At 63.0% G+C, this 48,279-nt stretch carries 45 protein-coding genes and 1 pseudogene; 22 read left to right on the top strand and 24 right to left on the bottom strand.

Annotated elements, in window-relative coordinates:
- Nucleotides 1–59 precede the first annotated feature (59 nt).
- Genes BO1_RS34200 through BO1_RS34190 form a run of 3 tightly spaced genes read right to left on the bottom strand, consistent with a single transcriptional unit; the run spans nucleotide 60 to nucleotide 2,708 of the window.
- Nucleotides 60–704 (bottom strand): NADPH-dependent F420 reductase, encoded by a 645-nt coding sequence (locus BO1_RS34200; RefSeq protein WP_028221415.1) that lies wholly within the window; start codon nucleotides 702–704, stop codon nucleotides 60–62.
- 59 nt (nucleotides 705–763) lie between these two features.
- Nucleotides 764–1,204 carry an Rrf2 family transcriptional regulator gene (locus tag BO1_RS34195; protein WP_028221414.1) on the bottom strand — a complete coding sequence of 147 codons (441 nt, stop codon included), beginning with the start codon at nucleotides 1,202–1,204 and terminating at the stop codon, nucleotides 764–766.
- A 43-nt stretch (nucleotides 1,205–1,247) separates the two neighbouring features.
- Complete coding sequence (locus tag BO1_RS34190) at nucleotides 1,248–2,708, bottom strand: aldehyde dehydrogenase family protein (protein ID WP_028221413.1); 1,461 nt, start codon at nucleotides 2,706–2,708, stop codon at nucleotides 1,248–1,250.
- An 884-nt stretch (nucleotides 2,709–3,592) separates the two neighbouring features.
- Between BO1_RS34190 and BO1_RS34185 the strand changes: the two genes are divergently transcribed.
- Nucleotides 3,593–4,630: a porin gene (locus tag BO1_RS34185; protein WP_043287745.1), complete on the top strand. Its 1,038-nt coding sequence runs from the start codon at nucleotides 3,593–3,595 to the stop codon at nucleotides 4,628–4,630.
- Between the two features lie 5 nt (nucleotides 4,631–4,635).
- Here BO1_RS34185 and BO1_RS34180 read toward each other — a convergent pair whose 3' ends face one another.
- From BO1_RS34180 to BO1_RS34145, 8 genes are all read right to left on the bottom strand, one after another.
- On the bottom strand, nucleotides 4,636–5,304 hold the full coding sequence (locus tag BO1_RS34180) for a MarR family winged helix-turn-helix transcriptional regulator (RefSeq protein WP_084688418.1): 669 nt from the start codon (nucleotides 5,302–5,304) through the stop codon (nucleotides 4,636–4,638).
- Between the two features lie 245 nt (nucleotides 5,305–5,549).
- Nucleotides 5,550–6,377: an SDR family NAD(P)-dependent oxidoreductase gene (locus BO1_RS53890; protein ID WP_043287728.1), complete on the bottom strand. Its 828-nt coding sequence runs from the start codon at nucleotides 6,375–6,377 to the stop codon at nucleotides 5,550–5,552.
- Between the two features lie 11 nt (nucleotides 6,378–6,388).
- Nucleotides 6,389–7,657 carry a Rieske 2Fe-2S domain-containing protein gene (locus BO1_RS34170; RefSeq protein WP_028221410.1) on the bottom strand — a complete coding sequence of 423 codons (1,269 nt, stop codon included), beginning with the start codon at nucleotides 7,655–7,657 and terminating at the stop codon, nucleotides 6,389–6,391.
- 24 nt (nucleotides 7,658–7,681) lie between these two features.
- Nucleotides 7,682–8,929: a Rieske 2Fe-2S domain-containing protein gene (locus tag BO1_RS34165; protein WP_245643973.1), complete on the bottom strand. Its 1,248-nt coding sequence runs from the start codon at nucleotides 8,927–8,929 to the stop codon at nucleotides 7,682–7,684.
- Nucleotides 8,930–9,026: 97 nt separating this feature from the next.
- Nucleotides 9,027–10,022 carry a PDR/VanB family oxidoreductase gene (locus BO1_RS34160; RefSeq protein WP_028221408.1) on the bottom strand — a complete coding sequence of 332 codons (996 nt, stop codon included), beginning with the start codon at nucleotides 10,020–10,022 and terminating at the stop codon, nucleotides 9,027–9,029.
- Nucleotides 10,023–10,050: 28 nt separating this feature from the next.
- The gene (locus BO1_RS34155; RefSeq protein ID WP_084688416.1) at nucleotides 10,051–10,563 is read right to left on the bottom strand and encodes a bacteriohemerythrin; all 513 of its coding nucleotides are present in this window, start codon (nucleotides 10,561–10,563) and stop codon (nucleotides 10,051–10,053) included.
- 236 nt (nucleotides 10,564–10,799) lie between these two features.
- Complete coding sequence (locus BO1_RS34150; protein WP_156992546.1) at nucleotides 10,800–11,666, bottom strand: aldo/keto reductase; 867 nt, start codon at nucleotides 11,664–11,666, stop codon at nucleotides 10,800–10,802.
- Nucleotides 11,667–11,723: 57 nt separating this feature from the next.
- The gene (locus BO1_RS34145; RefSeq protein WP_043287725.1) at nucleotides 11,724–12,581 is read right to left on the bottom strand and encodes a pirin family protein; all 858 of its coding nucleotides are present in this window, start codon (nucleotides 12,579–12,581) and stop codon (nucleotides 11,724–11,726) included.
- A gap of 286 nt (nucleotides 12,582–12,867) precedes the next feature.
- Here BO1_RS34145 and BO1_RS34140 point away from each other — a divergent pair, with 286 nt between their 5' ends.
- On the top strand, nucleotides 12,868–13,635 hold the full coding sequence (locus BO1_RS34140; protein WP_028221404.1) for an IclR family transcriptional regulator: 768 nt from the start codon (nucleotides 12,868–12,870) through the stop codon (nucleotides 13,633–13,635).
- A gap of 54 nt (nucleotides 13,636–13,689) precedes the next feature.
- On the opposite strand, the gene BO1_RS56655 is transcribed toward BO1_RS34140, so the two are convergent.
- The 4 genes from BO1_RS56655 to BO1_RS34120 all read right to left on the bottom strand — a co-directional run bounded on the left by BO1_RS56655 (nucleotide 13,690) and on the right by BO1_RS34120 (nucleotide 17,566).
- Entirely contained in the window at nucleotides 13,690–14,556 is an 867-nt protein-coding gene (locus BO1_RS56655; RefSeq protein WP_052409706.1) for an alpha/beta fold hydrolase, read from the bottom strand.
- 79 nt (nucleotides 14,557–14,635) lie between these two features.
- Complete coding sequence (locus BO1_RS53880) at nucleotides 14,636–15,658, bottom strand: LLM class flavin-dependent oxidoreductase (RefSeq protein WP_043287722.1); 1,023 nt, start codon at nucleotides 15,656–15,658, stop codon at nucleotides 14,636–14,638.
- Between the two features lie 39 nt (nucleotides 15,659–15,697).
- On the bottom strand, nucleotides 15,698–16,486 hold the full coding sequence (locus BO1_RS34125) for an enoyl-CoA hydratase/isomerase family protein (protein ID WP_028221403.1): 789 nt from the start codon (nucleotides 16,484–16,486) through the stop codon (nucleotides 15,698–15,700).
- 315 nt (nucleotides 16,487–16,801) lie between these two features.
- The gene (locus BO1_RS34120; RefSeq protein WP_028221402.1) at nucleotides 16,802–17,566 is read right to left on the bottom strand and encodes a TetR/AcrR family transcriptional regulator; all 765 of its coding nucleotides are present in this window, start codon (nucleotides 17,564–17,566) and stop codon (nucleotides 16,802–16,804) included.
- 331 nt (nucleotides 17,567–17,897) lie between these two features.
- On the opposite strand from BO1_RS34120, the gene BO1_RS34115 reads away from it, so the two are divergent.
- The 8 genes from BO1_RS34115 (at nucleotide 17,898) to BO1_RS53870 (ending at nucleotide 28,727) form a co-directional block, all read left to right on the top strand.
- Nucleotides 17,898–18,689: an enoyl-CoA hydratase/isomerase family protein gene (locus BO1_RS34115; RefSeq protein ID WP_052409705.1), complete on the top strand. Its 792-nt coding sequence runs from the start codon at nucleotides 17,898–17,900 to the stop codon at nucleotides 18,687–18,689.
- 374 nt (nucleotides 18,690–19,063) lie between these two features.
- Nucleotides 19,064–20,158 carry a porin gene (locus BO1_RS34110; RefSeq protein WP_028221400.1) on the top strand — a complete coding sequence of 365 codons (1,095 nt, stop codon included), beginning with the start codon at nucleotides 19,064–19,066 and terminating at the stop codon, nucleotides 20,156–20,158.
- A gap of 16 nt (nucleotides 20,159–20,174) precedes the next feature.
- Complete coding sequence (locus BO1_RS53875) at nucleotides 20,175–21,098, top strand: amidohydrolase family protein (protein WP_052409704.1); 924 nt, start codon at nucleotides 20,175–20,177, stop codon at nucleotides 21,096–21,098.
- A 216-nt stretch (nucleotides 21,099–21,314) separates the two neighbouring features.
- Nucleotides 21,315–23,045, top strand: coding sequence for a CocE/NonD family hydrolase (locus BO1_RS34100; RefSeq protein ID WP_028221399.1), 1,731 nt, complete (start codon nucleotides 21,315–21,317; stop codon nucleotides 23,043–23,045).
- 9 nt (nucleotides 23,046–23,054) lie between these two features.
- Complete coding sequence (locus tag BO1_RS34095) at nucleotides 23,055–23,843, top strand: enoyl-CoA hydratase/isomerase family protein (protein ID WP_028221398.1); 789 nt, start codon at nucleotides 23,055–23,057, stop codon at nucleotides 23,841–23,843.
- A 209-nt stretch (nucleotides 23,844–24,052) separates the two neighbouring features.
- The gene (locus BO1_RS34090) at nucleotides 24,053–25,789 is read left to right on the top strand and encodes an AMP-binding protein (RefSeq protein ID WP_028221397.1); all 1,737 of its coding nucleotides are present in this window, start codon (nucleotides 24,053–24,055) and stop codon (nucleotides 25,787–25,789) included.
- 96 nt (nucleotides 25,790–25,885) lie between these two features.
- Nucleotides 25,886–27,640, top strand: a complete 1,755-nt coding sequence (locus tag BO1_RS34085; protein ID WP_028221396.1) for an FAD-dependent oxidoreductase — start codon at nucleotides 25,886–25,888, stop codon at nucleotides 27,638–27,640.
- A gap of 121 nt (nucleotides 27,641–27,761) precedes the next feature.
- A complete protein-coding gene (locus BO1_RS53870; protein WP_043287716.1) occupies nucleotides 27,762–28,727 on the top strand; it encodes a LysR family transcriptional regulator in 966 nt (321 codons plus the stop codon).
- A 21-nt stretch (nucleotides 28,728–28,748) separates the two neighbouring features.
- On the opposite strand, the gene BO1_RS34075 is transcribed toward BO1_RS53870, so the two are convergent.
- The gene (locus BO1_RS34075) at nucleotides 28,749–29,666 is read right to left on the bottom strand and encodes a LysR family transcriptional regulator (RefSeq protein ID WP_028221395.1); all 918 of its coding nucleotides are present in this window, start codon (nucleotides 29,664–29,666) and stop codon (nucleotides 28,749–28,751) included.
- Between the two features lie 293 nt (nucleotides 29,667–29,959).
- On the opposite strand from BO1_RS34075, the gene BO1_RS34070 reads away from it, so the two are divergent.
- The 4 genes from BO1_RS34070 to BO1_RS34055 are packed head-to-tail and all read left to right on the top strand — an operon-like array spanning nucleotide 29,960 to nucleotide 32,808.
- Nucleotides 29,960–30,382 carry a DoxX family protein gene (locus tag BO1_RS34070; RefSeq protein WP_028221394.1) on the top strand — a complete coding sequence of 141 codons (423 nt, stop codon included), beginning with the start codon at nucleotides 29,960–29,962 and terminating at the stop codon, nucleotides 30,380–30,382.
- 46 nt (nucleotides 30,383–30,428) lie between these two features.
- Nucleotides 30,429–31,439: a zinc-binding alcohol dehydrogenase family protein gene (locus BO1_RS34065; RefSeq protein WP_028221393.1), complete on the top strand. Its 1,011-nt coding sequence runs from the start codon at nucleotides 30,429–30,431 to the stop codon at nucleotides 31,437–31,439.
- A gap of 51 nt (nucleotides 31,440–31,490) precedes the next feature.
- Entirely contained in the window at nucleotides 31,491–31,871 is a 381-nt protein-coding gene (locus BO1_RS34060; RefSeq protein ID WP_028221392.1) for a BON domain-containing protein, read from the top strand.
- Nucleotides 31,872–31,917: 46 nt separating this feature from the next.
- On the top strand, nucleotides 31,918–32,808 hold the full coding sequence (locus BO1_RS34055; RefSeq protein WP_028221391.1) for a LysR family transcriptional regulator: 891 nt from the start codon (nucleotides 31,918–31,920) through the stop codon (nucleotides 32,806–32,808).
- Nucleotides 32,809–32,834: 26 nt separating this feature from the next.
- Here BO1_RS34055 and BO1_RS58275 read toward each other — a convergent pair whose 3' ends face one another.
- From BO1_RS58275 to BO1_RS53860, 6 genes are all read right to left on the bottom strand, one after another.
- Nucleotides 32,835–33,032 carry a hypothetical protein gene (locus BO1_RS58275; protein ID WP_043287732.1) on the bottom strand — a complete coding sequence of 66 codons (198 nt, stop codon included), beginning with the start codon at nucleotides 33,030–33,032 and terminating at the stop codon, nucleotides 32,835–32,837.
- Nucleotides 33,033–33,109: 77 nt separating this feature from the next.
- Complete coding sequence (locus BO1_RS34045) at nucleotides 33,110–34,225, bottom strand: succinylglutamate desuccinylase/aspartoacylase family protein (RefSeq protein ID WP_028221390.1); 1,116 nt, start codon at nucleotides 34,223–34,225, stop codon at nucleotides 33,110–33,112.
- A 101-nt stretch (nucleotides 34,226–34,326) separates the two neighbouring features.
- Nucleotides 34,327–35,103, bottom strand: a complete 777-nt coding sequence (locus tag BO1_RS34040; RefSeq protein WP_028221389.1) for an ABC transporter substrate-binding protein — start codon at nucleotides 35,101–35,103, stop codon at nucleotides 34,327–34,329.
- Between the two features lie 407 nt (nucleotides 35,104–35,510).
- Nucleotides 35,511–36,269 (bottom strand): ABC transporter substrate-binding protein, encoded by a 759-nt coding sequence (locus BO1_RS34035; protein ID WP_028221388.1) that lies wholly within the window; start codon nucleotides 36,267–36,269, stop codon nucleotides 35,511–35,513.
- A 345-nt stretch (nucleotides 36,270–36,614) separates the two neighbouring features.
- Nucleotides 36,615–37,124: a nucleoside deaminase gene (locus tag BO1_RS34030; RefSeq protein ID WP_028221387.1), complete on the bottom strand. Its 510-nt coding sequence runs from the start codon at nucleotides 37,122–37,124 to the stop codon at nucleotides 36,615–36,617.
- Between the two features lie 39 nt (nucleotides 37,125–37,163).
- Nucleotides 37,164–38,522, bottom strand: coding sequence for a nucleobase:cation symporter-2 family protein (locus BO1_RS53860; RefSeq protein WP_084688409.1), 1,359 nt, complete (start codon nucleotides 38,520–38,522; stop codon nucleotides 37,164–37,166).
- 177 nt (nucleotides 38,523–38,699) lie between these two features.
- Here BO1_RS53860 and BO1_RS34020 point away from each other — a divergent pair, with 177 nt between their 5' ends.
- Nucleotides 38,700–39,614, top strand: a complete 915-nt coding sequence (locus BO1_RS34020) for a LysR family transcriptional regulator (RefSeq protein WP_028221386.1) — start codon at nucleotides 38,700–38,702, stop codon at nucleotides 39,612–39,614.
- Nucleotides 39,615–39,690: 76 nt separating this feature from the next.
- Here BO1_RS34020 and BO1_RS34015 read toward each other — a convergent pair whose 3' ends face one another.
- Complete coding sequence (locus tag BO1_RS34015) at nucleotides 39,691–40,374, bottom strand: TetR/AcrR family transcriptional regulator (RefSeq protein ID WP_043287713.1); 684 nt, start codon at nucleotides 40,372–40,374, stop codon at nucleotides 39,691–39,693.
- A 132-nt stretch (nucleotides 40,375–40,506) separates the two neighbouring features.
- Here BO1_RS34015 and BO1_RS34010 point away from each other — a divergent pair, with 132 nt between their 5' ends.
- The 3 genes from BO1_RS34010 (at nucleotide 40,507) to BO1_RS34000 (ending at nucleotide 44,374) form a co-directional block, all read left to right on the top strand.
- Nucleotides 40,507–42,153 carry an acyl-CoA dehydrogenase family protein gene (locus tag BO1_RS34010; protein ID WP_028221384.1) on the top strand — a complete coding sequence of 549 codons (1,647 nt, stop codon included), beginning with the start codon at nucleotides 40,507–40,509 and terminating at the stop codon, nucleotides 42,151–42,153.
- A gap of 46 nt (nucleotides 42,154–42,199) precedes the next feature.
- Complete coding sequence (locus BO1_RS34005) at nucleotides 42,200–43,705, top strand: class I adenylate-forming enzyme family protein (RefSeq protein WP_028221383.1); 1,506 nt, start codon at nucleotides 42,200–42,202, stop codon at nucleotides 43,703–43,705.
- Between the two features lie 105 nt (nucleotides 43,706–43,810).
- Entirely contained in the window at nucleotides 43,811–44,374 is a 564-nt protein-coding gene (locus BO1_RS34000; RefSeq protein WP_028221382.1) for an isochorismatase family cysteine hydrolase, read from the top strand.
- 22 nt (nucleotides 44,375–44,396) lie between these two features.
- Here the strand turns inward: BO1_RS34000 and BO1_RS33995 are convergent, their stop codons facing one another.
- On the bottom strand, nucleotides 44,397–45,299 hold the full coding sequence (locus tag BO1_RS33995; RefSeq protein WP_028221381.1) for a LysR family transcriptional regulator: 903 nt from the start codon (nucleotides 45,297–45,299) through the stop codon (nucleotides 44,397–44,399).
- Between the two features lie 193 nt (nucleotides 45,300–45,492).
- On the opposite strand from BO1_RS33995, the gene BO1_RS33990 reads away from it, so the two are divergent.
- The 4 genes and pseudogenes from BO1_RS33990 to BO1_RS33975 form a co-directional block, all read left to right on the top strand.
- Nucleotides 45,493–46,098 (top strand): FMN-dependent NADH-azoreductase, encoded by a 606-nt coding sequence (locus BO1_RS33990; RefSeq protein ID WP_028221380.1) that lies wholly within the window; start codon nucleotides 45,493–45,495, stop codon nucleotides 46,096–46,098.
- Nucleotides 46,099–46,138: 40 nt separating this feature from the next.
- The gene (locus BO1_RS33985; protein ID WP_028221379.1) at nucleotides 46,139–47,044 is read left to right on the top strand and encodes an NmrA family NAD(P)-binding protein; all 906 of its coding nucleotides are present in this window, start codon (nucleotides 46,139–46,141) and stop codon (nucleotides 47,042–47,044) included.
- A 29-nt stretch (nucleotides 47,045–47,073) separates the two neighbouring features.
- A complete protein-coding gene (locus BO1_RS33980; protein ID WP_028221378.1) occupies nucleotides 47,074–47,928 on the top strand; it encodes a pirin family protein in 855 nt (284 codons plus the stop codon).
- Between the two features lie 121 nt (nucleotides 47,929–48,049).
- Nucleotides 48,050–48,244 (top strand): annotated as a pseudogene (locus BO1_RS33975) (MFS transporter); the annotation flags it as partial.
- Nucleotides 48,245–48,279 lie beyond the last annotated feature (35 nt).

Raw genomic sequence — 48,279 nt, 5'->3', positions numbered from 1 at the left:
CGCGAAAACAAGTCAAGGCCAACGCCTTAAGAATCCCACACCGTTTTCAAACGGGGACCTTAGATAGTCACGAGATTGACAATAGAAAGCGGCCCAAACGGAATCTGAAACAGCCGTCCGCCCGTTTCAAGCGACCCGAGGTCAATGCTAGCCAGCCCCAACTGCGCAATCAGCTTGCCAACCTGCGCCTTGGCATCAGCATCATCACCCGCAAGGAAAAAAACGCGCTGCCCATTAGGCACCTGAAGACTATCAAACACCTGCGCATTCAGATGATTGAACGCCTTCACGACACGCGCGCCGGGCGCCCAGTCAGAGAACACCACACTCGACGACCGCCCGCCGATATCCGCGGGCTTGATCCCAAGCGCTGCAAACGGATTGGCCGGATCCCCAGCATCGTCCGAATCCGGATCGAGATGCACGAGCGGATTGTTACTGTCGATCACAATCCGGCCATCCCAGTCGGGAAGCCCGCCAAGCGCATCCTTTATCGCGTCCCACGGCACCGCCACCAGCACGATATCGGCCTGAGCCGCTTCGGCCACCGTGACGGCCCTGATGGAGGGCCCCAACTCGTCAGTCAATGCCTTCAGCGATTCCGGGCCGCGACTGTTGGCAATCACCGCGGGGATATTCTTGCTGGCCAGCGCGCGAGCAAAGCCGCCGCCGATGTTGCCCGATCCAATGATACCGATGCTCATACAAATCTCCAGAAAATCTGTCACCGACACAGTGACATTTGTGGGTAAAAAAAGCACTACTACAACGTAATGCCGAACTGACCGAGCCGCGCAACCTCTCGTGCGATATCGGCCACGCTCACCTTGTCCAACTCGTCTTCAAGCGCCCGACGCGCGCGATCCAGCGATGGCTGCATCGCGGCGAGGATGTTGCCGCCAATCGGGCAGTCGGCGCTGGGCGGACTCCGGTGCAAGGAAAAAAGCGCTGGGTCCTCCACTGCGAGATACACGTCCAGCAATCTGATCTCTTTCGCGGGCCTCGCCAGCAGCGCGCCGCCGCCCGCGCCGAGCTGCGCGGTCGTGAGCCGTGCATCGCTCAAGCGTTGCAGCAGTGCGCGGATCACGACCGCGCTGGTGCTGGCGCTATGCGCCAGATCTTCGGAGCGCAGGGGCTTGCCGCCGCTTGCCGCCATGGCGGCAAGCGTGTGAACGGCGACAGCGAAGCGCGTGCTGGTGGGCATGATGATTGGCGAATCAAGCGATCGAGATGGCCGCGCCGCTGGCCTAGAACGGATAGGGCGTCTGTGCGCTGCGCGAATTGATCCAGATGACGTCGCTGAAATCGGCCAGGCTGTCCGGGCCAGTGCGGCCCCAGCCGCTGTCGCGCACGCCACCCATCGGCGCATGGATCTCGTCGTTGACCGTCGCCGTATTCACGTTGACGATCCCGCACTGGATCTTGGGAGCGAGCTCGAACGCGCGGTACGTATCGCCAGCCAGAATCGAGGAGGACAGCCCATACATGGTGCGGTTGGCGGCTGCCACGGCTTCCTCGGGCGTGTCCACCGCCTCGACCACGACCACGGGCCCGAAGGTTTCCTCCTGCGCGACCAGCGCATCGGCGGGCACATCGGTCAGAATCGTCGGTTCGTAGACCTGACCTTCGTGGCGGCCGCCGGTGCGCACGACAGCACCCTTGGCGACGGCGTCCTTGATACGGTCATCAACGAGCTTGACGGCGGCGGGCGTCACCAGCGGTCCGATGATGGTGGCCGGATTCTGCGGATCACCCTTGGTGAGGGTCCGGGTTCGGGCCACGAATCGCGTCACGAACTCGTCGTAAATCTTGCGCTGGACAATGATGTGGCGCGTATTCAGGCAAATCTGCCCCTGATGGAAGAACGAGCCGAATGTGGCCGTGCGGACCGCATAGTCGAGATCGACATCGTCGAGCACGATCATCGGGTTGTAGCCGCCGAGCTCCAGCACGGTGCGCTTGAGCGTGCGGCCCGCGCGCTCCGCAAGCATGCGCGCCGTCTTTACGCCGCCGATCAGGTTGATGACCCGCACATCGGGGTTATCGAAGAACTCGTCTGCGATTTCGCCTGCCGCGCCCGGTGCGTGGGACACGACGTTGATCACGCCTTCAGGGAAGCCCGCTTCGTGCGCAATCTCGGCCAGCATCAGGCCGGCCGAGACGGGCGCGAGTTCGGAGGGCTTCACCACGACGGTATTGCCCGCGCCGATCGGCGAGATGACCGCGCGCCAGGAAAGAATGTTGGCGCCGTTCCATGGCGTGAAGCTCGTTACCACACCCAGCGGGCGGCGCACCGCGATGGAATGCGCGCCGGGCTGGTTCGTCGCCAGCACCTGGCCCGCCGGCTGGTACATCCAGCCGGCCGCTTGTTCGAGCGTTGCGGCCACGAGGTCCTGCTGGAAGTTGGCGAACGAAATCGTGCTGCCGGTTTCGCGGGCGAGCGCGTCGGCAATCTCGCTGCGGCGGCGCTTGACGATCTCCGCCGCCTTCAGGAACAGGCGCGCTCGCTCGGCCGGCGGCGTGCTGGACCACGCCGGAAATGCCTCGGCAGCGGCTTGTACCGCAACACGGGCTTCCGGGCGGCCACCCGCGGCAACCTGCGCGAACGGTTTGCGGCTATAGGGTTCCAGTACCTCGAAGGTTTGTGCATCCTGGGCTTCGAGCCATTTCCCGCCCGCATAGTACTTGTAAGTTGGTGTTGTACTCATTTCGGAATCCTGATTGGGGTGGTGGGTCCACGCAAGCGCAGGTGAAGATGCGGCCGCTCTGGCCGAAGCGTGGAGTTACGCGTCACAACGCAATACTATGTCGGCCGCGATCATGCGCACATCTCCTGTACGACAACGTAACGTTGCACGCGATAGAACGATGAGTGCGATCCGGCGGCCAGCACAGCAGTGCGCAAAAGCGTTGAAATCACTGGCCTTTGACGCTTCGATGTGGTTCGTCACGCGTCTGCCATGTAGCGCTTACTTACCGTTATCCATACGCGAAATATATTCCACGGAAGATTGTAAGGGAGTCAGTTCGCGCGAGGGGAGGTGACGGCATAGCCGGCAGCTTGCGATGGGTGAAGATTACGGAAGTATTTATCCGTGAAAAGGCGCGCCATGTATGAGTATTTCGCCACTGGGGTAACTCCCTGGAATCGCCTTGGTTGACGCATAAGATGTCATGGATGTATCTTCCTTAGAAGATGATTTGTGCGTAGCGGTCTGCTGGAACTGGGCGGGCGAGTCGAGCGTGCGTGTTCTTGCGAGCGCGATCCCAGGGCTGTGAATGTTTGAGTGGACGAGCTATACGAATTTCTCCAGCGCATGCTGGCGAACAGGCTTCGGAGTGCAGCACCATCTTTCTATGTAATTAGTACGTCAAAATAAATACTACGGTAATTTTCCGAAAAATAAGGGATGTTTCTGGTAATCGCGGGCACCGTGACCCACGCTGTACGAACAACTGCGTCGGGCAGAGGGCTTCTGATCTTCTGCCGGACAGGTGGTGTTTGACTTGTACTTAACTAGAATCGATATATCGGAGACGACTGGAGATGGTAAAGACGGAATGGTTCGCCAAGCGCAATATCGCAGTCGGTATGACGATGGTGCTTTTCGCAGGCGTGGCTCACGCGCAAAGCAACGTGACGTTGTATGGTCTGCTCGATTCGGGCTTGTTGTACACGAGCAAAACCTTGAATAGCGCCACCGGACAGAATGCCGGGAAACAAATTTCTCTTATCGACTCTGGATCTGCGCCGTCTCAGTTCGGTCTGCAGGGCACTGAGGACCTCGGAGGCGGTCTGAAGGCGGAGTTCAAGCTTGAGAGCGGCATCAGCGTTGCAAACGGGGGCTTCGGCATTTCGAACGGGAATTTATTCGGCCGCCAGGCCTACGTTGGCTTGAAGAGCGATCTGGGCGAAGTGAAGGCGGGCTTGCAGCTTTCGCCGTTTTTTCTTGCTGCATATAGACTCGATCCTCGCGGTATGTCTACCTTCGGCAGCAGCGCCATTATCTACGTCGACAACGTAGCGGCTACGGGGGTGTTCAATTCAAACGCCGTATCGTACACGAGCCCCGTCATATACGGGTTTCAGGGTAGCGTACTGTACGCGCTTGGCGGCGAGGCCGGCAATTTCGCGGCTGGCCGGCAATACTCGGCGGATCTGCACTACGACAATGGCACGCTGTTGATCGATGCGGCTTTCTACAACGGAAATTCGGGTGGTGCGGCGCAAACGCCCATTCCAACCACCGTGGACTTCTTCGGCCGCACGCTGGGGGCCTCGTATAAATTCGGCTCGCTGACCGTCAAGGCATCGTTCGCCAGCTACAAGGTTTCGGGGTCGTTCAGCAGCAACGTGTACGGTGGCGGCGCTGACTACTATATTACGCCGACGATCGATGTGAACGGGGGCGTGTGGTACACGACCGATCGCAATGATTCGTCGAATCACTCCATTCTGGGCGCGGTGGGCGGACAATATCTCCTGTCCAGACAGACATCGGTTTACGCCCAGGTTGGCATTGTGAACAACCACGGGAAAATGGACACGGGTTTGTCCATCGATGGAGCGCTTTACGGCACCACGGGCACGACGGTAGGCACGGTCGTCGGCATTCGCCACCTGTTCTAATGTGCTCAGTCCGCGCGTCGCGTATTTTTGGCGCGTGACTTCGGTGCTGCCTGATCGGGTTCTTCGAGTCCGGGCAGCACATGTTCTTCCATCAATGCGAGCGCGCGCAGGCAAAACGCATTGCCTGCGGCACGCTCCTCCTCCGAAAAGTGCGCCATGGCCGGTGCGATCGACGATTCTTCGGCGAGCCGCACGACCGCCTTCTCGACGAGATCGAGGCCCTTCCTGGTCAGATGCACAATGAACCCGCCGCCGTGGCTGGGATCGGGTTGCCGCTCCACGAGACCGAGGCCGGTCAGGCGATCGATCTTCTTGGTGATCGCGCCCGAGGTCACGAGCAGCGCGCGGTACAGGTCGGTGGGGCGCTTCGCATACGGATGGCCGCTGCGGCGCAAGGCGAGCAGCACCCGCATGTCCGAGCCGCTGATACCCGCCATGCGCTGGCACATCTTGTCGAAGGCCTGCTCGACGAGTGTGCCGAGCCCCATGAAATAGATCGCGAGCAGGAAGTTCGAAAGATCGAGATCGCTATGTTCGCGCTGCCATTGCAGCGTGATGAATTCGATCTGGCTGCTCCCGGGGAGACCCGGCTTTCTCACGGATTCCGTTTGTGCCGGCAAGGTTTTCTTGCTGGTGCGGGTGCGTGCGGGCTGCTTGGGAACGGCGCTGCTCATCTCGATGGTTTCCTTGCCATTTCATGCGTTTTTCTTGAGCTCGACTGGCGCGGGCCAGCCGCCAGTACGGCCGTTCACTATTGTACGTAAATTTCCCGGCGCCAAATCATGACGCGGGTCCGTGAGGGACGGGAGCGAAGGAAAGGGTATTGGCGGAGGGCGTGTGGCGGGCGCGGCATGTCCATATAAAGCAGGGAAGCCGGCCTGGGCCGGCTTCCCTCGCAAAGCTTTGCTGTCGATCGGCTTCAGGGTGTCGGTGTCGCGGACGGTGCGAACGTCAGCTTGGGCACCGCGGCAAGCACGCCGATACCGCCGTCGACGTTGACGATTTCGCCGGCCATGTGGGCGCTGAGGTCCGAGCTCAGAAACAGCAGGTGGCCCGCGATGTCCGCAGGCGAGGCGGCACGCCCGAGGGGGATCGCTTCGTCGATGGTTGCCCACGTGGCCTCGCTCAGGCGCTGCACCAGCCGCGGCGTGCGCACGAAGCCCGGTGAAACCGCGTTGATGCGCACGTCGTGGCGCGCGTACTCTGCGCCCGCGCAGCGCACGAAATGGTGCAACGCGGCCTTCGAGCTGGCGTAGGCGACCTCGTTCGGCACGCAGCGTTCACCGGCCAGCGAGCCGACGAACGTGAAGGTGCCGCCGCCGTCGGCCTTCATCATCTCACCGCCGATCTGCACGGCGAGGTACGCATGGCGCAGCACGATGTCGAACTGCTGGGCCCAGGAGTCGTCGTCGACTGCCGAAAGCGGCTTGATGCCCGCAACGCCGATGATGTCGACCACGCCGTGCACGCGTCCGAACTGTCGGCGCGCCGTATCGAATATGCGCTCCATGTCGGCGCGCGACGTTGCGTCGGCCACGCAGGCGATCCCGCCCACGGCTTCGGCAATGTTGCGGGCAAGCTGCGGGTCCTTGTCGACGCACAGTACGCGGGCACCGGCTTGAGCGAGCGCATGGGCGGTCTGTTCGCCGATGCCCTGGCCGGCGCCCAGCAGCACGAACCCCCGGCCATCGAGCCGCAAGAGGGACAGGTAGTCGGGCGCGTCGTGGCGCGTGGAATGACTGGTCATGGTGTGGCTCCTCAGGCTGTTGCCGGCTGGCGGTGCGAAGGCAGCAGATCCTGCCAGGACTCGTTTTCGTCGAGCTGCCTGTCGCAAGCGCTTACGCCGCGCAGGTCGAGGCCGAGCGCCGCCGGTTGACGGTTTTCCGCTACGCGCCGAATCGACTCGAGGAGCACGCGGCGCACGCGCACGACGGCCTGGTCGGCGGGCACGAGGTGCTCGCGCGAACGGTCGTAGAGGGGCCCCTGGGAGAGCCCGATCGTGGCATCTTCAACCTCTACGCCGCGCAATCCGGTCCAGTTCTCCTTCATCAGCTCGCGGTTCTGGCCGAACGTATCCGCCCAGCTGGCCGTGAAGGTGCAGCTCTTGCGATCGTAGTAGCGCGAGTCATTCAGTCCCAGCAGTTCGATGATCTTCTCTTCGGTGATCGGCGCATCGCCATGCACGACGATGTAGGTGCTCGTGTGCATGTCGTCCTCGGGCACCTCGAGTACGGTGAACAGGAATGCCGGGGCGGGGATGATGCGGCCATAAGGCACGATGAACGGCACCACGCGCGCATTGCGGATCTTCGGATCGTCGGTCTTGCGCAAGGCAACGTAGTGGAAGCCGAACGCCGTCTCCTCGATCTTGAGCGTCGGCTCCATGTCGTTGGAAGCGAGCGCGGCGGGATTGACCACGTCCGGGTTGCGCGTGAACTCGTTGTCCTTCCAGCCGGGGCGCGCCATGTTGGTGTGCAGCACGCCTACATGCGAGCTGTCTTCGCCACCCTCGACGAGCTGCAAGTAGTTACAGGCGACGTTGATGCGCAGGACCACGCGGTGCTGCGGCCTGGCGTCCATGAACGCGTACCGCGAGAACGGCGGAACCTGCTCGGCGGGGCCCACGTAGGTCCACACGATGCCGCCTTCCTCGCGCACGGGAAAGGCGGGCGCCTTCAGGCGCTGTGCATACTTCGGGTCAGCATGATTCGGCGTTTCCATCACGCTGCCGGAGGCGCTGAACTTCCACCCGTGATAGAGGCAGCGGATGCCGCCTTCTTCGACGCGTCCCAGCGCCAGCGACGCGCCACGGTGCATGCACAGCTCTTCCAGAAAACCGACCTGGCCTTCGGTGTCCCGGAAGGCGACATAGTTCTCGCCGAGCAGGCGCACGCGCAGCGGCGCGCAGTCCGGGTGGGGCAGCTGGGCGGACGTGCACACCGGGTGCCAGAAGCGTCGCATCAAGGCGCCGCCCGGCGTTCCCGGGCCGACACGGCAAAGCAGCTCATTGTCTTCGCGATTCAACATGCAGGACTCCTTGTCAGTATTCGGTTATTGGCTGCGTTCTGTACGTGCGCCTTGGGCCGAGACGATCCGGTGGTGCGGTACCAGGCTACGCCAGTCCTGGTCCTGACCGATCTCCGCGGAGATGCCGATGGCGCGGCCCGACGCCGCGCGCAGCGCCGGGATCTCGCGTTGATCGCGAGCGGCCCGTGCGCAGGCCAGCAGGCTGCGATGCAGGCGGCTGATCGCGATATCCGCGGGGCACAGCAGTTCCTGCGAGCGGTCGCGGATCGCGCCGCTCGACACGCTGCACGCGGCGTCTTCTTGCGTGATGCTGTCGAAGCCGGTGAAGTGGCCGCCGCGCTGCTTTGCGCGGTCCTGGCCAAAGGCGTTGGCAAGCGACATCGCGGCCGGCGAGTCGCAGGTATCCGCCGTCATGCCGTACTTGCGCAAGGTTGGCTCGTCGAGGCCGACGAACAGCAATTGCTCGCTGCGCAGCGGCTCTTCGCCAACGCGCTTTTCGGCATCCCACCAGACGTGATACAGGTTGCAGCGCTCGTCGTTCACCGGAACGATCGCGAGCCAGATATCGCCGTTCGCATTGGCGATGAAGCAGGGTGCGGCGAACGCCGTGACCCGCGCGATGCGCGTGCCGCCGGTCTGGCGGATGGCGACATAGTGGAAGCCGAAGTCCGTTTCGTCGGCTTCGATTTTCGGCGCCGCGTCGAACTGCATATGCGAGGTCTTTTTCGCATAGTCGAGATCGGAGTCATTGGTCCTCGCCAGTGCGGAGCTGTGCAGCACGGTCAAATGCGAGGAGTCGACGAGACCTTCCATCACCTGGACGAAATTGGCGTTGATGACCGCGCACGCGTTGATGCGATGCGCGTCCGGCTGGTCCATGAACGCCCAGTGCGGGAAGGGCGGCGCGTCGCCATGCGGGCCCAGATATGCCCATACGAGGCCACCCGCCTCGCGCACCGGATAGGTGCGGCCCTTGATGCGCTCCTTGAATTTCGGGTCTTCTACATTCGGTGTTTCCAGTACCTTGCCGTCCACGGCAAACTTCCAGCCGTGGTAGATGCAGCGCAGGCCATCGCCCTCCGAGCGGGCCAGCTGCATCGAGGCGCCGCGGTGCAGGCAGCCTTCCGCAAAGAGGCCTGGCCGGCCTTGCTCGTCGCGCCACACCACGAAGCGCTCGCCCATCAGCTCGACCGTTTGCGGGTCGCCGTTCGCCTCGGGCATGTCGGTGGACTGGATCACCGGCAGCCAGAAGCGGCGCATCGCATCGCCCATGGGTGTCCCTGCTCCAATCCGGCACATTAATTCGTTATCCTGCCTGCTTAGCATTTTCGACTCCTCGCTAGAGTATTTGGCGATGATTGACCGGCGATCAGAGATCGAGCACGAGCCGGGAGGTCTTGGCACGTGAGCAGCACGGCAGGAAGCAATCGTTGCGTGCGCGTTCGTCGTCGGTCAGATAGAGGTCACGATGGTCCGGCACGCCGGCCAGCACCTTCGTCATGCAGGTGCCGCAGACGCCCTGCTCGCAGGACAGCGGCAGATCGAAGCCCGCATCGAGCAAGGCGTGCGCGACGCTTTGGCCGGCGGCGACCGCGATCACCTGGCCACTGCTGTGGAGCTCGATTTCGAAGCGCTCGTCCCCCGAGGTTTCGATGGGCGCCGCCGCGAAATATTCGCGATGCAGGTGGCCTTCGTCCCAGCCGAGTTCGCGTGCGGTCTGCAGGATGGTGTCCATGAAGCCGGTGGGGCCGCACACGTACAGATGCCGGTCGGCAGACGGTGCGCCTATCGCGGCTCGCGCATCGAGTTGCTGCTCGGCCGGGCCGTCGTCCATGTGCACATGCACTTGCGCCTGCACGCCGTCGGGCGACGCGATCTGCTGCAGGCGATCGATCAGCGCCATGCGCGGCAGCGAGCGCCCGCAGTAGTGCAGCTCGAAAGGCCGGTTCTCGCGCGCGAGTTGCTGGGCCATGCTGAGGATCGGTGTAATGCCGATGCCGCCCGCAAACAGGATCGATCGGTCAGGACCGCTCTGCAGCGCGAAGTGATTGCGCGGGACGCTGATCGAGAGCGTGTCGCCCTCCAGCACGCGTTCGTGGAACGCGACCGAGCCGCCACGAGACCTGGCATCGCGCAGCACACCGATGCGGTAGCGCGGCGTGTCGCCCGGCAGGTCGTACAAAGAATACTGACGCACCAGGCCGCCGGGCAGATGCACGTCGATGTGCGCACCGGCTTCGAAGTCGGGCAACGGTGTGTCCGAGACAGGGGTGAATTCGTAGCCGAGAATATCTTCGGCCAGCGGCGTCCTGGCCGAGACCCGGACCTGCAACGTATCGCTTACGGGGGATTTGACCGTTTCCATGAGAGCGTCCAGATAAAAGAGGGGCATGTCAGGCGGCAAGGTCCAGGCGGCGCCGGATGACCACGGGCGCCGCCCCGAGTTCTTGCTGAACCAGCCAGCGTGCGAGGCCCTGGTCCATGACACGCACGTGCTCGGGAAACCAGTCTGCGAGCGCCTTCGCGAAGGCGCGCACGACGTGGGTTTGCCCTTGCGCGAGTGCCTCGCGAACTTCGTCGACTGAGCGGAGCACGGCGGCGTGCTCATCGATATGGCAGCCGGCCGATCCATAAGCGCTCACAAGCATGGCGTCGTCCTCTTCGCCGAAGTGCCGGTTTGCGTGCTCGGCGAAAGTCTCGAGTGCCGCCGCGATGCCGTCGTCTCCAACGGTGAGCAACGCATTGACGCACGCAACAAACTCGTGATGCGTCTCGTCCATCGACCGATGGCCGAGCGCGTAGTCGTCGTCCCAGACGAAGCGGGGCACCGCTGACTTCTGCGCTTCAGCCGGTTTCGGTTCAGACGGGGACGCGCTGATCGTCCCGTGATCTTCCAGTGGTTTCATTTGTCAACGCACGCCTGTCCTGTCAAACACGTTTTCTTAAACATCTTCTCAGGAAGATATATTAACGAGCCTGACGATGTCGAGGTAGGGGAAACGCTGATGGGTAAACGGGGAACGGAGTGTCATTGAACGATACATCAGTCCAATATCACTTCCAGGGAAGGCAAGTGCAGCGTGGCTGTGTGCGAACGACGGGCGCGCGCATGATCGCGGCGCCATCCAGCAGGCTCATGGAGTCAAGGGGCGGTGCTGTCCCAACGCGGAGCGAGTCCGGGGGGATCGACGATCCGGCTGTTCGCCGTCGCCAGCGCGTGTATGGCCGCCATGTCCGCGCTGTCCAGCTCGAAGTCGAACACAGCAAGGTTCCCCGCGAGCCGATCGACGCGGGTGGTTCTCGAAAGCGCAACCGTACCGCGTTGTTGCACTAGCCATCGCAAGACAATTTGGGCGATGGTTTTGTCGTAGCGGGCCGCAATTCGCTCGAGCGCTGGCTCCTTGAAGACACGGCCAACAGCCATGCCGCAATACGCGGTTACGGCAAGCCCTGCCTGCAGGGTACTTTCGACGAGTAAGGACTGGTTCAGGTACGGATGATATTCGAACTGGTTCGTCACAAGCGGGGCTGCGGAGAGCCGGATCGCTTCGGTCATCAGGGCGCGGTTGAAATTGCTGACGCCGATATGCCGGACCTTGCCCGCGCGCACGACCGTGTTGAGTCCCTCGATCTGTTCGGGCAGCGGCACGTCCGATCCCGGCCAGTGCAGCAGGAGCAGGTCGACATAGTCGGTCCTTAGCTTTCGCAGGCTCTCGTCGACCGATGCTTCGAAGTGCTGACTGCCGTAGTGGCTCACCCAGACCTTGGTCGTCAGAAAGAGATCGCGTCTTGGAATGCCGGACGCGGCAATACAGTCGCCAATCTCGCCTTCGTTACGGTAGATTTGTGCGGTGTCGATATGACGGAAACCGGCGCGCAGGGCCTCGGGTACCACCCGGTAGATGTCTGCGCCACTCATTCCGTAAGTGCCGTAGCCAATGGACGGAATGGCCGCGTTACTGACATGGACGTCTGGCACGGGGGGGGCTTCGCGATTGTTCAGGGCCATGCGGTCTCTGTACTTTGATGAGGCGGTTAAAGGGAATGATGGAGGCATCGAGACGTGCTATTTGATGCGCCCAATACGACGCAGCTCTGCCCCAATCTCCATGATGCGGTCTTCCCCCGCGCGCAACGCCTGCGCCGTGGTATGGACCGAGTAATAGCCGAGCACGAGCTTGTGCGCATGCGCGACGGCAGAGCCGAGAACGAACTCCGAATCCCCATCTGCCGTGATGACCAGACGCTCTTCGGATTCTTCAAAGACCACGAGCTCGTTGGCGATGCGTTCGTCGCCGATATTCAGTGCGCCGCGTTGAACACTGAGCCAGGCGACGTTGTGCCCCGGTGGCGGGGTGTACTGCCAGCGGGTCCCCGCCGCTAGCCGCACGAGCAGGTAATTGATGCCTGGCGGCGCGGCAATCGGGCTTTCGACATTGCCATAAGACCCCAGCACGACGCTGGCCGGTCCGATGCGAGGGACTTCGTTCGCGGACAAATACTGGCTATGGGGAACGCCCAGTTCGAGCCCGGGCGGCAACGCGACCCACAGCTGATAGCCGCGCCCACGCCCGTCGCCGGTTGCGCGGCCGTCATGCCATACGCCCGACCCGGCGTTCATCCACTCGACGCCGCCGACCGGCAGAATCCCTGAAGCGCCTGTCGTGTCTTCATACTCGACCTCGCCTTCCAGCAGCACGGTCGTCGTCGCAATGCCGGAATGAGGGTGCATGGCAAACCGCATATCGGATGCTGCCGAGTTATCGAAGTGATCAAGAAACACAAAGGGCTTCAGCATCTCGCCGAGATCGGACGGGCTGACGAGCCGCGTGATGGGACCGTGCTGGCGGCCAGCGGTCCGCGCAACAATCGTTCTTTGCAATGAGGCCAGTGACAGGTCCGTTGCGGAATGTTCGGAATACATGATGAGCCGGCATCCTCGATTCGTGATGGCATAAGGCAAGGTTACGCGACGGCGTTTTCGCAAAGAAGCCTGTATTCCTCGATGCAACCCATCGCCACGGGCGATACATCTGGGCCCGGATATCCCCGGATCGAGATTGAATGGGGGTTCACGGGAATTGAGTTCAACATTAATGAATGACATAATTTATGTTGAATTATCCGAGGCTGCGCCCTCGGGCGCCAATATGGCGGCCGTCCGTGCGAACGCGGTGCGGCGTTTTTCGCGACTTCGATATGACTGAACAATGGACAATGTGACTGCGAGACGCGGCATCCAGTCCGTCGAGATTGCGTTCCGGATCTTGACGGCGTTGCAGACGAGTGTGCGGGCACTGCCGCTCAAGGAGATTGCCGCGCTCTCCGAACTCTCGCCAAGCGCGACGAGCAACTACATGATCAGCCTCGTGCGGACCGGGCTGGTTGCGGCGGACGAGAAACCCGGGTGCTACAAGCTCGGGCCGGCGTCGCTCGCCTTGGGCATGAGCGCCATCAATCAGCTCGATGGATTCGACATCGTGCGGCGGGAGGTCATCGCGCTGCGCGACGCAACACGCAGTGGCGCGGCCGTGACCGCCTGGGCCGAGGACGGGCCGGTCAGTCTCTTCAAGCAGGAAGGGGACGCGCGCAGCATGCTCGAGCTGAGAACGGGCCTGATCCCGCTTGTCACGACGGCCGCGGGCAAGTTGTTCATTGCGTGCCTTCAACCTGCCCGCACGGAGGCGCTCATCAGCCGCGAACTCACGGCGCAACAGCCGTTGACGCCCGCTTCGCTGCGCGAAGAAGCGCTTGCCGAATTGCGCGCCCATGGCTTCACATCCATTCATCGCGCGGACCTCGGCTATGTGTCCGTCGCCGCGCCCATTTGGGACAGGGACGCGGAGCTTCGATTCGCGATCAGTCTCATTGGCACCTCCGCCACACTGGACACGGACGCGCAGAGCGACGCGGTCAAGGCACTGCTCGATTGCGCGAATCGGGCTACGGTTGCGCTGGGCGGAAAGGTCGCCCGCTAAATCAGCTAGCGGCCGGGCATGCGCCGCGGCCGCAGCGCGGCTTGTGCGCTTGCGTCAACCGGCCTTTGCTGCTGCAGCTGCGAGCACGATGGCGTTGAATGCGCCCGGCGCCTCCAGTTTCGGCATGTGGCCGATGCCATCGAGCGTATGCAGCGTCGAGTCGCGGCCGGCCATGTGCAGGGGCCGGGCATGCTCTTCAAGTGGAGCGATGCGGTCGAGGTTGCCGACAAGGACGGACATCGGCGCCTCGATCGACGCAACCACAGTGGGCGTGTAGGTGGAGAACAGCATGTCCACGGCGTGTTGCCATCCCGTCGGCGTTACGGCGTCTCTTAGCCTGGACACGTGCGCGCGAACCAGAGGCCCGGCACCCGGCGCGACCAGTGCGTCCACCACGGCGGCGCGCGCTTCGTCCGACTGCGCCGCGCCGCTTCGCATCAGGGCCTCTCGCGCCGCGCTCCGTTCCTCGCCGGATAGATGGCCCCGCGCTACATTGGGTGCGCTCAAGACGAGGGCATGCGTAGCCAGCGGATACTGCGCCGCGAACGTCGCCGCGATCACGCTGCCCCATGAGCTGCCTGCAACGGTTGCGCGTGCGATGCCCAGCTCGGTTAGCAGGGCCAGCAGCACCTGCGCATAGTCCGTGGCAGCGGGCGCGTCGATTGCGAACGGGCTGCTTTGCCCGAAACCTGGGGCGTCCCAGGCAATCACGCGATGCGTCTTGCTCAGTGCCGCGAACTGCGCGCGGTAGCCCGCCGAATTCGAGCCAATGCCGTGCAGCAGGACGATGGCGGGCGCGCGCGCGTCGCCCGCCGCGCGATACGTGATAACCCGTTGATCGGCCAGAGTGGGGAGGTCCAGTTGAATTTGCTCGATGGCGGGCAACGACGCTTCAAGCAGATGACGGTCAGATTCAAGCATGTGTAGATGGCTCATATTTCAGGCGCTTTTTCGAACGCCTCGATCGCTGGGCGTTCGGGGGCGGAAAGAAGGCTTGCGCTCACGAGAGGAGCATTGGCGACTCGCCGAATGCCGGCATGATTGACTCGCTAAACAGGCCGATACTGGTTCTCGCTTCCGACACGGACATGTCGCCAAACATGAACGTTCCGATCAGATAGTTGAACGCGCCTTGCTGCGCCTGTTCCAGCAGCTTTTCGCGGACCGTTTCGGGACGGCCGACCACGGCGAGGCCCGATTCCACGAGCGGCTCGAACGTCGGGGGAAGCTTTGCGTTGGCGGGCTGCGTGCCGTGCTTCTTCCAGAGCTTGAAAAAGTTCGGATAGAAGGTCGACCATGCGCGCGAGCCGATTGCCATGGCTTCCTGGTCCGTTTCGGCGACCACGATATAGCGGTTCACACCCATGAGCGGCTCGTGGGACAAGGGATGCCTTTTTGCGAACTCCTCGCGATAGCGGTCGGTAATCGACCTGACGCGTTGCACGGGGCCGCCGCAAACGATGTTCATCTTTTCCTGGGCGGGCCATACGGTCGAATCGGGCGATGCCAGCGCGTACCACGTCGGGGGCGGTGTCTGCAGCGGCTTGAGCTCGACTGGCACATCGCTGAATTGCCAGAACGTTCCCTGGTAGTCGAGGGTAGCCGAACTCAAATATCGCTTGATGATTTCGTATGATTCGGCGTACCTGGCCTGAGCGGTGGCCGAATCGATACCGAGCGCCTCGATTTCATGGGGCGACGCGCCCCGGCCCACGCCGTACTCCAGGCGGCCGTTGCTCAGATGGTCGAGCATGCAGATTTCTTCGGCAAGACGCACGGGATGGTGGACGGGCAGGATGTAGACCAGCGGCGACAGGCGCAGCCTCGTCGTGCGTTGCGCGGCGGCCGCAAGAAACACGTTTTGCGAAGGGCAGGCGCTCAGCGTGGTCGCATGGTGCTCCGACATGTGATAGCAATGGAAGCCAAGCTTGTCGTAAAGCTCGATGATTTGCAGCCTGTCTTCGTACTGCTTATGAATGGGCAGACCATTGCGGTCGTTTTGGTCAAAGATGCCGAACTTCATCGTTGTTCCAGTAAGGTGCAGGTGATCTTCGGGCGCGCGCTATCGGCCGACAAAAACGACCGGAGCCGGTTCGACTCCGCGAGCAAGGGCTTCTGCACGTGCCGTTCGCCCCTTGCGCGCGTCCTCAGTCCGGTGCAGCCCCATGGTGAGATCGAGGATCAGCGCATCGGCGCCGGGCACGCCGCCTGCCGACCATGCCTTCAGGAGCGCGCGAATCGCGCCATAGGAGCGCGTGGGGCCGTTGGAAAGCTTGATGGCGAGATCCTCGGCAACGTCCTCGACCTGCTCTTCGCCAACGACGAACGCCGCAACACCGAGCTGGCCCGCGGTGGTGCCAGACATGGGCTCACTCAGCATGGCGTAGCGCGCCGCGTAGGCACGGCCGGCGCGTTCCGCCAGGCGTTGCACGCCGCCTGCGACAGGCGCAGAGCCAACGGAGGCTTCGATGCACCGGAACGTGGCGTTTTCCGCAGCAACAATGAAGTCGCAGGCCAGCGCGAGCTCGAACGCGCCGCCGAATGCCGCGCCGCGCACGGCCGCAATCGTCGGAATCTGCAGCGCTTCGATGGAGCGGTAGGTGTAGTGCATCTGCGAGATGAACGTGCGCCACTCATCGAAATCCTTGTCGATGAAATCCAGCACGTCGCCGCCGCAGCTGAAGTTGGGACCCTCCGCGCGAATCAGCAGCGACCTGATATCGGCCTTGCTGGCTTCGCGCACGGCGCTTTCGAGGGCGTTGGCGAAGTCGGACGCTATGAGATTCGCGGGAGGATTGGCGAGGACGATATGACCCACGTTCTCGCGACGCTCGAAGGAGATGACGCTCATTGAAAGGAATCCTTAATAAATGATGAAAATGACGAAACCTTCATGTCTCCCAGCTTCACGCGGATCTATCGTTCAATAATATTGAATGCGTGCAGCATAGTTGTATGTTAGGGCGCGCAGATGAGTGTGTCAATCCATTCGGCGATGGGGGTTTGCCTGGTTTTGCCTGTCGATTGAGCGCACGCGCGAACGCCAGGCGCGCGCCGGCGGATTGGAACGTCGGGGGAGGAAGTCCCGCAGAGCCGCGGGCAAGGGAAGGAGGCTTGATGCAGCGCGCCGTGTCGAGCCTTGCTCGCACGGCGCAGTGTGGGGAGCTTACGCGCTGGACTTCGCGCGAGATGCCGGCCGTAGCGGCTTCTCGACGCCGAAAGGACGCGGCTGCGCTTTCGCGAGTTCCAGAGGCAGGGCCTTCTTGTTGAAGACGAGATCCTCGACGGCATTCCAGTAGCTCTCGACCACAGCGGGATCGGACGGAGAGATATTGGCCGTCGCCTGCATCTCGGGCCCAAAGCCGGAAAGCGTCGACGTCAGGCTGATCACCAGGTAATGGAACAGGATGGGTTCCATCCTGGGCAACGTGCCTTCATCCTGTGCCTCCTGAATCTGCGGCAGCAGCCAGTTGATGAGCGGCTTGAGCACAGAGTCGGCCACCCACTGCAGCCGCGCGCTATATCCGAGAAACTCCTGCAGCATGAAGCGATGAAACTCGGGATAGTCGACGGTGAAGCGGAAGAGCGCGCGATACACGAGCCGGACCCGCTCAGCGGCGCTGTCCGGGGGCGTCTCGTCCAGATAGACCTCCCACTGCGCGCGGATGCGCTCGAACACATGCTCCGCCACGGCCTGCCACAGAATATCCTTCGACCGATAGTGGTAAGTGATGAGCGGATGCTGCAAGCCGATCCGCTCGGAAATGCCGCGGATGCTCGCACCCTCATAGCCCTTCGCGGCGAACTCCGCAAGCGCCGCGTTCAGAATGGCGCAGCGCGTTTCCTGCGCGCGCTGCTGCTCGGCTCGCTTGAGATCCGTCGGCCGGCCCTTCCTGCCGGTGCTCTTGCTGGCGACTGCGCGTTGTACCATTTGCATTCCCGATAGTGAATTACCGCACCGGGCGCTCATCCCGACGGCGTTTGGGTTGCTGGCGGCCACCAATCAGGCGGGTCAGCGGAAAACTGTACAAAAGTATAATACAAACGAAAGCATGCGCCTGCGGTGAGCGTCTCGGCTCTCGGCGCAACACGGCTTTTAAATTTCACGAAAGTAAAATATAGTAAGGCCGCGAGACGGTTAACTGGGGATAGTCCTGAGCCGTCCACCCGTGAGGGGTACGCGCTCCGCAGCAGGGTTCGCGTGCCAATAACGTTTAGTCAAGCTGATTGAACGGCCGTTTTCCCATCGAGATGCCCAGCCCATGCCACGCCCCATTACCCTTACCGAAGTCGACGAGATCGCCGTGATCACGTTGAACAACGACGCTGAAGCCAATGCAATCGATCTGGCGTTCTGCGAAAGCATGCTGAACGCACTCGAAACGATCGGGGCGAGTGCGAAGCATCGCGTGGCCGTGATCCGTGCCTCCGGCCGAATCTTCTCGGCCGGAGGCAATCTCGCCCAGATTCTGGCCGGGTTGCAGCGGTCCGATACGTTTCTAGAAACCTTGATCAGCGAGCTTCACGCCGCCATTCTGGCGATCAGGCGCTTGCCCATTCCCGTAATCGCGAGCGTTCAGGGAGCTGCCGCGGGTGCGGGCTTCTCGCTGGCCATGGCGTGCGACTTTGCCGTGGCGTCCACTTCCGCCCGCTTCGTGGTCGGTTACGGAGCGCTCGGCACTTCCAGCGATGGCGGGCTCTCCTGGCATCTGACGCGGCGGCTGGGGCCGGCCCAGGCCCTCGAGCTGATGCTGGCGCGCGGCGCGCTGAGCGCGGACGAAGCCGCCGCGTTGCGCCTCGTGCAAGCGCTTGCTGAGCCGCACGCGCTCGAGGAAGACACGCTTGCGATGGCGCGCAAGGTGGCAGCCTTGCCGCCTGCCGCCGTTCGCGAGATGAAGCAGCTCGTTGGCCTGGCCGCGGGCGATGGCCTCGAGCAGCACCTCGAGAATGAGAAGCAGGCGTTTCTGCGGTGCGCCTCCACGAGCGAATTCGCCCGCCGCGTTGCAGCATTCGTTGGCCGATCGGATCGGCCAGCAACCTCGCCTTCCGCATGACGTTCTTGCATCCGGCGGAGCCGATCAGCCCCGCCGGACTGCGCAGCCGCTGCCTTTGAGTCGCTGGCGCGGCCGGCGCCGCTCACGCGCCATCGTGCCGCTCGCACGAAAGCGCGAAGGCGTGCTGCCTCCAGCGCGTTCGCGCTCCCTCACTCCATAAGCAAACTTTGCCCCGGCCCGATTCGTGCAGGCGCCGCGCTCCATAGACGTCCCACCGACGCCCCATAGGGATAGTCCCAGTCGAGCAATGCTGTACGACCGGAAAATATTTGGCTAATCTAAAGCTGTACGAACGGTAAAAATAAAAAGCAGACATTGCGGTGGCTGCCGACAATGTTCGGACGAAAGCGAACAAACGTTGGAGGAGACTGGAGATGAAGGGCTTGACGTGTGTGGTCGCTTCGCTCTGTGCCGTCTCGGCATCGGCGTATGCACAGAGCAGTGTGACGTTGTATGGAATCGTCGACGAAGGCATCACCTATACCTCCAATCAGAAGGGCCATTCGAACTGGCAACTTCAGAGCGGCGGAGCTTCGATCTCGCGTTGGGGGTTCAGAGGTGCAGAGGATCTGGGCGGCGGCATGAAAGCGGTCTTTGTTCTGGAAGATGGTTTTGACCCGTCCACCGGCAACATCGGCAACAACGGCGCGCTCTTTGGCCGGCAGGCGTACGTGGGGCTCACAAGCCGGTATGGGGCCCTGACGCTGGGGCGTCAATACGAGGAGATGGGCGACCTGCTTTCAAAGATCAATGCGGGGTTGAACTGGTCCGTCTACTTCGCCCACGCCGGCGACATCGACAATACGGCCGGGAGCAATCGCATTAACAATGCCGTCAAGTACGTCAGTCCTGTTGTCGCGGGCTTGTCCGTCGCGGGACTCTATAGCTTTGGCGGTCAGGCGGGACAGTTTTCCACCGATAGCGTGAAGTCATTCGGCCTGAGCTACGCTCGCGGGCCGCTGTATGCCGCCGCCGCGTACACCTATATCAAGAATCCCTATACCGCCGTCTTCAACAGCGTAGCACCGAACGCGGTGTCATTTGCCGCCTACGTGCCCAATGCACAAAGTCAGACGATCGCAGGCACGGGTGCGCAATACCGGTTCGGCAACGCGACGGTCGGCCTCGAGTACACCACGACGCGGTTCAAGAAAGCTTTCGAGGGCGGCGACGTTCGCTTCGACAACTACGAGGCGAACCTTGGCTACCAGTTAAAGCCCGATCTGCTGGCGGGTATCGTGTATGTGTACACCCACGGCAAGATCGATTCGACCAGTGAGTCCCCAATCTATCGGGCACTGGGCCTTTTCACCGATTACTACCTTTCCAAGCGAACCGACATTTACGCCGCTGCCGAGTGGATGAAGGCGGGCGGCTCGGCGACGCAAGCACAGATCACCTACGACACCGCTCCATCGAGCGGGCGCTCGCAGGGCATTCTTCGTGTGGGTTTGCGTCACAAATTTTAGTCAGGAGAACAGAGTCATGCCGCAGCAAAAAATTGATACGCACCAGCATTTCCTTCCGAAGCTCTATATCGATGCCGTTGGCCTCGACATCCTGAACGCCGCGATGCCAAACGGCGTCGCGCCAACGTGGTCTGAAGAGGCTGCGCTCGCGATGATGGATGAAAACGGCATCGACGTGGGCATTCTGTCGATCTCCTCCGGGCCGACGATTCCGGAAGCAGCCACGCTGCTCAGGAAATGCAACGATTTTGCGGCCGATCTGAGGGCGAAGCATCCGGCGCGCTTTGGCTCGTTTGCCAGCTTGCCGCTGCCGGATATCGACGCGGCTTTGAAGGAGGTGAGCTACAGCCTCGACGTGCTGAAGGTCGACGGCTTCATTCTCTTCACGAACTACGACGGCATGTATCTGGGGGACCCGCATTTCACGCCGCTATTCGAGGAGCTGAACCGGCGCGGCGCCGTGGTGTTCGTCCACCCGAATCAGCCGCCCCACGAGATACCGCGCGTTGCGCCGGCTTCGGTGCTCGAATATCCGTTCGAGACCACGCGCACCGCCACCAGCCTGATCATCTCGGGCGCGCTGCGCAAGTTCAGCAATGTCCGCTTCATTCTTTCGCATGCGGGCGGCACCTTGCCGTTCCTCGTGCCGCGTATTGCCCTTTCCATTTCCATGATGCCGGGCGCGATCGAGCGTGTGGGCGACCCGTACGAGGCGTTCAAATCGCTGTATTACGACACGGCGCTTTCGGGCGGAAAGGCGCCATTGAGCGCGCTCGCGCAAATCACGACGCCTGACCACATCTTGTTCGGAACCGACTTCCCGTTCGCTCCGACTGCGGCGATCCGGCAATTTGGCACGGCGCTCGACCACATCGAGATTCCCGGCATCGACATGGATAAGGTCTACGGAGAAAACGCCGCGCGCTTGCTGGGACGTTGAAGTTCGCTTTTTAAGGCCGCGCTTGCGGCGCGGCCACCAGGGTTTTTCGTGTTGCGTACTTTACGGTCGTGAAGTATAGTGAATCGACAGTCCGGGTCCCCCGGATTGCGCTGGTGAAGAGCCGGCGTGAAGTGCAACGTACACAGGCAGGTTTCGCAGGCGATGCGCACAGGGCTGCCTGCCTGAGCAGGACGTACCAACATCCGTGGAGGAGACATGATTGAGGAACGCGATGTCATCGTGACGATGCGGGATGGCACCCGCCTCGCCGTAGACGTCTATCGGCCGGATGGCGCCGGTCCGTACCCGGTGCTTTACGCTTCGGCGCTGCACAACAAGGACCTGCAGGGTCCGGACATTGCCGATGTGCTGCCGCCGCAGCCCGCGCACGCGCCGCTCTGGTTCGGGCCCGTGGAGGCAGGCGACAGCCGCCGCTTCGTCGCAAACGGCTACGTACACGTGATCGCGCAACCGCGTGGGTCCGCGAAATCGGAAGGCCACTACGGCGAAGAGAACACCGACCACTACGACATGATCGAGTGGATCACGCAGCAACCGTGGTCGAACGGCAAAGTCGGCATGGTGGGCATTTCGGGCTTTGCGGGCGAGCAGTGGCGCGCCGCTTCACAAGGGCACCCGGCGCTCAAGGCCATCTTCCCCTACGATGCCTGCAGCGCATACGGTGGCATGTTCGGCTTTCGCGACTTCAACCCCGGTGGCGTCGTCCATACGTTCCCGTACCTGCTCGATGTCTTCAGCACGGTGCACGAGCCGCGCGGCGTGCCGGGGCCGCTCCCCGACGAGCAGGAAGCGCTGTGGCGCGAGGCCATGCGCAACCCCGACTACAAGATGTACATCAACCTCTACAATATCCTGACACAGAAGGGTCAGAGAACGTGGGTGATGTATCACATCATGACCAACCCGTGGGAGCAGGACGGGACCGTCGAGCGCGCAGAGGCATTCTTCAAGTCGATCAAGGTGCCGTTCTATACGGGTTCTGGCGCCTATGCCTACACCTACAAGTTGCACTGGCTCGGCGCGCAGCATTACTTCCAGAACGTCAAGCAGCCGCGCAAGCTCCTTTTCACGGGACCCGCGCACCTGGAGCGCCCGTTCCATCAGTACCACGACGAAGTGATCCGCTGGTACGACTACTGGCTCAAGGGTATCGATACCGGCATCATGGACGAGCCGCCGGTGCGCTACTGGGCGATGGGTGCGAACGAGTGGCGCACGGGCACCGACTGGCCCTTGCCCGAGACGCAGTGGACCCCGTACTACCTGGGTAGCTGGGAGCAGCTCTCCACGGAGCCGCCGCGGCCGGCCGCGGAAGTCGGCAATGCGCTGCGCGAGCCCGACGTGTTCACGCAAATGCCGCTCAAGAAGACCTCGAAGGTCGAGCGTCTGCGCTACATGACCGATCCGCTTCCCCATGACGTGCTGGTCGCGGGCCCGATTTCGCTGACACTCTACGCGGAGCTCGACCAGCCCGACACGAACTGGATCGTCACGCTCAAGGATGTGGGCCCCGACGTCTCCGTCGTCACCGCGCGCGTGGGCGAACGCAATGTGCCGGATACGCTGCCGGAGCGCGAACTGACGCGTGGCTGGCTCAAGGCTTCTTATCGTGCGACGGATCCCGACCGGTCCAAGCCCGGTGAGCCGTTCCACAAGCTCACGAAGGATTCGATCGCGCCGGTTACGCCGGGCGAGATCGTGAAGTACGAGATCCAGATTCTGGCGACGGCCAACCAGTTCAAGGCGGGCCACCGCATTTGTGTCGAGATCAGCAGCCTCGATGTGCCGACCGGGACGGGCGCGATGACGGACGTCGAATACATTCCGTATCACGTGTGCAGCAGCAATACGGTCACGCACAAGATCTATCGCGATGCCGAGCGTCCCTCGCATCTGCTGCTCCCGATCATTCCGCTGAATCAATGAGGTTCCCTGATGAAAAGTATTCGTTTTGAGCGCGACGGCAAGGTGGGGAGCATCGTCCTGGCGAATCCCCCCTACAACCGGCTCGATCTGGAGTTTGCCCGCTGCCTGCGGGATGCCGTTCATGAAGCCAGCGAAAGCGATATCCGCGTGCTGGTCGTGCGGGCCGAAGGGCCCCACTTCAGTCTCGGCGGCGAAGTGCGCGAATGGCCGGGCAAGGATCTGAACTGGTTCCGCACCTTCGTGGCCGAAGTCAACACTTCATATCGTGCGATCGAGGCGCTGCGTATCCCGACGGTGGCGGTGGTGCAGGGCCTGGCGTTCGGCGGCGGCTTCGAGCTTGCCCTGAACTGCGACTTCATCGTGGCGGAGCCCGACACGGTATTCCGTTGCGTCGAGGTGACCACGGCAATGCTGCCCATCGCCGGTGCGCTGCAGCGCCTCGCCGAGCGCGTGGGGCGTGGCCGTGCCTCGCGGTTCGCCATGCTGGGCGAAGGCATTCCGGGCAGCGAGGCGGAACGTCTGGGCATCGTGACGCATCTCGCGGAGCCGGGAACGCTCGAGCGCGTCGCCAACGAGCTGGCCGCGCGTCTCGCCGACGGTCCTACGCTGTCGTACGCGGCCACACGCACGCTGCTCAAGGCGTGGTCGGGCGGCGGCGTGGCGGCTGCCGACTCGGCCATGCTCGATATCACCATGCCCCTTTACCTCACGGAAGACGCCACGCGCGGATTCGCCCACACGGCCAAGGCGTTCGACCGCGACGAGGAGCCCAGCGACATGGTTTTCTACGGGAAGTAGTGGCGTTTCACGTCAGCAAAGAGGACAGGGGCAGGTGTTATTCGGACTCGGGAATTGCACGGAATCGTTAGCATGTCAAATTATTTGAATGAATCGGGCGATGCGGATCTTCTGCCGCCGACGAGGGGAGAAGACGTCGCCCCGGTGGAGCAGTTCCGTATCGGCGGGCCTCGAGTCCGAAATGCACAGCTGCGGTGGAGGATCGCTTGATGAATACTTTAACCGGCCTTCCCGCGCTCATCCGCCCGGAGAACGGCGTTTCGTATGTGCGCGGTTCGACCGAGATTGCGTTGAGCGAATCGACGATCGGCCAGTTCTTGCGGGAAACGTCACGCAAGTTTCCCGCCCGGCAAGCCGTGGTCTTCCGGGAGCAAGGCGTGCGCTGGACGTGGCAGGAGTTCGACGAGCAGGTCGACCAGCTCGCGGCCGGGTTCCTGTCGCTGGGCATCAAGAAGGGCGACCGCGTGGGCATGTGGTCTCCCAATCGCGTCGAGTGGCTGATCACGCAATTCGCCACGGCGCGCATTGGTGCGGTGCTGGTCAACATCAATCCAGCTTATCGGGTCGCCGAGCTCGAATACGCGTTGCGCAAGGTCGGCTGCAAGGCGCTCGTCATGGCGCAGACGTTCAAGACATCGAACTATGTTTCGATGCTGCTCGAGGTCGCGCCGGAGCTGGCGTCCCAGCAGGCGGACGAGTTGCAGGCGGCGCGTCTGCCGGACCTGCGCGCGGTGATCTGCGTTGGTGTGCCGGATGTCTCCGGCATGATGGGGTTTGGGACCGTCATGGCGCGCGGGAAAGCCTTCCTGCAAGAGAAGGGCAACGTGCCGCTCCAGACCGTCGAGCGTACGTTGTCCGCCAACGACCCGATCAATGTCCAGTTCACGAGCGGGACGACCGGCAACCCGAAGGGGGCCACGCTGACGCACCGGAATATCGTCAACAACGGACGGTATGTGGCGATGGCGATGAAGCTTTCGGAGGCCGATTCGCTGTGTATTCCAGTCCCGCTCTACCACTGCTTCGGCATGGTGCTCGGCGTGCTCGCGTGTGTCTCGGCCGGCGCGCAGATGGTCTTTCCTGGAGAAGGATTCGACGCGCGCTCGACACTCGCGGCCGTGGCCGAGGAGCGCTGCACGGCGCTGCACGGCGTGCCGACGATGTTCATTGCGGAGCTGGGCCACCCGGATTTCGATACGTTCGATCTGAGCAGCCTGCGCACGGGCATCATGGCGGGCTCGCCGTGCCCCGTGGAAACGATGAATCACGTGGTGACGAAGATGCACATGCGCGAGGTGACCATCGCCTACGGCATGACGGAGACGAGCCCCGTCTCGTTCCAGAGTTCGACGACGGATCCGCTGGACAAGCGCACGACCACGGTCGGGCAGATCCAGCCCCATCTCGAAGTCAAGATCGTGGATACCTTCGGGAACATGGTCCCGGTTGGCGAAACCGGGGAGCTGTGCACGAAGGGCTACTCCGTCATGCTCGGCTACTGGGAAGACGAAGAAAAGACGCGCGAAAGCGTCGTCGATGGGTGGATGCATACGGGCGACCTCGCGACGATCGACGAGGATGGCTACTGCAATATCGTTGGGCGCCTCAAGGACATGGTGATTCGCGGGGGCGAGAACATCTATCCCCGCGAGGTTGAGGAGTATCTGTTCAGGCATCCGAAGATCCAGAACGTCCAGGTGTTCGGCGTGCCGGACAGCAAGAACGGCGAGGAGCTGTGCGCGTGGATCGTCCTTCACCCGGGCGAGGGCGCGACTGAAGAGGATATCCGGGACTTTTGCCGCGGGCAGATCGCCCACTACAAGATTCCGAAATACATCTGCTTCGTCGACGAGATGCCGATGACCGTGACAGGCAAGGTGCAAAAGTTCGCGATGCGCGAGCAGATGATCCGGTCGTTGAACCTGACCGAGCAGAAGACGGCCTGATTCTTCGGGTCTTGAGAGGAGACAACGGATGCAGGACCGATTCAGATAATCAGGCATGCATACGAATCTGTCGAATAGGTGATATGGAGGCATGGAATGTACGAAATAACCACGGATGTGCTGATCGTCGGAACCGGCCCGGCCGGATCGGCAAGCGCCGCGTTGCTCTCGACGTACGGCATCGACAATATGGTGGTCAACCAGTATCGCTGGCTGGCCAATACCCCGCGCGCGCACATCACGAACCTGCGCACGATGGAAGTGCTGCGCGATCTCGGCCAGCAGGTCGAGCAGGAGGCCTACCTCCACGCGACCAATGAAGATCTCATGGGCGGCACGGTGTTCTGCGAGAGCCTGACCGGCGAAGAGATCGGCCGCGTGCCGAGCTGGGGCCTGCATCCGCGCTCGCGAGCCGAGCGTCAACTGTCGAGCCCGGCGAAGATGAACGATCTGCCCCAGACCTTCATGGAGCCGCTCCTGTTCAAGACGGCTTGCTCGCGCGGCACCGAAGCGCGTATGAGCACCGAGTATCTGAGCCATACCCAGACCGACGAAGGCGTGATCACGCACTGCCGCGACCGGCTCTCGGGCGAGGAGTTCGTCGTCAAGTCGAAGTACCTGATTGGCGCCGACGGCGGCAACTCCAAAGTCGCGCAGAACGCCGGCCTGCCTTTCGAAGGCAAGATGGGCGTGCGAGGCTCGATGAACATCTGGTTCCGCGCGGACCTGTCCGAGCTCGTGGCGCACCGGCCGGCCGTGCTGTATCCGGTCATGCAGCCCGGCGCGGAAGTCGGCGGCATCGGCATGGGCCTCATCCGCATGGTCCGTCCGTGGAACGAGTGGCTGATCGTCTGGGGTTACGACATCGAGCAGCCCGCGCCCGTGATCGACCAGGCGAAGGCCACCGAAATCGCGCGCCAGCTCGTGGGCAAGCCCGATCTCGAGATCGAGCTGCTGGGCGCCAATACGTGGACCGTGAACAACATGTACGCGACCCGCATGCAGGACGGGCGTGTGTTCTGCATGGGCGACGCGACGCACCGGCACCCGCCGTCGGGCGGCCTCGGTTCCAATACGTCGATTCAGGACGCGTTCAACCTCTCGTGGAAACTGGCGCTGGTGCTCAAGGGGCAGGCTGGGCCGGAGCTGCTGGACTCCTATACGGTCGAACGCGCGCCGATCGCGAAGCAGATCGTCACGCGCGCGAACCAGTCGATTGCGGAGTTCGCTCCCCTCTATCACGCGCTGGGCATCGACGAGTCGAACGACGCCGCGGTGATGCAGGCGAACATGCACGCCCGCAGCCAGTCGACCAAGGAGGCCGAGAAGCAGCGCGAGGCCATTCGCGACGCGCTGGCGTTCAAGCAATATGAGCTCGACGCCCACGGCGTGGAGATGAACCAGCGCTATCGCTCCAGCGCGGTGTTCCAGGAAGGCGACGCCGAGCCCGAGTTCGAGCGCGACGCCGAATTGTTCTACCAGGCGACGACATGGCCCGGTGCGCGGCTGCCCCATGCGTGGGTGTTCGACTCGCGCGGACGCAAGGTCTCGACGCTCGACCTGGCGGGGCACGGCCGCTTCGTGCTGCTCACGGGCCTCGGCGGCGAGGCGTGGGTGGAGGCGGCCGCCCGGGTGGGCGAAGAGCTGGGGTTGAAGATCGACGTGCAGGTGGTCGGCCCGCGCCAGCGCTACGCCGACCATACCGGCGACTGGGCGCGCGTGCGTGAGATCTCGGACAGCGGCTGCGTACTGGTGCGCCCCGATCACCACGTGGCATGGCGTACCTTCGCACTGCAAAACGATCCGGAAGGCGAGCTTCGCACGGTGTTGCGGCGAGTGCTCTCGCGCTGAAGGTTGACGGTGGCCGTGCGTTGAAGCGCACCTCGCTGGGCGTTGGCGGTACCGCGCCCAGCGAGGCGATGCGTTCACACGCGCGAGCGTGCCAGCCAGCATTGAACAGGAAATAGGCCGTATGGATCGCTACACGCAAATGGAGTTCTTTGCGTTGACGGCCGACCTTGGCAGTCTGTCGAGGGCGGCGGAGCGGCTCGGCATCTCGAATGCCGCCGCGAGCCGCATGCTGAACGCGCTTGAAGACCGGCTCGGCGCGCGCCTCGTGGAGCGAACGACGCGCCGGCTATGGTTGACCGACGCAGGGCGCGAATACCAGCGGCGCTGCGCGTCGATCCTGGCGGACATCGCGGATGCGGATACGGCCGTAGGCGACATGACGGTGCAGCCGAGGGGCGTGTTGCGCGTGACGAGCTCGGTTTCTTTCGCTGTCGCCCATATCTCGCCCTGGTTGCCCGAATTCAATGAGCGCTATCCCGAGCTTTGCGTGCAGATCACGGCGGCAAATCGATATCCGAATTTCATCGAGGCGGGCATCGACTGCGCAATCCGCACGCGCGAACATGAAGGCGATTCGGGCATCACCGTGAGGCGTCTCGCGGATACGGGCCGCGTGCTGGCCGCGTCGCCGGCGTATGTCGCGCGATACGGCGCGCCGCAAACGCCGGAGGCCCTGGCCGATCACAAGCTGCTGGTTTATAGCTACGCGTCCAGCCCGTACCGGCTGCAGCTCAAGCGAGGCCGCGAGCGGCGCGACATCGCGATCAGCGCGGTCATGGAATCCAACGAAGGTCAGGTGATCTGCGCGGCGGGCCGGGCCGGACTCGGCATCGTCATTCAGCCGCTCTACATCGTTCACGACGATATCGTCGCCGGGCGCCTGATTCCTCTGCTGACCGACTGGGCGTTGCCGCCGCTGACCATCAACCTCGCGTATCAGAGCCGCCGCAACTTGCCCGCGAAGATTCGCGTGTTTGCGGACGCGTTGAGCGAACACATGAGGAGCCTGGACCGGGACAAACGCTGGAGCACGGCGCCAAAGCGTGAACTCGCCTTACCGAACGGGCAGGCCAGAGATGCGAGCTGACGGGCGCGGCGCATGCGGCTGCTACGACTTCCGGTTCAGGTCTTCGAATCCGGCGACCAGCGCGTCGAGCAGATGCCGGACGGCCGGCACCATGCCGCGGCGCGAAGGAAAGATCGCGTGCACGAGACCCGGTGTCGAGGCCAGCTCCGGCAGCAGGTGGATCAGCCGGCCGCTGCGCAGATCGGCGTCCACGAGCTCGCGCGGCACCATCGCGATGCCGATGCCTTGCAGCGCTGCGGTACGCAAGCTGGCGAGGTCGTCGGTCGCGAGGCGAGGCCGATGCGGCCAGGCGGTCGTGTGGCCGCGGGCGTCGACGAGGTTCCATGCAAAGCGCTCGCCGCTATTGGCCATGGCGAGCGTGGGCCATGCCTCGAGCGATTCGATCGAGCTGGGCGGCGAATACTGCGCCGCCAGTTCGGGACTGGCCACCAGAATCTGGACGGACAAGCCCAGTTGGCGCACCGCGAGATCGGTGTTTTCCAGCGGCGGGACCCGGACCCGAATCGCGAAGTCGAGGCCCTCTTCGACGACGTCCACGCGGCGGTTGGTGGCATCGACGAGCACCTGGACCTGGGGGTTGTCGCGCAGGTATCGGGTAATGATCGCGGTGATGCCGGAGCTCAGCAGTCCAACGGCGCAGCTGATCCGGATGGTGCCCTGCGGCTGCGAGCGCGTCTGGTCGACGATGTCCTTGGCCGCTTTCGATTCGGCCACGAGGGCGACGCAATGCTGGTGGAAACGCCGGCCGGTTTCCGTCAACGAGAGGCTGCGGCTGGTGCGATTGAGCAGGCGCACGCCCAACTCCTCTTCCAGCGCGCGAACGCGGCGGCTCAGTTTGGACGTCTGCAAACCAAGCGCGCGTGCCGCCGAAGTGAAGCTGCCATGGTCGACGACTTCCGCGAAAAGCCGGAGATCGTTGAGGTCGGTGATCTGGTTCATGGGCAGGGAGCGTGGGGTTTTAACGTTCTATCAGCGGCAATGATGCGTTGCGATTCAGGAGATAGGCGCACTCTCGTTGCAAATATAGTATGCCTCCACGGTTCACGCCATCGCTGATCAAAGGGCTGCCAAACACAAACAGGCACCCGGCGCACAACGAGGATTGGCCGGCGACTCGTGAATGGAGTTGCAAGCGAAGTCTGTGTCTTTGAAGACTCTGATCTGGTGATGGTGGACCCTGGTCAGATTTCATTTACGTCGCCACCAAAGCCATTTCATTTCAGGAGTTCGTCGTGGATCAATACAAGTTTCTTCCCCTGCTGGGCCGCATCATGTTCGGAGCGCCCTTTGTCATGAGCGGGCTAGGCAAGCTGGGCGCCTATGCCGCGACGGTCGGCTATATCCATGCCATGGGTCTGCCGGTTCCGCCGCTCGCGTACCTCCTCTCGGTGGTGGTCGAGCTGGGTGGCGGTCTGCTGCTGATCACGGGCTACCGCGTGCGTTTCACCTCGTTCGTGCTGGCGTTGTTCTGTCTTGCTACCGCCGCGTTTTTCCACCGCAACTTCGCGGACCAGAACCAGATGATTCACTTCCTCAAGAACGTGATGATGGCGGGCGGCCTGCTGCAGATGACGTATTTCGGCGCCGGTGCGTACAGCCTGGACAAGGTCTTCGGGCGAGGCAGCGCGAAGCTCGCCGCGGCAGGGGCGAACTAGTCGAAAGGCGCGCAGGACCGGACGGCAGATGGCATCGGAGAACAGCATGAAAGCGATAGGTTACGCAGTCAAAGGAGGCGTCGACGTCCTGACCGACCTCGAGCTGCCGATGCCCGAACCCGGTCCGCGCGATCTGCGGGTTGCCGTGAAGGCCGTGTCGGTGAATCCCGTGGATGTGAAGCGCCGCCGTCACGAGGACCCATCGGAAAGCCCGCAGCCGAGAATCCTGGGCTATGACGCCGCGGGCGTGGTCGAAGCCGTAGGTAGTGCGGTCACGCTCTTCAAGCCCGGCGACGAAGTCTTCTATGCGGGCGCGATGGACCGGCCGGGCACGAACGCGGAGTTTCACCTCGTGGACGAGCGCATCGTCGGGCCCAAGCCCGCCACCTTGTCGTTCGCCGAGGCGGCGGCGCTGCCGCTCACGTCCATCACCGCGTGGGAAATGCTCTTCGACCGCATGAAGGTGCCACGCGGCTTGCTCCAGCCCCACGGTACGCTGCTCGTGCTCAATGGTGCCGGCGGTGTCGGCTCCATGCTGATCCAGCTGGCGAGCCGTCTCACGGGTCTGACCGTCATTGCCACGGCATCGCGGCCCGAAAGCGCCGAATGGGTGCGCAAGCTCGGCGCGCAGCACGTTGCCGACCACAGCAAGCCCATCGACGAAGCGCTGCGCGCGATCGGCTTCAGCGGCGTGGACTATATCGGCGCCATCACTTCGACGCCCGGCAGCGCCGCGAGCCTTGCACGCGCGTTGAACCCCCAAGGCCATATCACGCTGATCGACAACTTCGACGACAGCATCGCCGCGTTCAAGCCGAAGAGCATCACGGTGTCGTGGGAGATGATGTTTACGCGATCGCTGTTTCAGACGGCGGATATGGACGCGCAGCATCGTCTGCTCAAAGAGGTCTCTGAGCAGGTCGATGCAGGCGTGTTGCACACGACGCTCACGCACGTGGTCGGGCCCTTGACGGTGGCGAATCTTCGCCTCGCCCACGAGCGGATCGAAACGGGCAGGGCGATCGGCAAGACCGTGCTCGAAGGATTCGAGCGATGAGCGTCACGCTCGCATGGCTTTGCGCTGATGTCTTCATACAAGGATGATCCAATGAGAGCGACATACAAAGCGGTGTTTTGGGTACTGGCCGGCTGCGTGTCGGCCGTCGCGCTTGCGCAGGAGCCGGCATCGGAGGCGGGGGCAACGAACGGCATTGCGGCATCCCAGACGGCATCGGCGCCCGGCGTCTCGAAGAAGGCCGAGCGCACGGCCAACCGCATGTTCGCGCGGAAAATCCATCAGGCGCTGAACAAGACCAAGGGGCTCGCGGGCACGGACATCGCCGTATTCGCCAATGCGCAAACGGGCGAGGTCATTCTGGGCGGCTTCATCGACACGCAGGACCAGGAGCACATTGCGACCGACGCGGCCAGCAAGGTGTCGGGAGTGAAGTCGGTGGCCAGCAAGATCGTCTTGCGGCCCCAGCTCTAGCCGTTTGCATCGGGTTTGCATCGATCGGGACGCCAGGGAGGCCAACATGCTGGACGGTGTATCGCTGGATCAGCTACGGACATTCATCGCAGCCGTTGAAGAAGGCAGTTTTTCAGGCGCGGCGAGGAAATTGCGCCGGGCGCAATCGATGGTCAGCGAGCTGGTGTCCAACCTCGAAGGGCAGATCGGGGTGACGCTGTTCGACCGGACCGGCCGCTACCCGACGCTCACGACCGAGGGCCGGGTCTTGCTGGCCGACGCGCGCAATGTCGTCTCCGGTGTGGACTGGATGAAGGCGCGCGCCAAAGGCATGGCTTCCGGCCTCGAACCCGAATTGTCCGTGGTACTGGACGTCTTTTTCCCGCTTCAGGCCGTTGTCGAGGTTGCCAAGGCGTTCCGCGAACGCTTTCCGCAAGTCCCGTTGCGGATCTACGCCGATGCGCTTGGCGGCGCTTTTGAGCCCGTGCTCGACGGGCGGGCCGCGCTAGGCATTGTGGGCTCCTTGCCCTATGTGCCGGCGGGCCTCGCCTCCGAGCGGCTCACGGCCATTGGCTATGTGATGGTCGCGGCCAGTTCGCATCCGCTGGCTGCAATCCGCGGTCCGATCGGCAAGGACGAGCTCGCGCGCCATATGCAGCTCGTGCTGACCGACCGCTCCGCGTTGTCTGCCGGCCGCGAGTTTGGCGTCATGTCCGGTTCGGTCTGGCGCTTCGTGGATCTGTTTGCCAAGCACGCTTTTCTGCTGCAAGGATTGGGATGGGGCGGGATGCCCTTGCACATCGTTGCGGACGACATTGCGGCCGGGCGGCTCGTCGAGCTGCAAATTGAAGACGTGCCGCCGGGCGGGCTCATTCTTCCCATGCTGGCGGTCTATCCCTCTGCCGCGCCGCCCGGGCCAGCGGGGAGATGGCTGGTCGAGCAATTGCGCGTGTCGTAGCGCGCTGGCGCCAAGGCGCTACACAACTAGGGATCGTTGACCCAGTTGATGAGGTCCGTGAGGAACCACGGCAGGATCAGTTGCGTATTGGGGTCGCTGACGCCAACGGTGAGCACCGGGGCTCGCCGGGCCGATTGATCGTTCACGGGCGGCTGTGTGGACGCACAAGCAGCACAACCGACCGTGAGCGCTACGAGCAAAATTGCGGAGCAAACGCGTTTCATGAGGGAGAACTCCAGCCACGTTATTTTGACAACGTGGCCGATGGCGAGTTCGTCCCGGCGCGTTCGCGCCGTGCGACTCAATCCGGCAATAGCGAGCCGCTGCGAACGGGCTCGGCGCCCGCGACGCATGCCACTTCCATCCCCGCCGTGGCAAAGCGAGCGCGCTGCCGCGCGTACAGGACGCCGGCAACGGAACTCTTGATCGTGACGACGCGTTCGGTCAACGGGTCGACGATGTCGGCGATCGGCTGGCCGGGCTCGACGCGCGCGCCAACGGCGGCGCGGAACACGAGCACGCCGGAGATCGGCGCGATCAGCGGCTCGCTGCCGGCAAACGGCGTGGGCCCGAACTCGAGCGGCGGCAAAGGCGCGGGCGTGCCGTCGATTACGCCGCGGTGCGTCAGGTATTCGACGATCGCATTAGCGTCGTGCTCGGCGAACGCGTAGGACACGTCGGCCTGGCCGCGCAGCTCGATCGTTACGGAGATCGAACCATTTGGAATGGGATAGCGCTCGCCGTGACGCGCGCGCAACGCGGACCAGCAAAAGCTGTGGATCTCGTCGAAGGGATTGCCGATCGAATTGAGCGCGAGCAGCGACGCCTTCGCGTCGAGATAGCGCGCGAGCGGCTCGACATCGGGCCACAGGTCGGGATTCGTGTACAGGTGCATCGCGGCTTCGAAGTCGCAGTGCAGGTCGAGCACGACATCGGCGTCGTATGAGAGACGCTGCAGCGCGAGGCGCTGCGACTGGAGCTCGGTGGTTGGCGTCTGCTCGGCGAGCGCCTCGCGCATGGCGGCGCGCACGGCAAGCAGGTTCTGCTGCGCGTCGCCGGTGAGGCGCGACTCGATGCGCGGCATCACGAGCTCGGCGAGATCATGGAAGCTGCGGTTGAAGTTCGAGGCGGTGCCGGTTTCGTAGCGGCCCAACATCTGGCCGAGCAGGCGCTGGTTCAAACCGATTGGATTGGGTACGGGTACCACCACGATCTCGCCGCGCAGCTTGCCCGCCGCCTCGAGTGCGGCGAGGCGCTTGCGCAGCGCCCAGGCGACCAGCATGCCGGGCAGTTCGTCGGCATGCAGCGACGACTGGATGTAGATCTTCTGCCTGCCGGCCGGGCCGTAGTGGAAGCTCGTCAGGTGCCGCTCGGTGCCGAGCGCCGGGGAAATCAACGGATGCGTCTGTGTTTGCATGGCGATGTGATTGCGCCGGCTGTCGAACCGGCGCACGGGATGAGGAAATGCCGATCGGGACAACGCAGCAGGGCGCGGGCTGCGTCCTGCTGCGTGCGATGTTAGCCGCCGTACACGTCGAAGTCGAAGTACTTCGACTCGATCTTCTTATATGTGCCGTCCTTGATCATGTCGGCGATGGCCTTGTCGATCTTCGTCTTCAGCTCCGCGTCGTCCTTGCGCAGGCCGATAGCGGCACCCACGCCCAGGGTACCCTGCGGGTCGCTCAAGTCGCCGCCCGTGAACTGGAAGTCTGCGCCGCGCGGGGTCTTCAGGAAGCTCATGTTGGCCTGCACGGCGTCTTGCAGTGCCGCATCCAGACGGCCCGAGGTCAGGTCCGCATAGACCTGCTGCTGGTCCTGGTAGGGCACGACTTTCACGCCTTTCGGCTCCCAGTTGAGCTTCGCAAAGGTCTCCTGAGTCGTGCCCTGTTCGACGCCCACCGTTTTACCCTTGAGCGAATCGGCCGTCGGCTGGAGGTTCGAGCCCTTCTTCGCGACGAGGCGCGTCGGCGTATGGAACAGCTTCGACGAGAATGCGATCTGCGCTTCGCGCTGCGGTGTCATCGACATCGAAGAGAGCACGCCGTCGAACTTCTTCGCCTTCAGCGCCGGGATCATGCTGTCGAACTCGCTCTCGACCCAGACGCACTTCGCGTTCAAACGCTTGCAGATCTCGTTGCCCATGTCGATGTCGAAACCGACGAGCTTGCCGTCCGTGCTCTTCGACTCAAACGGCGGGTAGCTCGCATCGACGCCAAACCGCACGGTGGACCCGTCCTTCGCGAAGGCGGAGGTTGCGACGGCCAGGATCGCCATGGACAGGGCTAGCTTCTTCATTGACATGATGTCTCCAGTATCGAAATCCGCGCCGCCGTGAATTGGCGACGTCTTCAAGCAGAGGGGTTCATCTGCAAAGTTGAATAGACAAGATAACCGGGCGATGATGTTTGGTTAAGTAGGGTTTTCGCTGAAGAGGACGTGCGCCGAACCAGTTAAATAGGGCGAAGGTGCGCGACGGCGCGGGGTGGACATCCAGGGAAAACGCCTCGCGATTTAAATGATTAGACAACTGATCGTTCGTAATATGGATGTCATGAAAAAGGCAATGGAGGCGGGAGATTGATGACGAGCTTCCTGAACCCGAACCCCAGAAATGAAAAAGCCCAGACTCGGCTGAGTCTGGGCTTTCTTCCAACGACCAAGCAGCAACCGCGTCTTCACGCGGGCCGGCCGTTTTGCAGTGCTTAACTGCCGTACACGTCGAAGTCGAAGTACTTCGACTCGATCTTCTTGTAGGTGCCGTCCTTGATCATGTCGGCGATGGCCTTGTCGATCTTCGCCTTCAGGTCGGTGTCTTCCTTGCGCAGGCCGATGCCGGCTGCGTCCGACGGGATTTCGTTGCCCGCGAACTGGAAGCCCGCGCCGCGCGGCGTCTTCAGGAAGCCCATGTCGGCTTGCACTTCATCCTGCAGCGCTGCGTCCAGACGGCCCGAGAGCAGGTCGGCGTAGACCTGGTCCTGGTTCTGATACGGCACCACGTTCACGCCCTGGGGCGCCCAGTTCTTCTTCGCGTAGGTTTCCTGAATCGTGCCCTGCTCGACACCCACCGACTTGCCCTTGAGCGAGTCGGCCGTGGGCAGCAGGTTGCTGCCCTTCTTGGCGACGAGGCGCGTGGGCGTATTGAACAGCTTCGCCGAGAAGGCGATCTGCTGCTCGCGCTCCGGCGTCATCGACATCGAGGACAGCACGCCGTCGAACTTCTTCGCTTTGAGTGCCGGAATCATGCCGTCGAATTCCTGCTCGACCCAGACGCATTTCGCGTTCAGGCGTCTGCAGATTTCATTGCCGAGGTCGATGTCGAAGCCGACCAGCTTGCCGTCCGCGCTCTTCGATTCGAACGGGGGATAACTCGCGTCGACACCAAAACGGATGGTGGACCAGTCCTTCGCGCAGGCGGAGGTTGCGATCGCGAGGATCGCGATGAACAGGGCAAACTTCTTCATTGCTTTGGAGTCTCCAGGTTCGACTTCGGGGGCCGCTACGAAGGCCAGCGGCATCTTCGGGAAAAGGCAGTGCTATCCGCCAGTTGGATAGACAAAATAGACAATCAGCGATGCGCGGTTAAGTAGGGTTTTCGCTGAAGAGGAGGAGATTGATTTGATGGCAACGACAATGCGTGCGAGTCGGGCACGGGAGATCAAGGGCGAATTTTCGTCTTATGTATTTAACGTATAGACAACAAAATGCCGTAATGAAAATGACAGGTAAAGAATGAGCCGCTGCGGACCATTGGACTATGGTGCAGCGGCTTAAAAACGGCGGTTTCAGGCCCTTATGCGGCTATGCGCTTATTCCCAGAAGCCGTGATGCGAACACGCTGCCTCATCCTCGAGCGCGGGGCCGACGACATCGATATGCCGCTGGCCACGCACGAACACTTCGCGGCAGGGCAGCGAGAACGTCGGATTCTCGGGGTGAGCGCCGGTGAGGGTGAGCAGCCGATGCTCGGAGAGCGCATACACGACGCGTCCGATGTTGCACCAATAGATCGCGCCCGAGCACATGCAGCACGGCTCGGCGCTCGTATAGAGCGTGCATCGCGCGAGCTGCTCCGGCGACAACACGCGCGCGGCCTTCGCCGCGGCCACGAGCTCGGCGTGCTGGGTGGGATCGCCTTGCGGCGGCATCGAGTTGTTGCCGGCGGTCGCCACGATGTTGCCTTCCTCGTCCGCCACGAGTGCAGCAAACGGATGGCGGCCGTTGCGTCGGGATTCGTCGGCCAGCTCGATGGTTTTGCGCAGCAGCGCGAGGTCGCGTTCGTCGAGCTTTGCGGATTCGAGTTCGGTGGTGGCGTTCATTTGAGTATTCCGTTGTGGTCGGTGAAGAAAAGAATAGATTCAATGGGCTTCGGTGCTCGCGCTGCTTGCCAGCGCGGGGGCGTTATCGTGCGAGCCCGCCTCATGCCGGTCGCGGTTGAGCATGACGTTGAGCACGATTGCGGTAATCGCGCCGAGGAAAATGCCGCTATCGAGAACCAGCTTCACGGGGCCGTGGACCTGGGCGAACAGCGTGGGGAACGACATCGGCAGCACGCCCACGCTCACCGACACCGCGACGATGATCGCGTTGCGCGTGCCGTCGAACTTCACGCGCGAGAGCTCCTGAATGCCGGCGACGGTCGTCATGCCGAACATCACGATCGCGCAGCCGCCCAGCACGGGCCGCGGCACCGAAGCGATCAGCGCGCCGAGCTTCGGAAAGAGCCCCATCAGCACCATGATGACGCCTGCGGACGCCACCACGTAACGGCTCTTCACGTTCGAAAGGGCGATGAGGCCCGTGTTCTGCGTAAACGCGTTGTAGGGAAAGCTGTTGAAGAGGCCGCCGAGCATCGTCGAGAGGCCGTCGGCGCGAAACGCATTGCCGAGCGTCTTCTGCGAGGAGGGACGCCCGATGATCGTGCCGATGGCCAGCACGTTGCCGGTGGTTTCCGCCATGATGACCAGCATGGCCAGCGCCATCACGAGGGTGGGCATCGCGGCGAAGCGCGGCAAGCCGAACGCGAAGGGCGCGCTGATCTCGAACCACGCGGCTTCGCCCACGTGCGTAAAGCTCGTCATGCCGCACGCCGTCGCAATGATCGTGCCGACGACGAGCCCGATCAGCACGGAAAGATTGCCGATAAAGCCCTTGAAACGCGCATAGATGAAGAGCGTAACGGCGACGGTGGCGAAGCCGAGCAACAGATTCGCGGCGGAGCCGAAGCCCGGCGCATCGGGATTGCCGCCGCCGAGCCAGATGGCGGCCGCCGGCATCAGCGAAACGCCGATGATCGTAATCAGGCTGCCGATTACCACGGGCGGAAAGAAACGCAGCAGACGGCTGAACACCGGCGCGATCAGCACCGTGAGCGCGCCCGCGGCGATCACGGAACCGAACACGTACGCGAGGCCGTATTGCTTGCCGATCATGATCATGGGCGCGATGGCAATGAACGAGCAGCCCTGGATCAGCGGCAGGCGCGCACCGAACTTCCAGATGCCGATGGTCTGGATCAGCGTGGCGATGCCCGACGTCAGCAGGTTGGCGTTGATCAGCGTAACCATCTGCTGCTGCGTGAGGCCGAGCGCGCTGCCGAGTATCAGCGGCACGGCCACGGCCCCCGCGTACATCACCAGCACGTGCTGCAGGCCGTAGCTCGCGAGTTGCCGTAGCGGCAGGATTTCGTCGACCGGATGAGTACTGCGCTTGCTCATTGAGTGTCTCCTTGGTATGGGCTCCGGGCCTTGATGGCGCACTATCGCCGCCCTCGCCGGGAAATCCCTCCCCTTGGAGCGGCTGGTCATGCGTGGGCCGGTACGCCATAATCCATCACGTTTTCAGCGGCACCAAATGAACATCCATCGCTTTTTTCAATAGATCAGGGAAGCGCAATGCGCTATTCGCTCGACCAGCTTGAAATGTTTGCCCGCGTCGCGAAGACCGGTTCGTTCTCCGCGGCGGCGCGCAGCCTCGGCAAGACGCAATCGACCATCAGCATCGCCATCGCGAACCTCGAGGTGGACTGGGGCTTGCCGCTTTTCGACCGCACGAGCAAGCTGCCCGTGCTCACGCCGGCGGGCCGCAAATTGCTCAACGAAGTGGAGCTGGTGCTCGAGCGCTGCCTCGATCTGGAATCGCAGGCCAACGATCTCGGCGAGCTGGTCGAGCCGCGGCTGACGCTAGCGATCGAAGTGCCCTACAACACGCTGATGCCGGCGATCACCGACTTTTCCACGCATTTCCCCGCGGTGGACCTCGACATTCGCCATCCTTTTCACGGCGATGTGAGCGAGCTGCTGCTGAAGGACGAGGTGGATCTGGGCATTGCCTTTGCGCAGCCGGCCTATCCGCGCGACCTCGGTTTCTCGCAGATGGGCAAGCTGATTCTCGCCCACGTCGCGCGCCGCGATCATCCGCTCGCGCGTCAGGCAAGCGTGAGCTTTGCTGAATTGCGCTCGCATCGCCGCCTCGTATTCAGCGCGCACAACAACACGCTGCCCAGCACGGAATACCTCGATTCGGCGCGCAGCTGGCAGGCCGAAAGCTATCTCGCGCTGCTGGAGATGACGCGCGCGGGACTGGGCTGGACGACGCTGCCGCGCCAGCTGATTCTGCGCGAGCTGGAAGAGGGGGAGTTCGTCGAGCTTCAGCTGGCGGCGTATCCGCACACCGACTGGCTCGTGGGCGTCGACCTCATCTGGTCGAAAGCGCGCGTGCTGGGCAAGGCGGGGATGTGGCTAAAGCGCCGGTTGCAGGCTCATAAGGTGTACGAACTGGATCGCAATGGGAATGCGACTACGCTGTAGCTGCGGTTGCGCTTTGCGTATGGTGTTCGTGCATTCCAGATCCTTTTGATCGATTCGCCCCCGGCAGCGGAGTCCTTCACTGGGGAAGGTTCAATCCGGGCATGCGCTCGAATTCGAACAATCGATACGCCAGAGGGGCGATGACCGACACATAGCCATGCACCGCCGTTCTGATCGTGGTGCGCAAGCGGGCCGGATCGATGCCCGGAATGCGCGTGATGAGCGCCTGAGACACGAGTCCATAGATCATCGAATGGATCGTAAAGGCGGTCCCGGTATCGCGTCGTTGCGCGGGCAAACCCGGACCCGCGTCGAGCATGTCGACCCAGAGTTGCACGAACTCGGCGTAGGGTTTGCGAAATGCATCGGCTTCGGAGATACGCCGCTCAACCAGAAATAGCGCGGCCCAGTGTTCGGATTCGGCGAGCGGTGCCTGGATTTGCGCGTCGATCAGCGCGTCGATGCGCTCGGGCAGAGGGGCGTCGCGGTGTGCGTCGATGCAGGCGCGCATGGTCGCGGCAACAGCCTTGACGCGCAGATGGATGCAGACGGCGGCCAGCGCTTCCTTGCTCGAGAAATATTCGTAAAAGCTGCCAATGCCTACGCCGGCGAGCGAAGTCACCTGGCGAATCGAGGTCTGGTCATAGCCCTGCTCGACGAGCAGTTGGATAAATGCCTGCTGGATAGCCTCAGCCGTCGCGCGGGCGCGCGACTGGGCCGGCTTGCGACGCTTTGCGTTGACGCTAGTCTTTTCCTTCATTGCAATCAAACCCGAACACCTTGTCGCCAAGCTGTCCGTATAGTGGTTCGGGTTACGGCGGCGTGCCAGAGTGGCGCGTAGCCGGGCGCCGCGCAGCTGCGAAACCGGAAACACTGCACTGGAGACACGGAAATGAACTGGAATACCCACGACGTCACCAACGTCGTGTCGGAGTTGAGCGATTATAACCTTTACACAAGCGATATCGCGTTGCAGGAAGCCGTCAAGCGCGCGGGCGGCGACCTTCATGAAGCGGAACTGACCGAGTACGGTGCGCGGCTCGGCAGCGCCGAATCGATCGCGATGGCCGAGACGGCGAATCATTGCAAACCCGAACTGCAGACCTTCGATCGCCAGGGGCGCCGCATCGACCGTGTGCAATTTCATCCCTCGTGGCACGCGATGATGAAAATGATGCGCGAACAGAATCTTGTTTCGCAGCCCTTTTCGGATCCGCGCCCGGGTGCGTGGGCGGCGTACGCAGCGGGGTTTTCCATGCATGGCCAGATCGAGGCCGGCTCGCAATGTCCGAACTCGATGACGTTTGCGTGTATTCCCGTGCTCAAGCAAGATCGCGAGCTGTTCGATCGCCTCGCACCGAAGCTCTATTCCCGCACCTACGACTCGCGCGATATCCCGCTTGAACAGAAAGACTCCATTCTCGTCGGCATGGGCATGACGGAGAAGCAGGGCGGCTCGGACGTTCGCACGAACACCACGCAAGCGGTCGAACACACGGTCTTCGGTGGCGGTCGCGAGTACGCGCTCGTCGGTCACAAGTGGTTCTTCTCTGCGCCGATGTGCGACGCGCACCTCGTGCTCGCGCGTACCGAAAGCGGCCCATCGTGCTTCTTCGTGCCCCGCTATCGCCCCGATGGCAGCAAGAATGCCATTCATATCCAGCGCCTGAAAGACAAGGTCGGCAACCGCTCGAACGCGAGCAGCGAGGTCGAATTCCTCGGCGCCTGGGGGCGGTTGATCGGAGAGGAAGGGCGTGGCATTCCCACCATCATCGAAATGGCCACCTATACGCGGCTCAATTGCGTGATGGGCAGTACGGGGGGCATGCGTCAGGCGGTGGTCCAGGCTATCCACCATGCGCGTGGCCGCTCGGCGTTCGGAAAGAGCCTCGTGCAACAGCCGCTGATGCAAAACGTTCTGGCGGACATGGCGCTCGAGAGCGAAGCGGCGACGCAGCTCATGATGCGGCTGACCGGGGCATTCGCATTGGCGCGGGAAGATGCGCTGCAACGCGCCTACCAGCGCATCGTCACGCCGGCGGCCAAGTTCTGGGTGGCCAAGCGCGCGATCGAACTGTCGGCTGAAGCGATGGAGGTATTCGGCGGCAACGGCTACATGGAAGAGAGCCCGACGGGCCGGCTCTATCGCGAGGCACCCGTCATTTCGATCTGGGAAGGCTCGGGCAATGTGATGGCGCTCGACATGATGCGCGCGATCCGGCGCGAGCCCGACGCCATGATGGCGCTGATCGAAGACCTGCGCGAGGGCTGCCGCGACGATGCGCGCTTGCGTGAGCAGCTCGACGGCCTCGGCGCATTGCTGGACGCGGACGAAGCGACGCGCGAAGTGCTGGCGCGCCGCGAGGCCCAGCGGCTGATCCTGCTCATTCAGGCGCGCCTGCTGAAGGAACATGCGCCGGCTTGCGTGAGCGACGCGTTTATCGGGAGCCGCTTCGATGCGCAATGGGGCCGGACGTTCGGTATGCTGCCTGCCAACACGTTGCGCGAGGCGATCATCGAGCGTAGCTGGCCGGTGTGAGCGGCGCGAGGTCATCCTTCAAACGCCAGAGGGCACCTGAACCATCATGAATATCGTTTCCCTTTTCGAAAGCGCTGTCCGCAAGTACCCGGGCAAGGCGATGCTGCGTCATGCGGGTCGCACGTACACCTACGCGCAGGTCGACGACCTTGCGCGGCGCGGCGCGACAGTGCTCGCGCGGCATGGTGTCGAGGTGGCCGACCGCATTGCCATCATGTGCTACAACACGCCGGGCTTTCTGATTGCGATGCTGGCCGCCTTGCGTCTCGGGGCCAGCGTGGTGCCGGTCAATCACAAGATGCAGGCGCCTGAGGTGGATTACGTCTTGCAGCATGCGCGCGTGAAGCTCGCGGTGGTCGACGGTGCGCTCGCGTCCGTCGCGGGAAGTCTTGCCACGACGGTCACGCTCCTCGCGACGGACAGCGATCTGCCCGGGCACGCTTCTTTCGATGCGTTGCTGGGCGATGCGCCACGTTACGAGGGCAAGCCGCCCGGCGAAGATGTGCTCGCGGAAATCCTCTATACGTCGGGCACGACCGGGCGCCCGAAGGGTTGCATGATCAGCCACCGAAGTGCCTGTATGGCCGCCATGACTACTGCGCTCGCGCTCTCGATGACGCGCGATGAGCGCACGCTCATGGCGATGCCGCTTTGGCATTCGTCGCCGCTGAACAACTGGATGCTCGGTACGCTCCATGTCGGCGGGACCCTGGTGCTGCTGCGCGAGTATGAGCCGCGGGCGTTTTTGCAGACCGTGCAGGACGAGCGGGTGACGCTCTACTTCGGTGCGCCGGTGTCGTACTTGCTGCCCTTGCATCAGGACCTCGACATTGCGAAGTTCGATCTGAGTTCGATGCGCGCGTGGGTTTACGGTGGCGGCCCGATAGGTGCCGATACGGCGAAGAAGCTCATGGCCAGCTATGGCAGCGACCGTTTCTACCAGGTATTCGGCATGACAGAAACCGGCCCCTGCGGCTCGGTCCTTTATCCAGAAGAGCAAATTGCGAAGGCGGGCTCGATCGGGCGCGTCGCGACGCCTGGTGTCGACATGCGCGTGGTTCGCGAAGACGGCGGCGACGCGCTCGCGGGTCAGGTCGGCGAGATCTGGCTGCGCTCCGACTCGCTCATGCAAGGTTATCTCGACGATCCCGCGGCGAGCACCGAAGCGATCGTGGACGGCTGGTATCGTTCCGGCGATCTGGCGCGCATCGACGTCGATGGCTTTCTCTTCATCGTCGACCGGCTGAAGGACATGATCGTGACCGGCGGCGAGAACGTCTATTCGAAAGAGGTAGAAGACGCCTTGCTCGCGCATCCCGACGTGGCGGATGTCGCCGTCATCGGCCGCGCGCATCCCGAATGGGGAGAAACCGTGATCGCCGTCGTCGTGCCGCGCGGAGGCGCTGCGCTCGATGGCGAAGTCCTGCGAAATTTCCTTGCTCCGCGGCTGGCAAAATACAAGATTCCCCGTGAATATCTGATTCGCGAGGCGCTGCCGCGCACCCCAACCGGAAAGCTGATGAAGGCGCAATTGCGCGGCATGGCGCAATGAAACCCTGGGCAGGCCGGTGCCGTGTTGACACTCGCCTGCTTCACCGTGTTCAATGTGCTTCGGTTGTGAACAGGATCGGCTTTCCGACTTCAAGGAGATGCGTGAATGGAGGCACTCGCACCGGCGCACACCGCGCTAGTCGTCATGCATTACCAGACCGATATTCTCGGGCTCTTTCCATCGGTCGCGCCGGCCTTGCTCGCCAATACGCGCAAGCTATGCGACGCGGCGCGGGCGAGGGGCGTCAGCGTTTATTTCGCCAATCTGCGCTTCAGCCCGGGCTATCCGGAAGTCAGCCCGTTGAACAAGAATGGCCAGGGCATCAAGCAGCTTGGCCTCTTCCTCGACGACCGGACCGCGCCGGAACTGGGCCAGCAGGCCCATGAACCGCTCGTCATCGCGCATCGCGCCAGCGTGTTCTTTGGCACGGGTCTCGAGGCACGGCTGCGCGCACAGGGTGTCGATTCGCTGATTCTGGTTGGCATTGCGTCGACCGGCGTCGTGCTCTCATCGGTCGCGTATGCGAGCGACGCGGACTTCCGCCTGTACACGGTCGAGGATTGCTGTTACGACCCGGATCCGGTCGTCCATGAACATTTGTTCTCCACCGCATTCGATTCGCGCACAACGGTGCTGTCGCTCGCGGATGCCCTGCGACTACTCGACTAGCCTGCCCTTCGCACAACGAAAGTTATGGGCTCTTCATCGTGTCGCCCAGCTTCTCGATGAGAAATTCGGCGAAGACTGCCACCGCGGGCGGCACGGGCGGGCGGCTCGTATAGACGAGCTGCAGGCCGAGGTCGGTGCTGGAACGCCTCCAGCTCGGTAGCACGCGTACGAGTTTCCGCTGCTCGATGATGGGCTCGACCATCAACTGCGGCAGCAGCGCAATACCGAGCCCGGCGATGCAAGCCTGCGCCAGCACGCGCATGTCGTTCACCGCGAAACGGCTGTTGATCGATACATCCTGGCTGCCGCGCGGCCCCTGCAGACGCCACGTGTTGCGACCCTGGCGCGTGGAGATCGTCAGGCAGTCGTGTTCGGCCAGTTCACGCAGCGTGCGCGGTGCGGGACGCCGTTCCAGATAGGCCGGACTCGCCGCAAGGATCATGGCGCTCGGCGCCAGCCGGCGCACCCTGAAGCCGGTGCCGGTCTCGACGCCCATGCGCAAGGCCAGATCGACGCGTTCGGCGATCAGATCGGTTGGCGTATCGTCGAGCAGGAAGTCGATGCTGATATGCGGATAGCGCGCGTAGAATTCGGCCATCCATTCGATGCGGAAGATTTCGAACAGGCCGGCCATCGCGGTGACGCGAACCGAGCCGGACGGTGCCTGCTTGCCCGCATGGAGCCGCTCGATCTCGAGGATCTGGTCGAGCGCCGGCGCATAGCGCTCGAACAGCGCCTGACCGTCGGTGCTCGGCGCGAGTTTGCGTGTCGAGCGATGCAGCAGACGCGTGCCGAGCTGCTCTTCGAGCTGATCGATGCGCCGGCTCAACGTGTTTGCCGGCATGCGCAAACGCCGCGCCGCTTCGGAGAAGCTGCCGGCCCGCACGACCTGCACGAACATCGCCAGATCATTCAGATCGAGCATGGTGGGATTCCTCCATAAATGGATTAATCAAATCACATTTTACCATCTAGTGTGTAACGCTCTCCGTCACCATACTTGAGGTGTCGCGCAGCAGGCGGCCGGTTTCGGGCTACTGCAAGGCTACAGCCTGATGATCAGGCTGCTCATCCCGGCCAAAGCGCTCAGGCAGTCACCTCATTCGGAGATCCGTCTCATGAAACTGTTACACGTAGATTCCAGCATCCTCGGGCCAGGCTCCGTGAGCCGCGATCTGTCCTCGAATATCGTCGCGACCTTCCAGGGCCGCCATCCTGGCCTTGTGCTCACGCGCCTGGACCTTGCCGCCACGCCGATCGGCCATCTCACGGCTGCGCATCTGGCGGCCGCGCAAGGCGCTCCGGTCGACGAAGCATTGAAGGCCGACGTCGCCATGGGCCAGGCCGCGCTCGATGAATTTTTGGCGGCGGACATCGTGGTCGTCGGCGCACCGATGTACAACTTTGGCGTGCCTTCTCAACTGAAGGCCTGGATCGACCGCATCTCGATCGCGGGGAAGACGTTCCGCTACGGGGAAAGCGGCCCGATCGGCCTGTGCGGCGGCAAGAAGCTGGTGGTCGCCTCGTCGCGCGGCGGTGTCTACAGGGAAGGCTCGCCCACCGCTGGCTTCGATCATCAGGAAACCTATCTGAAGGCGGCCTTTGGATTTCTGGGCATCACGGACATCACCTTTATCCGCGCGGAAGGCGTAGCGATGGGTGAGGAGGCACGTAGCGGGGCGCTCGAGTCGGCGAAGAAAGAGACCGCGGCGCTCGCTGCGTAAGGTCGCACCACCCCAACCCAATATTCACTGGAGAGCGACCATGTCGAACAGTCAGAAGATCATCGCCGTTGTTGGCGCCACCGGTCAACAAGGCGGCGCTGTTGTGCGCGCGCTGCAGGTGAGCGGTCAATTCAAGGTGCGCGCGTTGACGCGCAATCCCCAGAAACATCCGCAGCTGGGCGACGAAGTCGAGCTGGCGGATTTCAACCGCCCCGAGACGCTTGAAGCCGCATTTGCCGGCGCACACGGCGCTTTCGTGGTGACCAATTCCTGGGAGGCGGGCGCGGACGAAAGCCGCCAGGCACTCGCTGCCGTCAGCGCGGCGAAAGCCGCCGGCGTGCAGCACTTCATCTGGTCGACGCTCCCGAACGTGGAGGCGATCAGTGGCGGCAAGATCGATGTCCCGCATTTCACGAACAAAGCGAAGTTCGAGCATATCGTGAGCGAGGCTGGATTCGCCCACCACACGTTTGTGATTGCTCCGTTCTACTATCAAAACCTGATCGGCGTAATGGCTCCGCAGAAACAGGCCGATGGCACCGCGGGGTGGGCGCTGCCGCTCGATCCCGAGCGGCGCGTCATCCACATGGGCGACATCACCGAACTCGGCCGCATCGTGGCGGGCGCGTTTGCGCAGCCGGAACGCGTGGGGCACGGTGAGCATTTGCCGCTGGTGGGCGATTTCCTGAGCTTCAACGAGATTATTGAAACCCTGAATCGGCAGGGCAACACGCTGTCGTTCACGCGCGTCCCGCGCGAGGTTTTTGCCGGCTGGTTCCCTGGCGCGGAGGGCATCGCCGCGATGCTCGCTTGGTTCGAAACCCATACGTATCTCGGCGCGGATTCGCGCGACGCCATCGCGCTCGCCAACCAGGTCGCGGGCCAGCAGCCGACGAAGTTTGCCGCGTGGGCCAAAGCGAACTTCGCGATCCCGGCAACGGCCTGAAAGCCCGTCTCACGAGCGAGCGCATACCCATGAATGCAATTGTCCAGACTGCGCCTACGCCCCTTGTTGGCGCCGGCCGTTGCGTCATCTTCCGCACGCGCGGCAACGCGCACGGGCCACTCGTGCGCATGGTGAATGCCACCGACGTTGGCGAGATGATCAAGCCGTTTGTTTTTCTCGACCTGATCGACACGCAGGAGGCGGTGGGCCAGCAGGGTTTCGGCTGGCATCCGCATTCGGGCATCGCCACCTTGACGCTGGCCATTGAAGGACGCGGCCGCTATGCTGAATCCACGGGCCACGAAGGCACGATGGAGGCGGGCGATATCGAGTGGATGAGCGCCGGCCGGGGCGTCTGGCATTCCGGCTTCGCCGAGCCCCCGATCAAGGCGTTCCAGCTGTGGGTCGCCTTGCCGCCGGAGCGCGAACTGGCTCCCGCGTTCAGCCAGCACCTTTCCGTCAAGGCAATCCCCTCGGACGGCCCGGCACGCGTGTTGCTCGGCCATAGCGGGGAAGCTGTCAGCCCGATCGATGCCCCTGTGGGCGTCAATTATTTCGTGGTGGAGCTCAAGGCCGGGCAGCGCTGGCGCCATCAGCCGCCGCCCGGTTATACGGTAGGCTGGACCGCGGTGATGGACGGCAGCCTGCGCAAGCCCGAAGCCGTCGGCAAAGGCGAGCTGGCCGTATTCGACCCGTCCGATGCGGCGCTTGAATTCGAAGCAGAGACCGATGCGCGCTTCGTGGTCGGGACGGCCGTCCCGCATCCGCACGAACTGCACCTGGGCCGCTTTTCGGTGCACACCAGCCGCGCGGCGCTCGCCGAGGGCGAGCGCGAGATCGCGCGCATCGGTCACGAGTTGCGCGCGAAGGGCGTGCTGCGCTGAGGGGCTGTTACATACCGGTGCCCTGTGACGCTCGCGCGTGACAGGGCCTTTGCAACTGGCTTTGCCAATACCGAACCCGCTGCGCAGTCTTGAACTGCCGGCACCCGACAGGAGCAGTTCCATGACGCACGGCATCGACGAACGCAAACGCTGGTTTGCCCTCATCGTGCTCTGCCTGGGTGTGCTGATGATCGTGCTGGACACGACCATCGTCAACGTCGCACTGCCGTCCATCCGGGCGGACCTGGGCTTTACCGAAACTTCGCTCGTGTGGGTGGTCAACGCCTACATGCTGACCTTTGGCGGTTTCCTGCTGCCTTAACTTGTATTCGCGGCGGGCCGCAAGCGTTG

The organism is Paraburkholderia oxyphila NBRC 105797 (genome assembly GCF_000685075.1).
Lineage (GTDB): Bacteria > Pseudomonadota > Gammaproteobacteria > Burkholderiales > Burkholderiaceae > Paraburkholderia > Paraburkholderia oxyphila.
This window is presented reverse-complemented; position numbering and strand designations above follow the sequence as displayed.

What these genes read in the sequence shown, in the direction of transcription:
- BO1_RS34200 (WP_028221415.1), bottom strand. Translation starts at nt 704, where the DNA reads ATGAGCATCGGTATCATTGGATCGGGCAACATCGGCGGCGGCTTTGCT.
- BO1_RS34195 (WP_028221414.1), bottom strand. Translation starts at nt 1,204, where the DNA reads ATGCCCACCAGCACGCGCTTCGCTGTCGCCGTTCACACGCTTGCCGCC.
- BO1_RS34190 (WP_028221413.1), bottom strand. Translation starts at nt 2,708, where the DNA reads ATGAGTACAACACCAACTTACAAGTACTATGCGGGCGGGAAATGGCTC.
- BO1_RS34185 (WP_043287745.1), top strand. Translation starts at nt 3,593, where the DNA reads ATGACGATGGTGCTTTTCGCAGGCGTGGCTCACGCGCAAAGCAACGTG.
- BO1_RS34180 (WP_084688418.1), bottom strand. Translation starts at nt 5,304, where the DNA reads ATGAGCAGCGCCGTTCCCAAGCAGCCCGCACGCACCCGCACCAGCAAG.
- BO1_RS53890 (WP_043287728.1), bottom strand. Translation starts at nt 6,377, where the DNA reads ATGACCAGTCATTCCACGCGCCACGACGCGCCCGACTACCTGTCCCTC.
- BO1_RS34170 (WP_028221410.1), bottom strand. Translation starts at nt 7,657, where the DNA reads ATGTTGAATCGCGAAGACAATGAGCTGCTTTGCCGTGTCGGCCCGGGA.
- BO1_RS34165 (WP_245643973.1), bottom strand. Translation starts at nt 8,929, where the DNA reads ATGGGCGATGCGATGCGCCGCTTCTGGCTGCCGGTGATCCAGTCCACC.
- BO1_RS34160 (WP_028221408.1), bottom strand. Translation starts at nt 10,022, where the DNA reads ATGGAAACGGTCAAATCCCCCGTAAGCGATACGTTGCAGGTCCGGGTC.
- BO1_RS34155 (WP_084688416.1), bottom strand. Translation starts at nt 10,563, where the DNA reads ATGAAACCACTGGAAGATCACGGGACGATCAGCGCGTCCCCGTCTGAA.
- BO1_RS34150 (WP_156992546.1), bottom strand. Translation starts at nt 11,666, where the DNA reads ATGGCCCTGAACAATCGCGAAGCCCCCCCCGTGCCAGACGTCCATGTC.
- BO1_RS34145 (WP_043287725.1), bottom strand. Translation starts at nt 12,581, where the DNA reads ATGTATTCCGAACATTCCGCAACGGACCTGTCACTGGCCTCATTGCAA.
- BO1_RS34140 (WP_028221404.1), top strand. Translation starts at nt 12,868, where the DNA reads ATGGACAATGTGACTGCGAGACGCGGCATCCAGTCCGTCGAGATTGCG.
- BO1_RS56655 (WP_052409706.1), bottom strand. Translation starts at nt 14,556, where the DNA reads ATGCTTGAATCTGACCGTCATCTGCTTGAAGCGTCGTTGCCCGCCATC.
- BO1_RS53880 (WP_043287722.1), bottom strand. Translation starts at nt 15,658, where the DNA reads ATGAAGTTCGGCATCTTTGACCAAAACGACCGCAATGGTCTGCCCATT.
- BO1_RS34125 (WP_028221403.1), bottom strand. Translation starts at nt 16,486, where the DNA reads ATGAGCGTCATCTCCTTCGAGCGTCGCGAGAACGTGGGTCATATCGTC.
- BO1_RS34120 (WP_028221402.1), bottom strand. Translation starts at nt 17,566, where the DNA reads ATGGTACAACGCGCAGTCGCCAGCAAGAGCACCGGCAGGAAGGGCCGG.
- BO1_RS34115 (WP_052409705.1), top strand. Translation starts at nt 17,898, where the DNA reads ATGCCACGCCCCATTACCCTTACCGAAGTCGACGAGATCGCCGTGATC.
- BO1_RS34110 (WP_028221400.1), top strand. Translation starts at nt 19,064, where the DNA reads ATGAAGGGCTTGACGTGTGTGGTCGCTTCGCTCTGTGCCGTCTCGGCA.
- BO1_RS53875 (WP_052409704.1), top strand. Translation starts at nt 20,175, where the DNA reads ATGCCGCAGCAAAAAATTGATACGCACCAGCATTTCCTTCCGAAGCTC.
- BO1_RS34100 (WP_028221399.1), top strand. Translation starts at nt 21,315, where the DNA reads ATGATTGAGGAACGCGATGTCATCGTGACGATGCGGGATGGCACCCGC.
- BO1_RS34095 (WP_028221398.1), top strand. Translation starts at nt 23,055, where the DNA reads ATGAAAAGTATTCGTTTTGAGCGCGACGGCAAGGTGGGGAGCATCGTC.
- BO1_RS34090 (WP_028221397.1), top strand. Translation starts at nt 24,053, where the DNA reads ATGAATACTTTAACCGGCCTTCCCGCGCTCATCCGCCCGGAGAACGGC.
- BO1_RS34085 (WP_028221396.1), top strand. Translation starts at nt 25,886, where the DNA reads ATGTACGAAATAACCACGGATGTGCTGATCGTCGGAACCGGCCCGGCC.
- BO1_RS53870 (WP_043287716.1), top strand. Translation starts at nt 27,762, where the DNA reads ATGGATCGCTACACGCAAATGGAGTTCTTTGCGTTGACGGCCGACCTT.
- BO1_RS34075 (WP_028221395.1), bottom strand. Translation starts at nt 29,666, where the DNA reads ATGAACCAGATCACCGACCTCAACGATCTCCGGCTTTTCGCGGAAGTC.
- BO1_RS34065 (WP_028221393.1), top strand. Translation starts at nt 30,429, where the DNA reads ATGAAAGCGATAGGTTACGCAGTCAAAGGAGGCGTCGACGTCCTGACC.
- BO1_RS34060 (WP_028221392.1), top strand. Translation starts at nt 31,491, where the DNA reads ATGAGAGCGACATACAAAGCGGTGTTTTGGGTACTGGCCGGCTGCGTG.
- BO1_RS34055 (WP_028221391.1), top strand. Translation starts at nt 31,918, where the DNA reads ATGCTGGACGGTGTATCGCTGGATCAGCTACGGACATTCATCGCAGCC.
- BO1_RS58275 (WP_043287732.1), bottom strand. Translation starts at nt 33,032, where the DNA reads ATGAAACGCGTTTGCTCCGCAATTTTGCTCGTAGCGCTCACGGTCGGT.
- BO1_RS34045 (WP_028221390.1), bottom strand. Translation starts at nt 34,225, where the DNA reads ATGCAAACACAGACGCATCCGTTGATTTCCCCGGCGCTCGGCACCGAG.
- BO1_RS34040 (WP_028221389.1), bottom strand. Translation starts at nt 35,103, where the DNA reads ATGAAGAAGCTAGCCCTGTCCATGGCGATCCTGGCCGTCGCAACCTCC.
- BO1_RS34035 (WP_028221388.1), bottom strand. Translation starts at nt 36,269, where the DNA reads ATGAAGAAGTTTGCCCTGTTCATCGCGATCCTCGCGATCGCAACCTCC.
- BO1_RS34030 (WP_028221387.1), bottom strand. Translation starts at nt 37,124, where the DNA reads ATGAACGCCACCACCGAACTCGAATCCGCAAAGCTCGACGAACGCGAC.
- BO1_RS53860 (WP_084688409.1), bottom strand. Translation starts at nt 38,522, where the DNA reads ATGAGCAAGCGCAGTACTCATCCGGTCGACGAAATCCTGCCGCTACGG.
- BO1_RS34020 (WP_028221386.1), top strand. Translation starts at nt 38,700, where the DNA reads ATGCGCTATTCGCTCGACCAGCTTGAAATGTTTGCCCGCGTCGCGAAG.
- BO1_RS34015 (WP_043287713.1), bottom strand. Translation starts at nt 40,374, where the DNA reads ATGAAGGAAAAGACTAGCGTCAACGCAAAGCGTCGCAAGCCGGCCCAG.
- BO1_RS34010 (WP_028221384.1), top strand. Translation starts at nt 40,507, where the DNA reads ATGAACTGGAATACCCACGACGTCACCAACGTCGTGTCGGAGTTGAGC.
- BO1_RS34005 (WP_028221383.1), top strand. Translation starts at nt 42,200, where the DNA reads ATGAATATCGTTTCCCTTTTCGAAAGCGCTGTCCGCAAGTACCCGGGC.
- BO1_RS34000 (WP_028221382.1), top strand. Translation starts at nt 43,811, where the DNA reads ATGGAGGCACTCGCACCGGCGCACACCGCGCTAGTCGTCATGCATTAC.
- BO1_RS33995 (WP_028221381.1), bottom strand. Translation starts at nt 45,299, where the DNA reads ATGCTCGATCTGAATGATCTGGCGATGTTCGTGCAGGTCGTGCGGGCC.
- BO1_RS33990 (WP_028221380.1), top strand. Translation starts at nt 45,493, where the DNA reads ATGAAACTGTTACACGTAGATTCCAGCATCCTCGGGCCAGGCTCCGTG.
- BO1_RS33985 (WP_028221379.1), top strand. Translation starts at nt 46,139, where the DNA reads ATGTCGAACAGTCAGAAGATCATCGCCGTTGTTGGCGCCACCGGTCAA.
- BO1_RS33980 (WP_028221378.1), top strand. Translation starts at nt 47,074, where the DNA reads ATGAATGCAATTGTCCAGACTGCGCCTACGCCCCTTGTTGGCGCCGGC.